This is a genomic window from Pseudomonas sp. MWU13-2517 (assembly GCF_023242545.1).
GTDB lineage: Bacteria > Pseudomonadota > Gammaproteobacteria > Pseudomonadales > Pseudomonadaceae > Aquipseudomonas.
This window is the reverse complement of the sequence record NZ_JALMFA010000004.1, coordinates 56,978-114,648: the sequence shown is the minus strand read 5'-3', so window position 1 is coordinate 114,648 and position 57,671 is coordinate 56,978. Positions and strand designations below refer to the sequence as shown.

The window sequence follows — 57,671 nt, the reverse complement described above, 5'->3', positions numbered from 1 at the left end:
CTGCGCAATGTTGCAGTCACCGCGCCGTACTTCCACGACGCCTCGGCCAAGACCCTGGAGGAAGCGGTCGATGTAATGTTCAAGTACCAACTGGGGCGCATCCCCTCCCAGGAAGACAAAGACCTGATCGTCCAGTTTCTCAAGACTCTGACCGGCCAATGGGCGGGCAAGCCACTATGACCCTGTCCCGCCGACACGCCAGCACACTGTTGCTCGCCCTGATGACCCTGTTTCTGGCCTCGACACTGCTGTTTCTGTACCTCAAGTCTTCCCGCGACCAGACGGCCACTTACACCCAGTCGCGGGACCTGATCCGGCACCTGCAGCAACTCAATGCCCAGTGGGACAGTGAGGTGCTCAAGGCCAGGATCTCGATTACCCGCAACTACGACCCACTGGTCGCACCTTTGCTGGAAATGACCCAGTTGTGGGCCGATCTGAAAAGCCGTGATTCTTACCACGAATCCGCCGACCTGCCTGGTTGGCAAGCCAGCCAGCGGGCATACGAAGAAGCCGTTCAGGAAAAAGCCCGGCTGGTGGACCAGTTCAAATCCCACAACGCGGTGCTGCGTAACTCCCTCGCGTTCCTGCCGACCGCCGAAGACGACATCCAGGCTCAATTCAACCGCGTTGATGATGAAGGCAAGCTGCACCTGCAAAGCGTGGCCACCGACACCTACGACCTGCTGCTCAGCAGCCTGGAGTTCGCCCAGGTCACCAGCGATGATCGGGCTGCCGATATTCTGGTGGGCCTGGGCAAACTGGCGATCAACAAGGAAAACATGCCCATTGAGTTTCAGACGCCCGTCGACATCCTGAGCAATCATATTTCACTAATCCTGCGCGAGCAGCCGCTGGTCAATAGCTTGCTTGAGCACATTGCCGCAGTTCCCGTGGCCGAAAGCCTCGACCAACTGACCACCCATCTCGACCTGGACCAGCAGGCGGCTGACCGGGTCGATCATCAATACCATCGCTACCTGCTGATCTTCTCGACCTTGCTGGTGGTGATGCTGCTCTACCTGGCGGTGCGTCTGTTACGCAGTTTCGCCGAGGTCAACCGGGTCAACCGCGCCTTGCAGGCGGCCAACGAAACCCTGGAGCAACGCGTGGAACGGCGCACCCAGCAGCTCAAGGATGCCCAGAGCGAGCTGATGGACAGCGCCCGCCAGGCCGGTATGGCCGAAATCGCCACCAACGTGTTGCACAACGTCGGCAACGTGCTCAACAGCGTGAATATCTCCGCCGACCTGGTCACGCGCAAACTGCGCAGCAGCAAAGCCCAGGGCCTGGGCAAAGCCATGCAACTGATCAATCAGCATCCCCACGACCTGGGCACCTTCCTGAGCGAAGATGAAAAAGGCAAGTTGCTGCCCAGTTACTTGAACCAACTGGTGGACGCCATTGCCGTTGAACAGCAAGGCATGGCCGAGGAGCTGGCGCAACTGAGCAAAAGTGTCGATCACATCAAGGACATCGTTTCCACGCAGCAATCCTATGCCGGTGCCTCAAGCCTGCTGGAGCCGGTCGAGATCGGCACCTTGATGGAAGATGCCTTGCGCATGAACGCCGGTGCGCTGAGCCGTCACCACGTCACGGTGGTCAAGGACTTCGCACCGGTGCCGCAGGTGCTCGGTGACAAACACCGGCTGTTGCTGATCATGGTCAACCTGATCAGCAACGCCAAGTACGCCATGTCCAACCTCAGTGACCGGCCACGGCAAATGACCCTCGCGGTCCGGCAGCAGGGTGATGACATGTTGGAGATCAGTGTAAAAGACGAAGGCGAAGGCATACCGGCCGAAAATATGACGCGCATCTTCACCCACGGCTTCACGACCCGCAAGGAAGGCCATGGTTTCGGCCTGCACAGTTGCGCCCTGGCCGCCGTTGAGATGAACGGCCAGCTCACTGCCCACAGCGATGGGCCAGGCAAAGGCGCAGTCTTTACCTTGAAAATCCCTCTCACCCCTGCCGGAAACCCCGCATGAACCAGCCTCCCAACCGGCGTATCCTGTTGATTGATGACACGCCGTCGATTCACGAAGATTTCCGCAAAATCCTGATGCCGCAGGAACCATCCAACCAGGCGCTGGATGACATGGAGTCGGCGTTGTTTGGCGAAACGAGCAAACCCCAGGCGCAGGCATTCGAGCTGCATTCGGCGTATGGCGGCGAAGAAGGCCTGGCGTTGCTGACGACGGCCATGGCGCAAGAGCGACCCTACGCACTGGCTTTTGTCGACATGCGCATGCCCCAGGGCTGGGACGGGGCAAAGACCATCGAAGAACTCTGGAAGGTCGCCCCCGGCCTGCAAGTGGTGGTATGCACGGCGTATTCGGATTATCCATGGGAAACGTTGCTGGAGCGCCTGCATGGCCATGACCGTTTGCTGATCCTGAAAAAGCCCTTCGACAACATCGAAGTCCAGCAGATGGCCAATACCCTGGCCAACAAATGGGACATGGCCCGACGCGCCTCGCTGCAAACCGCCCATCTGGAACAGTTGGTGGAACAACGCACCCAGGCACTGCAAGTGGAAATCGCCGAGCGCAAGCTCCTGGAAAGCCAGTTGGTGCAGTCGGAAAAACTCGCGTCGCTGGGGCAACTCGCGGCCGGCGTGGCCCATGAGATCAACAACCCGGTGGGCTTTATCTCCTCCAACCTCAGCACACTCGACAGCTACTTCAACCAATTGCAACAGATGCTGGATGCCTACCAACACGCCGAAAGCCACCTGCCGCCGGGGGAACCACTGGAACAACTGAGGGCGTTACGCACGAAGCTGGAGCTGGACTTTCTCAAAGAAGACGTCCCCATCTTGATCCGGGAGTCCAAGGACGGCATTGGCCGCGTGGTACAGATCGTCAAGGATCTGAAAAACTTTTCCCGGGTGGATACCGATCAGACCTGGCAATTCGCCAACCTGCAACAAGGCATCGATTCCACGTTGAACATCGTCGCCAGTGAGCTCAAATACAAGGCCGACGTGGTCAAGCATTACGCGCCCTTGCCGGACATCGAATGCCTGGCCTCGCAGCTCAATCAGGTGGTGATGAACCTGGTAGTCAACGCGGCGCAAGCCATGGGGCCGGAGCGCGGCACCATTACCATCAGCAATGGCGTGGAGGGCGAGAACATCTGGCTGGAAGTCGCAGACAACGGCTGTGGAATTCCCCCGGAGACCGTGCAGAAAATCTTCGACCCGTTCTTTACCACCAAGCCGGTGGGCGAAGGTACAGGGCTGGGGCTGTCACTGTCCTACGGCATTATCAAGAAACACCGGGGCAATATCTCCGTCAGCAGCGAAGTGGGCAAGGGTACGACGTTCCGGGTAGTGCTGCCGATCCGGCAGACGGCGGCATAGCGATTCCCGTGGCGAGGGAGCTTGCTCCCGCCGGACTGCGTAGCAGGCCCGGTCTTCTCAAACCAAATGCTGAGGGCCGCTTCGCGGCCCAACGGGAGCAAGCTCCCTCGCCACGATGACGATGCGTCTCCTGACTGACGGGCATCAGGGCCTGCTATTTGATGCCCAGCGGTTGCTCCAGCAAGGAGATCGCTCGTAAGCTTCAAGGCTCTGTAAACCGTGAAAGTCCATAAGAAATACCCGTACAGCACACTGGGGAGCCAATCCCAGCGCAGCTGTGCTCGATTTTTCTTCAGGCGCAAAACGCCTGGCCGATGAGTCCGAACCCAAGGAACCCCGTATGAGCCTGTCGTTACTAAGCCGTTACGCCTTCTTTGCCGTGTGTGTCATTTTCACCCTCGCCAGCCTCCCTTTTATCGAGCACGAAGGGTTGTGGCCGTTTACCGTGGTTACGGGTGTATTGAGCCTGGTCGGTATTTTCGACCTGCTGCAAAGCCCCCACGCCGTGCGCCGCAACTACCCGATCCTGGGCAACATCCGTTATCTGGTGGAAACCATCCGCCCGGAAATACGCCAGTACCTGCTGGAATCCGACAGTGACGCCCTGCCCTTCTCCCGGGCCCAGCGTTCGCTGGTGTACTCGCGCGCCAAGAATGAAACCTCCGACAAACCCTTCGGCACCCTGATCGATGTGTACCAGTCGGGCTTTGAATTCATCGGCCACTCCATGCGCCCGGCTCCGCTGAGCGATCCCAGCACGTTCCGCGTGATGGTCGGCGGCCCTCAGTGCACGCAGCCCTACTCGGCATCGGTGTTCAATATCTCGGCAATGAGTTTCGGGTCCCTGAGTGCCAACGCGATCCGTGCCCTCAACCAGGGCGCCAAGCTCGGCAACTTCGCCCATGACACCGGGGAAGGCAGCATCAGCCCCTATCACCGTGAGCACGGCGGCGACCTGACCTGGGAACTGGGCAGCGGCTACTTTGGCTGCCGCACCAGCGACGGCCGCTTTGACCCGGAGCGCTTCGCCGCGCAGGCGCAGAACCCGCAAGTGCGCATGATCGAAATCAAGATGAGCCAGGGCGCCAAGCCCGGCCATGGCGGGATTCTGCCCAAGCACAAGGTGACAAAAGAAATTGCCGAGACGCGCGGCATCATGATGGGCGAGGACTGCATCTCACCCTCGCGCCACAGCGCCTTCTCCACGCCCATCGAAATGATGCATTTCATCGCCCAGCTGCGTGAACTGTCTGGCGGCAAACCCGTGGGCTTCAAGTTTTGCCTGGGCCACCCATGGGAGTTCATGGGCATCGCCAAGGCCATGCTCGAAACCGGCATTCTCCCGGACTTCATCGTGGTCGACGGCAAGGAAGGCGGCACGGGCGCCGCACCGGTGGAATTCACCGACCATATCGGCGTGCCGCTGCGTGAAGGCCTGCTATTCGTGCATAACACCCTGGTGGGCCTGAACCTGCGCGACAAGATCAAGCTCGGTGCCAGCGGCAAGATCGTCAGCGCGTTCGATATTGCCAGCGTGCTGGCCATCGGCGCCGATTGGGCCAACTCGGCGCGTGGCTTCATGTTCGCCATCGGCTGCATCCAGTCGCAAAGCTGCCATACCAACAAATGCCCGACCGGCGTCGCCACCCAGGACCCGCTGCGCCAGCGTGCATTGGTGGTGCCGGACAAGGCCCAGCGCGTGTTCAACTTCCACCGCAGCACCCTCAAGGCCCTGGCGGAGATGCTCGCGGCCGCGGGCCTCGAACACCCTTCGCAGCTGTCGGCCAAGCACCTGGTGCGCCGCATGTCAGCGACTGAAATCAAGCTGTTCTCGCAGTTGCATGTGTTCCTCAAGCCTGGGGAGCTGCTGACGGGTGAGGTAAACGGCGAGTTCTATTCACGGATGTGGCAAATGGCACGGGCAGACAGTTTCGAGCCCCACGAAGTCGAAGCCGCATAACCTCCTGAAGCCTGCCCGAGACCGGGCAGGCTTTACATTCAGTAATACCCCTCCTTTGCAATTCCTTACAAATATCGCCACCCTGCGCCCGCCCGACGTGCGGCGTACGACAACACGCGCATTCGCCTGTCTTCACTAAACCTATTGTTCAAGAGCCCGCTGCCATGCTGAACGGACGCGACCCGCGCATCGATTTTTTTCGGGGCCTGGCGTTGATCTTCATTTTCTGGGATCACGTCCCCCACAACCCACTCGGCCAGATCACCTTGCGCAACATCGGCTTCAGCGACGCAGCGGAAGTGTTTGTGTTCCTGGCCGGCTACGCCGCCGTATTGGCCTACGGCAAGATCCTGCAACGCGATGGTTACTGGTTTGCCTCGCTGAAAATCCTGCGCCGAGCCTGGGTGCTGTATGTGGTGCATATTTTCTTGCTGGCAATGCTGATGGGCATCGTGTTCTTCGCCAATAGCCATGTGGAAACCCGCGACCTGGTCCAGGAGATGGGCCTGACGCATTTCATCACCCATCCGCAACAGGCACTGACCGACGAGCTGCTACTGCGCTTCAAACCCAACCTGATGGACCCCTTGCCGTTGTACATCGTGCTGTTGGCAGGCCTGCCGCTGGTCCTGCCGCTGATGCTGCGCCGAACCTGGGCCGTAGTGGGACTGTCGGCCACGGTGTACCTGCTGGCGCCGTGGATGGGCTGGAACCTGCGGGCGATTGCAGACGGGGTGTGGTATTTCAACCCGGTAACCTGGCAGTTCCTGTTCGTACTGGGCGGCGCGGCGGCGCTTTACAGCCAAGGGCCGCGACCCACTCACGTCCGACCACTGTTGCATCAACCCGTGTTTCTGGCGGCGGCATCGTACGTGCTGCTGGCGGGCGTTTTGACCGTGTCCTGGCGCTGGCCCCAGGTACACGATGCCTGGGTGCCCTCAGCCCTCAGCGAACTGATCTACCCCATCAGCAAGACCGACCTGTCACCCGTGCGCCTGGTGCATTTCCTGGCCCTGGCCTACGTGACCGCCAAGCTGCTCCCCACGACCGGCTGGACGCGCAATTGGCCGGCCGAACAGGTTTGTCGCATGGGGCGTTATTCCCTCGAAGTGTTTTGCCTCGGCGTTTTGCTGGCGCCGTTGGCAGACATGCTCAACGCACTCACGGGCGACACGCTGATCATGCAACTGCTGACCGCCATCATCGGCATGCTGCTGATGGGAGGTCTGGCCGCGTGGATGGAATTCAACAAGCGCCTGGATCAACGGCCGCTCAGCCAGGCCCGCACAGCGTAGCCCGCTTCCCGCCGTTCGCGCTTTGCTGCGGGTGGTCCGCGAAACCTTCGCACGCTCCATGGGGGCGGCCTGAGTCATGAGCAACAGGTGCGTCAATTGACCCAAGCGGCACAACTGGCCAACCAAAGACGCAGCTAAACCCAGGGGAGCGAGCGAAGTCGCTCCCCAAACCCCGCTAAGCAGAGCGTGGCACACCCTCACCCGCGTCAGCCGGCTTCAATTTGAAGACATAGAACACCACCGTCAGCAGTACCAGGAACACCGGCCCCACATACAGCGCCACACGGGTGTCCGGGAAGTACGCCATCAACCCCACCACCAACACCAGGAACGCCAGCGCCAGGTACGAACTGACCGGGTACAACCACATGCGGTACTTCAACCCGGCCTGTTCGGCAGCGCTCAGGCTTTTACGGAATTTCAGCTGGGCCAGCAGGATCATCAGCCAGGTCCAGATCGCGCCAAAGGTGGCGATGGAGGTTACCCAGACAAAGACTTTCTCCGGCACCAGGTAGTTGAGCAACACACCCAGCAGCAGCGCGAAGATCGACAACAGCAAGGCGCGACGCGGCACGCCGTTGTTCGAGGTCTTGGCGAAGGTCGCCGGGGCCTGGCCGTTCTGCGCCAGGCTGTAAAGCATGCGCCCGGTGCTGAAGATACCGCCGTTGCAGGATGACAAGGCCGCGGTGATCACCACAAAGTTGATGATGCCGGCAGCGGTCTTGATACCCAGGCGTTCGAAGGTCATCACAAACGGGCTGCCCTGGGTGCCGATGGCATTCCACGGGTAGATCGACAGAATCACGAACAGCGCCCCCACATAGAACAACAGGATGCGCCAGAACACCGAGCCGATTGCGCTGGGAATGGTCTTCTGCGGGTTCTTCGCTTCACCGGCGGTCAAGCCGATCATCTCCACGCCCAGGTAGGCGAACATGACCATTTGCAAGGACATCAACACGCCCTGCACGCCGTTGGGCATGAAACCGCCATGGGCCCACAGGTTGGATATGCCCAGGGCCACGCCATCGTTGCCGAAGCCGAACGCAATGATGCCGACGCCGCCGATGACCATCGCAATGATCGTGACGATCTTGATCAGGGCAAACCAGAACTCGAACTCACCGAACGCCTTGACCGCGATCAGGTTGATGCTGCCCATGCTGATCAGCGCCGCCAGGGCCCAGATCCAGCGGGGCGTATCGGGAAACCACACGCCCATGTACACCGCCACCGCGGTGATCTCCGCGACGCAGGTCACCAGCCACAGGAACCAGTAGTTCCAGCCGGTCAGAAAGCCCGCCAGCGGGCCGAGATAATCCTGTGCATAACGACTGAACGAGCCGGCGACCGGGTTGTGCACGGCCATCTCGCCGAGGGCACGCATGATCACCAGGATCGCCAGGCCGCCGATGATGTACGACAGCATGATCGCCGGCCCCGCCATTTCAATGGCCTTGGCCGAACCCAGGAACAGGCCGACACCGATACAGGCGCCGAGCGCCATCAAGCGAATATGCCGCTCACCGAGTTCGCGTTTGAGCGGACCGCCTTGAGCGGTCTCGCCATGGGGCAGGTGGTTGCCGACTGGCATAGGGATACAACCTCATCTTGTTATTGGATGGACCGCCGCGCTCCACACGCCTTGCCGGGCAGGCCAGGCGTGAATCGAAACCGGGGCCATCTCATGAACAGCCCCGCCTTGCGACGCAAGGACGATGGGGCCTGCAGTATAAAAAGCCTCGACCAGTGCCTTTCACTGTAAAAGCCAGGCAATTTAGTGGAAGCGCCCACCATAACGGCATTTTACGGGTGCATATGACCTGCACCCGGCGACTAATCGTCGCAGTCAACACCGGTCTCCCGGGGCAGACTCGGAAGTCTCCCACGCAAAAAACACAATTTCCTCACGCCGAGCCCACACCGTCTAAGCTTCAAGCAAGTCCGATCAATCTGCGTGAATGGATCAATCGACTATGGGCGCACTGTGGCAAACCGAATCGACCAAGGCTGCGAAACTACAAGGCAGTTCGGAACCAGCGCCTTTACCCGAAAATAAACCCAGGCCCCGCTACGGGCGTCGTCTGTTCTGGCTGATCGTGCTGATGGCCTTAGTGGCCCTGGGCTTTGCCGCCGCCAGAGAGATGCGCACGTCGCGCCTGCAAGCCGAGCAATTAAGCAGCCTGGCCAGCCAACTGACTTACCGGATGGCCGACGGCCCCAGCGATGCCATCGTGTACCCGGGGCCGGGACCGTTTGACCGACGCCTGGGCTACAGCGACCTCGACGACTTCCTGGCCCGCCTGCTCAAACGTGGTTACGTGGTGCAGTCCCAGACGCGCTTTTCACCCCAATTGATGGATTACACCCACAAGGGACTGTTCGTGCCCTACGCGGAAAAGATCCAGGCCGGTTTGTCGCTTACCGATTGCCAAGCCCTGCCGCTGTACCAATACACCTACCCACAACAGCTCTACGCCAGCTTCGCGGCCATTCCGCCGCTGGTGGTCAACAGCCTGTTGTTTATCGAGAACCGCGACCTGCTCGACCCCACCGCCCCCCAGGCCAACCCTGCGGTCGACTGGCCGCGCTTTGCCAAAGCGGCATGGTCGCAAGTGGCCAAGACCCTGCACCTGCCCGGGCAGAGCGCCGGCGGCAGCACCCTGGCGACCCAGTTGGAAAAGTACCGGCACTCCCCCGATGGCCTGACACTTTCCGGCATGGAAAAACTGCGGCAGATGTTTTCCGCCGGGGTGCGGGCTTATCAGGCAGGGCCTGACACCGCCATCGCACGGCAGAATATCGTGCGCGACTACCTCAACAGCGTGCCGCTGTCGGCCGTGCCCGGGCATGGTGAAGTACACGGCATGGCCGAAGGTCTGCGGGTGTGGTTCGGTGCCGATTTCAACCAGGTCAACCAGGCGCTGAGGGGCAACGACCTGACAGCAAAAGCGCAGGCATTGCGCGAGGTACTGGCGCTGATCATCGCCCAGCGCCGCCCTTCACATTACCTGGTCAAGGGCCGGGACGAACTGGCGCAATTGACCGACAGCCACCTGCGCCTGCTGGCCCAGAATGGCGTGATCGATGGCGCATTGCTCAACGCCGCCCTCACCGCGCAGATCAGCTACCGCGACTGGGTGCAGCAACCGACCGTGCAACCGATCGAAACCAACAAGGGCATCAGCGTCGCGCGCAGCCGGGTTGCCGCGCTACTCAACCGCCCGCTGTACGACCTCGACCGCCTAGACCTGTCCGCCACCAGCACCTTGCAGGGCCAGTTGCAAACCCAGGTCAGCGACTATCTCAAGCGCCTCGCCGACCCGGATTACGCGCGCCAGATCGGCCTGCTCGGCGAACGCCTGCTGACCCCGGCCAGCACTCCGCAGGTGCGCTACAGCTTCACCCTGTTTGAACTGACACCCGACGGTTCGCGCGTGCGGGTGCAGACCGACAACACCGATCAACCCTTCGACATCAACGAAGGCAGCAAACTGGAACTGGGCTCCACCGCCAAGCTGCGGGTGCTGACCACCTACCTGCAAATCATCACCGAGCTGCACGACCAATACGGCGCCCTTACCCCGGCCGCGCTGAAGAAAGTCGAGGTCAACGAGCAGGACCGCCTGAGCCGCTGGGCCGTCGACTACCTGAGCCAGACCCCGGACAAAAGCCTGGCGAAAATGCTCGACGCCGCGCTGGACCGCACCTACTCGGCCAACCCCGCCGAAGGATTCTTTACCGGTGGCGGCATGCACCACTTTCATAATTTTCGCAGCCAGGACAATGGCCGCAGCCCGACCCTGCGCGATGCCCTGCGTGAGTCGATCAACCTGCCGTTCATTCGCCTGATGCGTGAGGTGGTGCGCTACACCACTTACGCCGGGCCCAATAACAGCGCGCAATTGCTCAAGGACGACAACGACCCGCGGCGCCAGGAATACCTGGCCAAATTCGCCGACCGCGAGGGCACTGCGTTCCTGCTGCGCTTCTGGAAGAAGTACCAGAAGAAAGACACCCAGGCGCGCCTCGACACCTTCCTCGACAGCATCCGCCCGACGCCGATTCGCCTGGCGGCGGTGCATCGCTACCTGTTGCCCGACGCAAGCCAGGACAGCTTCAATCGCTTCGTGCGCTCGCACCTGGCAGGAACCAAAGACGTCGGCAAGCTCAGTGATGAACGCCTGGCCAAGCTCTATCAAGACTACCGTCCCGGCAGCTATGACTTGCCCGACCAGGGCTTTATCGCCAAGGTCCATCCGTTGGACCTGTGGCTGCTCGGCTACCTGCTCAACCACCCCGACGCGACCTTCGGCGAAGCGGTGAAGGCCAGCCAGTTCGAGCGCCAGGAAGTCTACAGTTGGCTGTTCAAGAGCCGCCACCAAAGCGCGCGCGACAGCCGTATCCGCACCATGCTCGAGATCGAAGCGTTCCTCGATATCCACCAGCGCTGGCAAGCCGTGGGTTACCCGTTCGATCATCTGGTACCGTCCCTGGCCACCGCCATCGGCAGCTCCGGCGACCGCCCGGCGGCATTGGCCGAATTGATGGGTATCATCCTCAACGGCGGTGTGCGCTCCAAAGTGCTGCGCATCGACAGCCTGCATTTCGCCGCCGACACCCCATACGAAACCCGTGTGATCAACGACCCGGCCCCCGGCAAACGCGTGATGCCGGTAGAAGTCGCCGACGCCCTGCGCGGCGCCTTGTCCCAAGTGGTGGATGCCGGCACCGCCAAGCGCGTCTCCGGCAGCTTCAAACTGGCCGACGGCACGCCACTGGCCATGGGCGGCAAAACCGGCACCGGCGACAATCGCATCGAAGCCATCGGTGCCGGTGGGCGCGTGATCAGCTCCAAGTCGATCAACCGCACCGCGACCTTCGTGTTCTATCTGGGCGACAGCCATTTCGGCACCCTGACCGCCTTCGTTCCGGGCCGCTCGGCGGAACACTTCACCTTCACCTCCGCCCTTCCGGTGCAAGTCCTCAAAGGCATGGCTCCGATCCTGATGCCCTACCTGCAACCGGGCGGGCACACCCAATGCACGCCCGCCCTCTGAGTGAAAGTCGCGGCAGGCCTACCGCTCTCGTCTTAACCCTCTCACCCGCACCGCCGTCTTTTTTGATAGACCCTGCACGACCGCGTTTCCTAAAGTCTGGAAACCTCTGAACCTATGGAAACTCAAGCATATGGACATCCGCATCAACCACCGCCACATGACCCGCGAACAGAAAAACGCCTTCATCGCCGCCATCCTGCACCTGAAAAACAACGTCGACAGCGTGCTGCGCCCCGGTCATCAAAGCCGCTACGACGACTTCGTCCAAGTGCACAAAAACGCCATGGGCGGGCCGCAGCAGTTCGCGCCCATGCCGCATCGCACGCCATTATTCTTTCCCTGGCACCGCGTGTTCCTGCGCCAGTTCGAACTGGCGCTGCAAGCGGCGGCGAATGACAACACCATTACCCTGCCTTTCTGGGACTGGTCCCTTGCGGGACCCAACGATCCGTTCACCCCAGCCTTCATGGGCGGCAATGGCGACAGCGACCAGAACAACCACGTCACCTCCGGCCCGTTTGCCTATCGGGGGGGAAATTTTGCAATACGCATCTGGGACCTGGACCTCGGCGACCCCGGTCTGCGCCGTGAATTCGGCGCCGGCGACGGTGCGCATTTGCCCACTGCCGATCAAGTGCTCACCGCGCTGACCAAGGTGCCTTACAACCCCGGCCCGGAGAGTTGGGTGAATTTTGCCGAGGGCATATTGCATGACCCGGTACACCGCTGGATCGGCGGTAATATGTCGTTCCCCACCTCACCCAATGACCCGATCTTCTTCCTGCATCACTGCCACCTCGATCTGCTGTGGGAACGCTGGAAACGCCAACACCCCAACACGGCGCCCTACTTGCCCGTCGCGGGCCAGCCTGGCTATAACCTCGACTCCAGGCTGGTGTTCAACGCCGAAGGGTTTCCCGCGCCGTGGGCCGGCAGCTGGAGGGTGGGGCAAGTGATTGCCAGCGAAGACCTGGATTACACCTACGGCCTGTTCACCGCCGTGCCGTCCACGTGCCCGTCGCTGCCCCCGGCCTGCGCCGTACCGGTGGAGAACGCCGAACCGGCCTAACTATCTAACTCCCGCCACGCGGGTGGCCCCATAGGCTGATGGCCTTGTCCATCAACCCAGGTCACCCGCCATGTCCAACCCCCATTACGAACTGATCCAGGAAAACACCCCGCCGTGGCTGCGGGAGATGTCCTGGACCAGAGCCCAGGCGCTGCGCGATACGCCTCTCACACTGGCGCCCTGGTACCACCGCGCCAGCGTGACGGACCATCAGCATCTCAAGGCCGCCAACGCCCGCGCCTGGACCACCCAGAATGCCGTCGACCGCTACCTGAGCCAGCTGCAGGACCTGTACGCATTTGCCGAGCCGTTGCTGATGCAGGCGCTGAAAAACCAGTACCAGATCGACGACAGCGTGCGCGATACCTACCTGTTGCTGCACATCCCCACCGGCACCGTGCTCCGGGGCACTACCAGCCGCACGCTGTCGCTGCTCGATGCCGCGTTGCACAACTTCGCCGGCAACGAGCGTTTCAGCGACAGCTCCACCTACATCACCCGCCCCGACGCACGCGGGCATTTCGATACCAAGCCGCTCAAGCGGCGCATGAGCATCCAGCAGTTCATCAGCCTGTGCCGTCGACTCGACCTCGGCGCGCACTACCAGCGGCACTTGCAACGCTACCTGCTGCCGCAGCAGCCGGTGGACAAACAGCGCCTGGCCACACAGGTAATCGCCAGCCAGCAAGCCGCGCTCAAGGTCGCTGCCCGTATCGCCTTCCACAAACAGGACATCGGCGCCGCGACGCTGCGACAACTGCGCTACACCCTGCGCGGCGAGCGCGGTAACGCACAGTGTTATCAACTGCGCCTGCTCGACACCCTGCTCAGCGGCATCATGATCATTGCCGCCGACCTGGACACCGCCACTGAAGCGACGAGCCTGGTGGTCTACATCCCCCACGACAATCAAAGCCCGCTCAAAGATTACCCCACCCCCCAGGCCTTCATGAGCGAGCTCAGCGATAAACTGCGCGACCCGGCCTACCGCCAGTTCTTCAGCCGTTTCGTCGACCAGAGCGAACGCACAGGTTTTTTCAGCCGCCTGGACCAGCCGCGCCTGACGTTCGCGGCGGTGCGTATCGACTGTGACTTATGGCCGTATCTGTACCAACAGAGCCTCAACAAGATCCTCAACGACGCACGGGAACTGGCGGTGCCCACGGCCGACCGCGACAGCCGCGCACGCTGGGCCTGGTGGGATCATTTCAGCAAAGTGGCGCAGGGTATTTTCAACGCCGCGCTGTTGGTGATCACCCCCTTCGTGCCGCTGCTGGGCGAATTGATGCTGGCCTACACCGCTTACCAATTGCTCGATGAAATGGTCGAAGGCGTGGTCGACCTTGCCGAAGGCCACGCCAAGGACGCGGCCAAGCATCTGCTGGGTGTGGTCAGTGAAGGCGTGCAACTGGCAACCTTTGGTGCCGGGGTGGAGTTGTCCAAACTGCTGCCGTCGGCGTTCGTCACGCAGTTGATCCCGGTGCGGGTCAATAACCGGTTGCGCCTGTGGAACCCCGATCTGCGCCCCTATGCGCAAAAGGACGTGACGCTGCCCGGCACGTCGCAACCGGATGCCCTCGGCCTGCATACGCATCAAGGCCAAACGCTGTTGCCGCTGGATGGCGAACACTACGCGGTGAAGTTCGATACGGCCACCGGCGTGCATCGCATCCAGCATCCCGTCCGCGCCGATGCCTACGCCCCGCCCGTGCATCACGACGCTCGCCCGCAGGCGCGCAGCGACAGCCAATTGTTACGCGAGCTGGCCCCCACCCTCGACGATGCGCAACTGGACCAGGTGCAGCGCATCAGCGGCGTCGAGCCTGGCGTGTTGCGCGCCACCCGAGTCGAAAAAAAACCGCCGCCCGCGCTGCTGGTCGACAGCCTCAAGCGCTTTGAACTCAACCAGCAGGCCCAGCGCCTGCCCGAACGTATCCGCAGCGGCGCCGCTGCGGATGAGCACACCTACTGGAGCCCGCATATGGCCTGCGAGCTGCCGGGCTGGCCGGCCGACAGGGCCATCGATGTGTACGAAAACCCTGACCTGGACGGCACGCCTTCGCGGTTTGGCGAAACCACCGCGACCCAGGTGCTCGCGATCAGTCGCCAGGACCTGAACGCCGGCCAGCTGCCGCAACGCCTGGTGGAGTTTCTCGACAAACCGCAACTGGAAAGCCTGCTCGGCACGCCCGCCGACGACCCGGTCAACGCCTTGCGCCAGCGCCTGGCCGAGCATCTGGCGCAGCGTCAGGCGTCGGTATTCGATTACTTGTACGCCAACAGTGAATACGTCAGCAGCGCTGACGGGCTGCGGGTGCGCGAGGTATTCCCGACCTTGCCCGAGAGCCTGGTCCGCGACGTGTTGGCCCGCGCCCGACCGGATGAGCTGAAGGTCATGCGCGACGAACACCGACTGCCGTTGCGCTTGAAAAACCTCGCCCGCGAGTGGCAACTGCAAGCCCGTGGCAGCCACGCTTACGAAGGTTTTTTCGACCCGACGCGGCTGACGGCCGACAGCGAAACCATGCTTCTCAATACCTTGCGCCTGCACAGCGATACCCTCGGCGAGCTGCGTATCGAGGTGCGTAAACACACGCTCAATGGCGAAATCCGCGCCCAGGCGGGGCCAGGGGATGCCAGGCACTCGCGTCAGTTAGTCAGGACCGACACCGGCGTGTATCAAGCCTACGACCATCAGCAAGCACTGCTCCCTGCCCCTGCCGACCTCTACAGCGCGCTGCTGCAGGCCCTGCCCGCCGAGCAGCGCATGGCCCTGGGCAACGCCGGCAAAACCAGCGCGGCCTTGCGCGCCTGGCTGCTCGAACGGATCAACACGCCCCAGGCGCGCCGCACGCTGCTGCAAGCGCCACTGCGCGAGGCGCCGGCCCCGGACACCTTGGTGCTGACGCAAAAACCCTTGCGCCGCGCGTTCCAATGGACCGTGCCACAGATGCCACGGCCCTTGAGTGAACGCATCCAGCGTCTGTATCCGAACGCCACGCCAGAGGAACTCGAAGCCTTGCGCCTGCGCGTGGAGACCCCTGCGCATAGGCGCCGTTTCGAAACGCTGGAGTTCGAAAAAGCACGGCTGCAGGATGACCTCAACCACTGGGTCAACACCCGCGTGGCCGGCGAGCCGACCGGTGCCGGCCGTACCCGCCTCGAGCTGTCCCAGGCGCTGGTCAGGACCTGGGAACACAACCTGCACGCGGACGTCCAAGGAGTCGGCCTGACGTTCGACAGCTTGCCGCTCAAAGGCCTGCTGGCCAACATGCCGACCCTGCGCGCCAACTTCGAACATGTGCAGCAGTTGAACCTGTTGGACACCGGCCTGTTGGACGCCGACTGCAGCTTCCTCGACAACTTCATGCATCTGAACCACCTGAGCCTGAAGAGCAACCAACTGACCCGCCTGCCCCGGGCAGTCACCCGCATGCGCGGCCTGACCGACCTGGACCTGGCCGACAACCCGATCCAGTGGGACCCGGCCAGCCTGGAACACGTGGCGTCGATGGGGCAGCTCAGGCAATTGTCGCTGGCCGATAATCGCGCCCTGACCCAAGCGCCGGACATTGGCAACCTGCCGCACCTGCGCTCCCTGTCATTGCGCCACACCAGCGTCAGCGAGTGGCCGCCGGGGCTGTTTGCCCAACCGCGCCCGGATAACTTCCAGCTCGACCTGCAAGACACGCGCATCACCGGCGTGCCGCAGTTCCTGCCCTGGCAACCCGAGGCACAATCGATTGCCTTCGTGCGCCTGGACCGCAGCCGCCTGAGCCTGAGCGCCGAGGAAAACCTCGTCAGCTACCGCCTGGCCAACGGACTCGATCCCTACCGCAGCTACCCGCCCAAGGGCGAGGTCGAGTTCTGGCTGCACCGACAGCCTGTGACACAGCAACCGCAGCTGGCCGAGATGTGGCACGACCTGGAGAAAGAACACGGCTCCCAGGGCTTTTTTGAAGTGATCAAAAGCCTCGAACAGCCGGACGTGTTTGAAGACCCGGAGGACCAGTTGCGCTACGCCGAAGGCCGTGAGGCGTTGACCGACAAGGTCTGGCGCATGCTGCAAGCGATGTCGGGCGACGAGCCGCTGCGCAAGCGCCTGTTCCTGATGGCCAGCCACCCGGTGACCTGCGCCGATGCCGGGGCAAACACCTTTAATGCGATGGGGTTTGAGGTGGAGCTGTTCGAGATCAAGCGCAACCCACCGGGCCTGCACCGCAACATGGCCCTGACCCGCCTGGCCCGCGGCAAAGCCCGCCTGGACCGCCTGAATAAACTGGTGCGCAAGGACATCGCCCAACGCCTCGCCCCACGCAACCGCGGCGGCCAGGGCTTACACCTCAGCACACAAATGATCAATGGCCGGCCTGGGCTCGTCGACGAGGTGGAGGTGTACCTGGCGTACCAGAGCGAATTGCAGGCACGCCTGGATTTGCCCTGGATTTCGCCACACATGACCTATCGCGGCACCGCCAATGTCAGCGATCTGCAGATCAATCACCTCTACAGCACCGTGCTCTTGCAGGAGCGCGGCGATGGCCTGGTGGACAAAATGCTTGAACAGCCGTTCTGGGACGAACACCTGCGCAGCAGCCATGCCAAGGCGTTCCGCGCCAGCATGGCGCGTGACAGCGCGGTCGGCGAAAAAATCGACGACCTGCTGTTCGCGCAAAAAGCCTGGGCGCAGGCCGACGCCCAGGCACGCCCGGCGCTCAGCGCCAGGTTACTGGCCCTGGCGGACGAACTGAACGTGCCCCACGCCGAGGTGCTGACCGGCGATGAAATGAGCGCCCAGACCTACGAACACATTCTCGAAAACGCCGACACCGGCCGCGTGCCCAGCGAAAAAAACCTGGCCCGGCGTTATACCCGTGAAGCCTTGCTGCGGCTGGCGCAACAGGTTTCGACGCAGCTCTAAGGCGGTGCATCTGGCCGATCACGGTCGGCTGGCGGGCCGTCACGGGAGCAAGCTCCCTCGCCACGGTAGGTCAGGCTCAGGCTCAGGCTCAGCCTCAGCGCATTGTGCGGGTGTACATCACGCCAATGGTGGGAGGGCGGTGGGTCAGGCAGATCTCGGTTACACCTCCGAGTCCCACACCACTGTGGCCGTGCCTGAGTAGGTATTGCCACCTCCGTGGTCGAGCATCTGCGACACGCCGTCGGCGTTGATCTCGAAGTGCAACGTACTTGGCCTGCGGTCGATATAGCGGGTCAGTTGGAACAGCTGGGTGCCCACGCCATCCAGGCGTAATGGCAGGCGATTAACCGGGCGCCCGACGCTGTCAGTGAGGCCGGTGGGCAGGGTCACGGCCACGTCCAGCGGCACTTGGTGGCCGGCCGCGTTGCGCACGCTGCAGGTGTTGCCCATGGGCTCGCCGCACTCCAGGGTCATCTTGAACTGGGTGCTGGTCCACAGGTTGACGCTCTGGTCGCGAAACAGCCGCGTCGGTTTGCGCCCGTTCTGCAACCAGGCTTGCCAGCCGCCCTGGGGTTCCAGCTGGATGCGGTTGCCGCCGGGCGGGACTTGGACCTTGAGGTGGTGGTCGACGTCGAGGGTAAAGTTGAAGGTCATCAGGTTGTCGTTGGGCACCATGATGTCGCCGAAATCGACATCACCACCCGGTCCTACCGAGTAGCTGACAGCGCCCGTGTACAAACCACTTTCCATGGTCAACGGATTCGGCGTCTTGAGTTCGTAGGAGTACTCGAACACCGGGTATTCCAACGCCGGAATGTCCTTGATCGCAAACATCGCACAGGCACCCGCGTTAGCCGGTACGATCCAGGACCACAAAAATATCCGGCTGTTGCCCGTGCCGTAGCCGGTCCCGAGGCACGGCGCGGTGGGATAGATCCAACCCAGGACGCCGCGGGTCCATACCGAGTGATTGATGCCCAGCGGCAAGTCCCATCGACCGCCAATCCCGGCCAGACGCATTTTCACCGTTTCGGCCTTGCCGGTCTCGGCATGATTGACGATCACCTCCCGCCACTCGCTGGGCACCTTGAACATAGCGCCTTTGCGTGGATCGGTATGGCCGGCCTGGATCGGCGTGCTGGAGTAAAAACGGATGTCTTCGGTACGGATACTGAAGATCCCCAGGGCCTTGCAACGCTCCGGAATGTGCCAGGGACAGATGCCGCTTTCGGGGGTGGTATTGACGAACTTATTGGCCAACGGGTTGGACGGATCGGGCCGGAAAATCGCGGTAATGTCCTGGGTCAGAGCCTGCGCCGCCAGCGGCAGCATCAGGGCTGCGGCGCACAGGGTCTGCGCACACGTCGTCAACTTCATAAATAACAAACCTTAATAATCTGGGCGCAGTCGCGCGCCGCCGCATGAAACGGTTGCGATAAAAACATCAGACCTCCGAATCCCAAACCACCGTGGCCACGCCTGAATAGGTATTGCCACCACCGTGCTCGAGCATTTGTGAAACGCCATCGGCATTGATTTCAAAGTGCAAGATGCTGGGCTTGCGATCGATGTAGCGCGCCGGTTGAAACAGTTGCGTACCACTGCCGTCCAACCGCAAAGGCAGGCGATTGACCGGGCGCCCGACGCTGTCGCTCAGGCCGGCGGGCAGGGTCACGGCGATGTCCAGCGGCACCTGATGGCCCGCCGTATTGCGCACGCTGCAGGTATTCCCCTGTGGAGTGCCGCACTCCAAAGTCATTTTGAATGGGGTACTGGCCCAGATGTTCACGCTCTGGTTGCGGAACACACGGGTGGGCCGGCGACCATTATTCAACCAGGCTTGCCAGCCGCCCTGGGGTTCCAATTGAACGCGGTTGCCGCCCGGCGGAACTTCAACCTTCAGCAGGTGCTGCACTTGCAGGTTGAAGTTGAACGTCAAGAGGTCGTCGGTGGGCATCATGACGTCACCAAAGTCAAAATCGCCACCGGGCCCGATCGTGTAAGTCAGCGAGCCGGTGTACATGCCGCCGTCCATGGTCAGGGGGTTTGGCGTATTCAGTTCATAGGTGTATTCGAAGTAGGGATAGTAGAGGGACGGGATGTCCTTCGCGGCTTGGTTTGAGCACGCGCCGATGTTCACCGGGACCATCCAGGACCACAAAATGGTCGAGTCATTGCCGACGGTGTAACCAGTTCCCACACAGGGTGCGGGCGCATAGAGCCAACCCAGGCTACCCCGTGCCCATACCGTACGATCCAGACCGGGAGGCAGGTGATAACGGCTGCCGATACCGGAGATACGCATCTTCAGCGTCTCGGAGCGCAGGGTTCCGGCATGAGTCACGGTGACATCCCGCCACTCACTGGGCGCCTTGAATGTAGCGCCCTTGCGCGGGTCCGCATGCCCTCCCAGGATCGGCCCGTTGGAGTTGAACTGAATGCCACTGGTACGAATGCTGAAAATCCCCAGGTCCTTGCAGCGTTGTGGCATGTAAATAGGACATACCCCGCTTTCCGGCGTGGTGTTGACGAACTTGTTGTCGGACGGGTTGGACGAGTCCGGACGAAAGAGCGCCGTGATTTCCTGGGTTAACGCATGCGCCGTCATCGGCAGCATCAGCGCCAGGGCGCCGATTGCCCACGCATATTTCATCTCTTTCATAGGTGCCCCTCAAATGCCGGGCGCTGTGGCGTCGAATATCAGGCTTACCGTCCCGTAATAACTTCCGGGTCGATAGTCGCCAGAGGGCTTGATCGCGGCAATTTCCAGGGCCACCCGTTTCCCTGGCTTGGCATCGGTGGAAGACACCACTTCAGTGCGCTCCAGACCCAACTCCTGTTGATTGAAGGTCACCCGCAGATCGATGCGATTCCAGCCGTTGTACAAAAACGGCAGTTCCTCCAGCCGCGCACCGATGGCGCCGCCGATATTTTTCACCTCGAACTGCGCACGTAGCGGGCTCAGCTCCGACGACACGGGGTTGTAGGGCAGGCTCTGCTCGCGCTGGACCACCTGCGGGTCCACCGGCAGCACATAAAAGTCCGCCGTGGGGATTTGTACGAAGACCTCAAAGGTTTCCCGTTCCACGGCGCTCCAGGCGTGGGTCGCCGTCAGCAGGCACACGCTGCTCAGCGCGGCGCCGGTCAGTGTCTTGATCATTGTTGTTCACCTGTGCGAGGCATCAGCCCTTGATCTCGATGGATTTTTTCGCGGCACCTTCGATCAGGTTGAAGCGGTATTCACGCCCCGGTTGCTTGTCGAAGCTGAAGCTGCGTCCGGCCATGATGTGGTGCTTGACGGTGGGCCGGCAGTCGCGCGGGTTATCCACCAGGCAGTCCTTGAACTCGTCGACCACCACCACGCTGTTGCCGTTGTTGCGCAGGGCATAGCGGTTAGCGGTGTTGTCGACCTGAGTATCGAAACGGGTGTTTTTCGGGCGCACGAAAAATACCGTGCCGTAACCGGCCAGCACCCGCACACCGGCGGCGAGGCTGTCTTTGTAGTCGGCGCGCTCTTCGTCGGTGAGAGCGAACTCATCTTCGCTCTGGGGCACCACGGGCACGAAGCGCACGCGGAAATACCGTTCCTTGTCGCGGTTGCCCATAAACAGCAACCGCGTGCCCTGGGTGCCGTTGGCCGGCACGATCAGCCGTGCCGGGCTGGCCATCAGGCCGTCGCGGGCGCTGCTGCCGACCTGATCCTGCAACGGCACTTCGCGGTAGCTGCCGTCCTTGTCGTAGAGCATTTCGAGGATGTTGACCTTGACGAAAGCCGTGGACGTGCCGCCATTGAACACGCGCTTCATGTAGGTACTTTTTTCCGCATCCAGGTAGTCGTAGACCACCCCGACATTGATCTGCGGGCCGGCGTGTGCGCCCAGGGAAAACAGCGTGGCGCCCAAGATCATCCAAAAACGTTTCATTGCAAAAACCTCAACGGGTAAAGGGGTCAACCGGCGACTTGCGCGCCATGCACTGCGTCGGCCAGGGTGTCCGGCGTGCAGCGCAGGTCGCCGATCATCAGCACATCGCCTTCGCGGCGAGCGGTGTCCGGGTCCAGGCGGAACTGGCAGAGCAGCTGATTGGCGAAGCGCACTTCGAGGGTCGGCATGCGGGCGTGCATTTCCATGGAGAAGAACCCGTCCACTTCGCTGACCCCGCGGCTGGCGTGGTTGATCACATGGTGGCCCTTGAGCGGTTGGCCCTGGGCGTCCAGCAACCGGCCGAGCACAGTGACGGTTTGCATCACGCTGATCTTGCGGTAGTCCACACCGCCCTTGTTCAGGTGGTAGTTGCTGCGCGCCGGCTGAATGCTGGCGGCCGGTGGATGGTTGCCGTCGAAGTCGAAACTCAAGGTGCTGCGCTTGTAGGCGGTGATCGGTACGAAGTTGCGCCCGGGGCGCAGGCTGGCGCTGCCGCCGGCCAGGTCGTCTGCCCGCAGAGTAATGTCGTCGAGATCGGCCTCGACATCCACGATCATCCCGGCGCCGCCGTTGTGGTACTGGCTGCTGAGCACCATCTTTTGTGCGCCCACCGCGAGCGTGCTGTTGAGGTTCAAGCCGCCGCTGAGTTTCTCGTTGAACGACGAACGCTGCAGGAATGCATCGCCATACAACGCATCGTTCTGAAAACTGCTGCGGCCGGACAGGCCGACCCCGTAGGTGTCAGCGGTCGCCGTGCCCGAGACGCTTTGCAGGAAGTGATCGTCCAACGTGCGCTGGTAGGTCAGCGAGCCGTTATTGTCGCGGCTGCCATCCCGTGCGGTGCGCGTGCCGATGCTGGCCGACCACTGCTCGCTGGGGCCGCCGAGGGCCAGGCTGACACTGACGTCGACCCCGCGATTGCGCTTGTCACCGGTACTGGCCGTGGCCGGGCGATCGAACACCGATACACGCCAGTTGGCATCGCTGCCCAGCAGGGTGCCGCGCTGGCTCCAACCCAGGTCCAGGCCAAACCCTTCGACATTGCCCTGGCTGTAGGACAGCCGTGAATTAAGCGAACTCTTGTTGCTCAAGCGATGGTTGACCGACAGCGAGGAGTTGCTGGTCTGCCCGACAAAAGTACTGCGCGGCCGCACGCGGGTGCCGTCGGGCAGAATTTCATAGGTGCGACGGGTGTCGAGCCAGCTACGGTTGTGGCTGACGACGAGGCTGCCGTGGCCATAGCTGTACAGGCCCTGCACGTCCATGCCGGTGCCGTGGTCCTGGGTCTGGTAGACATTGGCATACAGGCTGGTGGCGTTGGCCAGGGTCCAGTCGACGGACACGCCGTTTTGCAGTTTCTCGCGGACCTTGCGCGTCGACATCCCGAGAATCACCCGCGGGTGCGCGAGGTAGTTGAGGCTGGCGCCGTAGGTCATGAAGCCCGAGGCCTGTTCCTCCCAGTTGCTCAGCAGTTTGCTCTCGCGCCCGAGAAAGGTGCTGTAGCGCCAGCGCTCGTCGGCGTTGCGCCAGTTGTTAGGTTTGTACACCAGCTCCTGGGTGGTGGAGGTGGTGCGGCCGTCTTCGATCAGGCGCACTTCCACTTCGTAGATACCGCCGGGTAATGGCCGGGTGTCGAGGGTCTGCAGGCCGGCGGCCACCGCCTGGCTGTTGAGCAACAGGCCGTTGCGGTAAATCTCCACCGACGCCTGGCGGCTGGCCGTGACGTAGATTGGGTACACGCTGGGCTTGGGGTTGTTGATCAGCAGGCTGTCGGAGCTGCCATACATCAGGCCCACGGCGGTATCGGGGTTGGCGCCGAACGCGCGAATCTGGCGCGTGAGGCCATCGGAACCCGGGGTGAAATAACCCAGGCGCAGGAACTGGCCTTCCAGCTCGCGCTGGGTGTAGAGCTCATGTACCGCGTGATACAGGCTGGTGTCGGTGCCGCCCAGGCGCGATACCTGCAGGTTCAGCGCCTGGGTCCAATTGCCGATACTGGAAGTCGCCTCCAGGCCGTAACGCCCACCCAGTTCCTCATTGGCGCCGCCATTGAGGTTAAGTTGGTTATTCAGGATCAAACCGAGGCTGCCGACTTCCGGCTGATCGTAATAACGCTTGACCTCGGCATTACGTTCGACGTTTTCAGTGAGAATCGACACCAATGAATTTTCAATGCTGTAGTGCACGGCCAGTAATTGCGCAGGGCAACTTCGCTCGCAACTTCCCAAGGGCATGCCCTGCTGCAGTATTTGCTCCCAGCGGCCGCGTTCGGCGGTCGAGAACGTGCTGTCGGCAAGGTCGGTGAATTCCAGCAGGGTGATCTGATCATCGCGGCCAAGGACAATCATGGCCTCGCCCAGCAACTGCTGATCGAGTTCGACACGCACGGCCAGCGGCACATCGAAGAAGTGTTGTTCAAAGTCGGCCGGCAATCCCTTGGACTGTGACAGCAGGCTGCCCGGCGTCGTGCCAGGCGCGGTCGGCGCTGCCAGGGCGCTCGCGCACAGCACGAGCGCCAGCGCACCCGCAATAGGCGTCATCGAAAACATGAACGGAGTACTCGCTTTTACGAACAGTCAGGGCTGTAAAACAGGGCGGCGGCCAGGACAGGCCGTCGCCCCTTTATCAACGCCCGGCGCTTGTCGCAAGCGTCGGGCGTTCCACCACACGAGGGTCTTAGAGGGCCGGAGAGCGCGGCACGGCGTCAAAGATCACGGTGTAGTTGGCGGTGTACAGGCCGTTCTGGTTGTCCGCCGGTTTGGCCGGAGTGATCACCAGGTCAGCCTGGGTGCCCGGGGTGGATTGAGGATCATCCACCACTTCTTGAGGTGAAGCGGTCAGCACGACGCCGTTGAACGTATTGGTCAGCGCGATGCTGTTACTGCCGTTGTACAGCGCGGCTGCCGTAGGGCCACCTTCAATGTAGGCGTGCACGGAACCGTCGGTGTGCTTGACGTTGAAGGTTGCACGCAGCGAGCTCAACTCACCGCTGACCGGGTTGTAGTTCATGACTTCGTCTTTACCGAAGTTCGGGTCCAGCGGCTGGGCGTGGAACTGCTTGGTGGGAATGTCCGCCTTGATCTGGATGGAAGTGCGCGCATCATCCGCGGCAAACGCCAGGGACGAACCCAGCACAACGGCGGCCAGTGGCGATGCAATGGCGATTTTTTTCAACATGACTGAATACCTGTCTTCAAACTTAAAGGAGTTGGCGTTACGGAACACGCCTCGGCGCTTTCCAATAACGTGCATTGACAACTGCGAAAGTTTCAACGCGGCACAAGTATCCCGTGAGTTATCCAACACGTAAGCAGGTTGTTTCTTCGTATTCAGTAGCCCGAGAACGATTAAGCCAATAGGAAAGATATGGCATTTTGCCAAAACTTATTAATTAACTGTAAGAATAAGACTACGTTCAATTAAACGAGGATGTTTTTTAACGGCTCGGTCCGTCAGAACAATATTACAACTGCGCACTTATACAACTAACAGAGTTCTTTCCAGATATGAATTCGTCTCGGTTTCACGCCTGAGAGGGGGCGATGGTGACAGGTGCGCCATTCGTCCGAAGGAGTTGCGCCGGACAAAAGATATATCTTACGTTATATCTAACCAAAACGGAGAGCACGCACATGAGAGAGCATCACCCCCATCCCCACCCTCATCACGATGGTTTCGAAAAACGCCCTGGGCGCGAACGCGGCGGCCGTGGGCCCCGTGTATTTGCACCGGGCGATCTGAAATTGCTGCTGCCGGCGCTGATCGCTGAGCAGCCGTGCCATGGCTACGACCTGATCCGCCAGATAGAAGCTCTGTTCGATGGCGCCTATAGCCCAAGCCCGGGGGTGATTTACCCGACACTGACCTTCCTCGAGGAAAGCGAGCTGATCACCGGCGATACCGAAGGCGGAAAAAAACGCTACACAATTACCGACGCCGGTCGTCTCTTCCTAAGCGAGCAAGCTGTTGCCCTGGAAGGTGTACGCATGCGCCTCGACGTCAGCAAACGTTCGCTTCGCGGCCATGACCGCCCGCCGGAAATCCACGAAGCGGTGCACAACCTGCGCCATGCCTTGCACTCGCATCACGGGCGCTGGAGCCCGGAAGAAATCGTTCGTGTCGCGGCGCTGCTCAACGGCACCGCTCAAGCCATTGCCGACGGGAAAGCTCAATGAATACTCAAGCCATCCATCGCGTTACTCACGAAATCAAACGTCGCCGCCTGCAGGTATTGAGGGTGGTGGATATCACACCGCGCATGCGGCGCATCACGCTGGGCGGCCCTGAGCTGGAGGGGTTCGTCAGCCTGGGCAGTGACGATCACATCAAGCTGCTGTTCCCACAGAACGCCGCCGAACAGGCGGCGCTGGAAAGCCCTGCATTCAACATCAAGGGTGACGGCCCACAACCCGCCATGCGCGACTACACGCCACGGCGCTTCGACCTGAGCATCGGCGAGCTGGACATCGATTTCGTGCTGCACGGCGACGGCCCCGCCTCCACCTGGGCAGACCAGGCACAGGTCGGCCAGCACCTGTATATCGGCGGGCCACGGGGTTCGATGATCGTGCCGGATATTTTCGACAGCTACCTGTTGATCGGCGATGAAACCGCCCTGCCCGCCATCGCCCGCCGCCTGGAAGAACTGCCCGCCGGGCGCCAGGTGCTGGCGGTGATTGAAATCGCCGATGCGGCGGAACGGCAGCCCCTGCAGAGTGCCGCCGATGTGGAAGTGATCTGGGTGATCCGTGGCCAGGATGACTTGCTGGACACCGTGCGCACGCTGACGCTGCCGAGTGGCTCGCTGTACAGCTTCGTGGCGACCGAAAGCAAATTGTCGCGCCAGGTGCGTCGTGTCTTGCTCGACACCCACCAGGTCAATGAAGAGTTCCTCAAGGCCGTGGGCTACTGGCGTGCCGAGGGCAGCGACGAGGAGTGAGTCAGGCGCGGGGCTTGATGATTCTGTCCAGCCCCACGACCGCCAGCGCGATCGCGACAAACCCCGCCAGAATCCCCCCTGCGTTCACAAACACCTGTGGATAACCCAGGGTGCCGACATCGATGAACGGGTACTGATACTGCCCGAGCAAATCCCCACGCAGCAGCACATAGCCGAAATACACCAACGGGTAGATCACCCAGGCGCCGATGTGCCTGAGGCGCAAATGCCCCTTGGGCACACACCGCCACCAATAGATCAAAAACAGGATTGGCATCACGTCATGCAGCAATTCATCGGCAATGAATTGAAAACCTGTCGGGCTCCACAAATGCCGCAGCAACAGGTTGTAGGCCAGGCTCACCACGACGATGCTCGCGGCGATTGCACTGCTGACCGTGGGGGCCAGGAAAAACCGCCTGGCGGCTGAGTCGCGATTGACCAGCGCATAGCTGAGCGCCACGACCACCAGGGTGTTGGTCAGTACCGTGAAGAAACTGAAAAAGTTGATCAACCCGCCCATCAGACTGGCGCCGGTGAACCAGCGCGAATAGAGAATCAGGTACTGCTGAATCGCCAACCCGACCCAACCGGCCAGTGCCGCCGCGGCCACAAAACACTTCATGGAATCAATCCAGCGGGCGTTTGGTGCGCATCAGTTTCACGTACAACCCTTCGACTTTCTCCCGCGCCCAAGGGGTTTTGCGCAGGAATGTCAGGCTCGACTTAATACTCGGATCGCTCTTGAAACAGCGGATATCAATGCGTTCGGCCAAGCCCGCCCATTCGTAATGTTCCACCAGGGTGGTGAGGACGTGTTGCAGGGTCACACCGTGGAGCGGGTCGTTGCTTGTCGCGGTCATGCCGGGCCTTTTGCAAAAAGAGGAAACACAGCCGCGCACCTTAGCCGACGGGGCGTACAGGTGGAAGCACTGCATTGAATATAGACCTTGAGGAAAAGTTCCCCTATTCAGCGAAAAAAGAGATGTTATATTGTAACGACAAATATCAAATATGACCGGTTCGATACCGTCTTGAGCCTGCTCTTTTTCGCCGTTTTGCCAAGGAATGTCCGATGTCCCGCTCTTCTCTCTGGCGCTTGACCCCGCTCGCCGCCACCTTGCTGATCTGCTCCGAAGCCCACGCCCTGGAACTGCAACCTCAAGTCATCACTGCCAACCCGTTGGGTAGCGAACAACTCGCGTCGCCGACTACCGTGCTCGAAGGCGATGACCTGACCCTGCAACAAAAAGGCAGCCTGGGCGAAACCCTGAACAAGCAACCGGGTGTGTCGTCGTCGTATTTTGGCCCCGGTGCCAGCCGGCCGATCATTCGCGGCCAGGATGGCGATCGTATTCGCATCCTGCGTAATGGTGTGGGTGCGCTGGATGCCTCGTCCCTGTCCTATGACCACGCCGTGCCGCTGGACCCGATCAACGTTGATCGCATCGAGATCGTACGCGGCCCTGCCGCACTGCTATACGGTGGCAGTGCCATTGGTGGCGTGGTCAACACGTTCGACAACCGCATCCCCACCGAGGCCATCGAAGGCATCCACGGTGCCGGTGAATTGCGCTACGGCGGCGCCGACACCACCCGTAGCAGCGCGGGCAAACTGGAGGCCGGTAATGGCACCTTCGCCTTGCACCTGGATGCCAATGCGCGGGAATTCAACGACCTGAAAATCCCTGGCTATGCACGCAGCCGTCACGCTGCAGAAAGTGAAAACGGCCCAGGCAAAGATGGCCGACTGGGTAATAGCAGCGGGCGCCAGGACGGCGGCGCGGTGGGGGGCTCCTACACCTGGGATGACGGTTATGCCGGTCTGTCCTACAGCAACTACGACAGCAATTACGGCTCGCCCGCCGAGCAGGACGTGCGTATCCGCATGAAGCAGGATCACTACGCCTTTGCGTCCGAGCTGCGCAACCTGCAAGGTCCGTTCAGTTCGGTGAAAGTCGACGCGGGTTATACCGACTACCAGCACCGGGAGATTGAAGGCGGCGAAACCGGCACCACCTTCAAGAACAAAGGCTACGAAGCGCGGGTCGAGGGCCGTCACTTGCCTATCGGCCCGTTTGAGGGTGTGGTCGGTGCCCAAGTGAGCCGCAACGAATTCTCGGCCCTCGGCGAAGAGGCCTTCGTGCCGCAGACCGATACCAACGCCGGTGCGCTGTTCATCCTCGAAGAAATGCAAGCCACCGAGCGCCTGAAACTCAGCCTCGGCGGGCGCCTGGAGCACACCAGCATCGACCCGGACGCCAAGGGCAACGCGCGTTTCGCCAATGCCGACACATCCAATGACTTCACCGCCGGCAGCCTGTCGTCAGGCGCGGTATATAGCCTCACGCCGGTATGGTCCCTGGCCGCCACCCTGGGCTACACCGAGCGCGCTCCGACGTTCTACGAGCTGTATGCCAATGGCGCCCACGTTGCCACCGGCACTTACGAGGTGGGCGATGCCAACCTGTCGAAAGAAAAAGCCGTGTCCAGCGACCTGGCCCTGCGCTTTGACAACGGCATCCACAAGGGCAGCTTTGGGGTGTTCTACAGCCGTTTCTCCAATTACATCGGCTTGCTGGGCAGCGGGCGCACCTTGAACGATGAAGGTGAAGAAGATGCCGGCGGGATCCCCGAGTACAAATACTCTGGCGTACGTGCACGTTTCGCCGGCTTCGAAGCACAGGATCACTGGAAGCTGGGCGAAGGCGCCTACGGTAAGTTCGCATTGGAACTGTCGGGCGACTACACCCGCGCCACCAACCTGGACACCGGCGAAGCCTTGCCACGCATCGCGCCGCTGCGTTTGAACAGCGGTTTGATGTGGGAACTGGACCGCTGGCAGGCGCGCATTGATGTGGAACACGCCGCAGGCCAAGGACGTGTGCCGGATAACGAAAGCGGCACTGATGGCTACACCACCTTGGGCGCCAGCGCGGGTTATCGCTTCAATGTGGGCGGCAGCCAGTGGCTGGCGTTTGTGAACGGCGAAAACCTGACTAACCAGACTGTGCGGTATGCCAGCTCGATTCTGCGAGATATCGCGCCGGCACCGGGGCGCAGTGTGCAGTTCGGCATCCGCACCACTTTCTAAAAAACACAGCCAATCCCCAAATGCCGGTCAGTTAAGAAAAGAGAAAGGCTAAAAAGTAACCTGTGGCGAGGGAGCTTGCTCCCGTTGGACTGCGCAGCAGTCCCATGCTTTATAAACAAAGAGCGGGGCCGCTTCGCGGCCCAACGGGAGCAAGCTCCCTCGCCACACATACAGCGTTCACCCTTAACTGACTGGCATCAGCCAATCCCCTGCCCCTGTTCCCGATGGCGACGTGTCGGGCGATGTAGCGCTTGACTGAGCCATCGCCCGTGAGAGCAGCCTTCTCCCACTCGTTTTTCGCAGCGACACTTTGTCACTGTTACCAATTATGAAACGATGCATCTTGCGATTCGTGCTTTCTCTTGGTGCGCCGGCGCATTATCCTTGCCCGCAATAAACTGAAACGTTTCACGCCTGCGGTCGACCTCATCTTGCCGATTTTTTCCCTGCTTAAAGACAGCGCTGTCTTGCACCTGACTGCGCCTGGGAATAAATCGCCCACCTGTGGATAACCCCGCCAGCCCCAGAAAAACCAAAAACAACGATGAACCAAGCCCGCGCCTAATCGTCATCTACAGTGAAGCACGGGGTTACATAATTCCAACGTAACGGAGAAACACACTATGAGCACTGATGGTGCCTCAAGCCCAAGCCGCCTGCTGCCCAGGTTGCTAGGCGTCTTGCTGCTGATCATGGGCCTGGCCTTGCTGGCCGGTGGCGTCAAGCTGAGCATGCTCGGCGGGTCGCTGTACTACCTGCTGGCCGGTATCGGTATTGCCCTGACCGGCGTGCTGCTGCTGGCGACTCGCCGTGCTGCACTGGGTCTGTACGCACTGGTGCTGTTCGCCAGTACCGTGTGGGCACTCTGGGAAGTCGGCCTGGACTGGTGGCAGTTGGTGCCACGCCTGGCGCTGTTGTTCGCTTTGGGCATCGTCATGTTGCTCCCGTGGTTCCGCCGTCCGCTGCTGCGTGGTCAAGCGGCGCCGCTGGGCACCGCGGCACTGAGCGTGGCCGTAGTACTGGCCGGCGCTACGGCGGTTGCCAGCCAATTCACCAACCCGGGCGAGATGGTCAAGACCGGCCAATTGGACCGCGACGCCGTGCCTGGCATGGCCAGCGCAGCACCGAGCCAGGCCGATGGTGAATGGAACTCCTACGGCCGTTCGGCCTTCGGTGATCGTTACTCGCCACTGGCGCAGATCACTCCGGAAAACGCCCATAAGCTGGTGCCGGCCTGGACTTACCGTACCGGTGACATCCCTGGCCCAGGCGACCCCGGTGAAACCACCGCGGAAAACACCCCGCTGAAAGTCAACGGCATGCTCTACGTGTGTACACCGCACAGCCAGGTGATTGCCCTGGACCCGGACACCGGCAAGGAAATCTGGCGTTTCGATCCGAAGCTGAGCACCGAAGGTGCGGCAAACTTCAAGGGTTGGGCGCACATGACCTGCCGTGGCGTGTCGTATCACGATGACGCCGTGTACGCCTCCGAGCAGAGCCCTACCGGCAGCGCAAGCCCGGCGCCCGCCAGCGCCGTATGCCCGAAACGCATTTTCGTGCCGACCGCCGACACCCGCCTGATCGCCCTGAACGCCGACACCGGCAAGATGTGCGAAGACTTCGGTGACAAAGGCCAGGTCGACCTGCGTGCCAACATCGGCAGCTTTGCCCCAGGCGGTTACTACTCCACGTCGCCTCCGGCCGTGACCAAAAACCTGGTCGTGATCGGCGGTCACGTGACCGATAACGTTTCCACCGACGAGCCAAGCGGTGTGATCCGCGCGTTCGACGTGCACACCGGCAAGCTGGTGTGGAACTGGGACAGCGGCAACCCGGACGACACCACCCCGTTGGCCGAAGGCAAAACCTACACCCGCAACTCGCCGAACATGTGGTCCATGTTCAGCGTCGATGAAAAACTCGGCATGCTGTACCTGCCGATGGGCAACCAGATGCCCGACCAGTATGGCGGCGACCGTACCCCGGCCTCTGAGAAGTACAGCGCCGGCCTGACCGCACTGGACATCGACACCGGCCATGTGAAGTGGACCTTCCAGTTCACTCACCATGACCTGTGGGACATGGACGTGGGCGGCCAGCCAAGCCTGATCGACATCAAGACCGCCGACGGCGTCAAGCAAGCGGTAATGGCATCGACCAAGCAAGGCAGCATCTACGTGCTGGACCGTACCAACGGCCAACCGGTGGTGCCGATCAACGAAATCCCTGTACCGCAAGGCGCAGTGGCCGGCGATCACACCTCCCCGACTCAACCGAAGTCCGACCTGAACTTCATGCCTCCGCCCCTCAAGGAGCGTGACATGTGGGGCGTGACGCCGTTCGATCAACTGATCTGCCGGATCGACTTCAAGTCGATGCGCTACGACGGTCCGTTCACCCCGCCGTCGCTGCAAGGTTCGATCGTGTACCCAGGTAACTTCGGCGTGTTCGACTGGGGTGGTATCTCCGTCGATCCGGTCCGCCAGATCGCGTTCGTGAACCCGAGCTACATGGCGTTCAAATCGAAACTGATCCCGGCTGCCGACATCGCCAAACAAGGCCCACGCGTCAGCGAAACCGAAGGCGTACAGCCAAACAAAGGCGCGCCGTACGGCGTGATCCTCGAAGCCCTGCTGTCGCCGATGGGCCTGCCGTGCCAGGCGCCGGCCTGGGGTTACGTGGCGGCGGTCGACCTGACCACCCACAAAACCATCTGGATGCACAAAAACGGCACCGTGCGCGACAGCTCGCCGGTTCCGGTTCCACTGACCATGGGCGTGCCGAGCCTGGGTGGTACGTTCACCACGGCCGGTGGCGTCGCCTTCCTCAGCGGCACCCTGGACCAGTACCTGCGTGCCTATGACGTGAAAAACGGCAAGCAACTGTGGGAAGGCCGCCTGCCTGCAGGCGCGCAAACCACACCGATGACTTACACCGGCAAGGACGGCAAGCAATACGTGCTGGTCATGGCCGGCGGTCATGGCTCCCTGGGCACCAAGCAGGGTGACTATGTGATGGCGTTCAAACTGCCGGAATAAGCAATCCCGGCGGCAAAACAAAGGCGGCTACCCAGGGGTAGCCGCCTTTTTTTGTGCCCGCCGCTAGAGCAGAAAATGCTCACGCCGCATCCACATCTCGAATGCCATGGCGTTCAGCGGCCGGCCGATCAGGTAGCCCTGGGCGGTGTCGCATTTCCACTGCTTGAGCAATTTCAGGCTGGGCTCGAACTCCACACCCTCGGCCACCACCCTGAGCCCCAGGTTGTGGCTCATTTCGATGGTCGAGCGTACGATCACGCCGTCACCGGTGGTGCTGTCGAGGTTACGCACAAACGATTGGTCGATCTTCAACTCCTGCACCGGCAGGCGCTGCAATTGCGCCAACGAGGAATAACCGGTGCCGAAATCATCCACCGACAGGCTGATGCCACAACCGCGCAATTGTTCCAGCACCCTCAGGGCCTGCTGCGGGTTGTGCATGATCGCGCTTTCGGTGATTTCAAAGATCAGTTGCTCGGCCGCCACCTCGTATTGGATCAGCAAGGCGGTCACACGAATAGCCAGGTCATCATCGGCCAGATCATCCACTGAGATATTCACCGACAACTGGATATGCAAATCCCGTTGTCCCCATTCGGCGATTTGCCGGATCGCCTCTTCGATGACCCACAGGGTCAGGCCCCCCATGCTGCCGGTGCGCTCGGCCAGGGGGATGAACTCGCTGGGTGACACCTGGCCCAGGGTTGGATGCTGCCAGCGCAGCAGCGCTTCCGCCTGGCGCACGTGCCCATGGTTGAGGTCGAGCTTGGGCTGATAACACAGGAACAATTCGTCCTCGATCACCGCGCGGCGCAGGTCGCGGATCAGGGTGATCTGGCGCTGGTGGGCCAGATCGCGGTCCTGCTGGTAGACCTGCAAGTGGCCCGGCGAGGTCGCCGCATCATGCCGGGCGATGGTGGCGCGGCTGATCAACTCTTCCACCTGCTGGCCGTCGGCGGGGTAGGCGGCGATGCCAATGCTGACTTCATGGCGCACTTCGTCATGGCCGATGCGCTGGGGCTCGGTGAGCAGTCCATACAGGTGGTCGGCACGGGCCACGGCACGGTCGATCTCAGTGTTTTCCAACAGCAGCAGAAACTCGCTGCCGGCAATGCGTGCGGCAGTGTCGCCGGCCAGCAGGCTCATGGACAAACAGCGGCTGGCTTCGCGCAGCATGTCCTCGACCCCTTCAGGGCCGAAGCCCTCGTTGATCACCCGGTAATTTTCAATGCCGATGTACAACAACACCACGGGGCGTTGTGCGCTGATCGCGCTGCCCAGGCGCTCCATCGCCAGGGCGCGATTGGGCAGGCCGGTGAGTGGGTCATGCAAGGCATTATGGGCCAACTGCCGCTCACGCACGGCGATGCCGCTTTGCATCGCATTGAAGGCACGGGCCAGCAAGCCGAATTCATCGTGGCCGCGCACCTGCACGGGCGTGCGATAGTCACCGGCACCAATCCGCCCGGCCGCCGCCACCAAGGCATCAAGGGGCCGCGATACACGGCGAGCCATGAGCAGCGCTGCCGCCAGCGCAACCAGCAACACGGCCAAGGCAATCCCGAGAAATTGCCGGTCCAGCGGAGCAAAGGATTCCAGTGCATGGTCCAGCGGGCTTTGCAGCAATACGCGCACCTCATCGCCATCGCCGGTATTGGCCAACGGCAGGACCTGGCTGAGTACACGCTTGCCATGAAACACACCCATCTGCGCTTCGGGGTTCAGGTGCTCGTCACGCAGCCGCTCGATGATGCCGGCCTGGTACTCGTAGGGTTGAGTGGTGAACAGGCGTCCGACCTGGCCGTTCTGCACGCTGAGGAACGATACCTCCAGGTTGCTCATGGAGCGCAGTTCATCGGCGAACAGCGTGTCCATGGGAAACCCCATGACCACTCGGGCAATGGGCTGCGGATCGAGGACCACATCCTGCACCAGCAAGTAAGGCTGCCCGTCCATGGCCACGATCAACATTTGCAGGCCATTGCGCAGCGCCTGGCGCAATGCATGGTCATAGGGGAACGGCTGGCCACGGGTGAGTATCGGCAAGGTACTGACCATGACCTGCCCCTTCAGGTCCAGCACAAACACCTCGCTGGAACTGATGCCGGCGCTATGACGACGCAGCTCGGCCAGGATAGGTTCGGCGCCGCCATCGGCGACGGCGCGTATGAAAGGGCCATCGACGGTGAGCCAGTCCAACCCGTATTGCAGCCGGCGCCCACGCAGATCCAGCAGCCGCTCGAACACCTGGCGGCCGGTTGCCAACTGCACCTCGGCCTGGTTCTCTACCGCGCGAGTGGTGGCGGCCTGGACAGCAAAATAGGTGGCCGCAACGACTACCAGCAGCAACAGCGCCAAGACCCCGGCAACGCGGGTCTGAAAAGTGTGACGCCACTTCATCGCAGTGCCCTCGGGCAGTATTCGCCGCTCTCTGCCAAGCCGTCCCTGTGTCATGCGCCTCCCTGGCGACTGCTGATCTGGCGTCAAAAAAACATCCATTTTGCTCGGATGTTCTGTTTTAGCAGATTAGCTGGGACCTGAGATAAGTACACCCATAGAAGCTGGAACGCTCGCGTCACTTTATTGGCGCTTGAGGATTGTCCGGATTAAGCGCTGCGTGCGCGCATGAAGTCCCCCCAGCGGCGCACCAGGTAGTTGTGCTCATCCATCACCGAATTCCACACCGCGACATTTCCCATGCGCTGCTCATAGGAACCGCCATCGCGCACATCGCCCACATCGATCAAGGGCAAGCCATCGCTGCCCATCAGTTCCTCCCGTGCAGGCTTGCCGGCGTACCAGTAATCCCACTCGGCGCGGGTCAGGTGATCACGGCTGCGTGCCGGGTTACCGATGTAGTAACCCTGGCGCGCCATCACCGCCCCGGGCCAGCCGGACAACCACCAATTGAGGTAGGCATAGGCCGCATCCAGCACCGGCCCCTGGGCATAACGTGACAACGACAAGCCGCCAAACCAGGCGCGATAGCCTTCGCGGGGCACCGCCAGGCGGTATTTCACACCGGCGCGGTGCAGGCGCATCAAGGTCGGCGACCACAGGCTCTGGATATCGATACTCGGGCTGAGCATCAGTTGCGCAGCTTCTTCATCATCCGACCAGAATGCGGCGAAATGCCCTTCCTTCTGTTTGCGTACCAGAATATCGGCGAGCACATCGATTTCTTCGATGCTCATGTTGCCGATGTCCTTGAACTGCGCCAGCCCTGCCCCCTGCACCGCCAGTGCCGCGTCGAGGGCGCCGATGGCGGCGTCGCTTTGCAGCGCGGTGCGCGCGCGCCACGCCGGGTCCAGCAGCCAGCCCCAGCTTTCATTGCCGTGGCTGAAGCCGTCGGGCAAGCGCTCGGGGCGATAGGCGAAACTGTCGGCATTGTGGGTCAGCGGCAGCATGCTGATGCGCTCGGTCACCGTGCTGCCGAGGCTGCCGTCGTGCTGCACGAACAGGCGCTCGCTCGGCACACTGCCACTGCCGAGGCGGTCATTGGCCGACAGGCGACCGCGCTTGGGCAGGTCATTAATCTCGTGCCACAGCGCAATACGCCGGGTGTCGATGGGCTGGATCGCCCGCGCCGGCCACACGAAGTCGACGTTGTGGAACCACTGGTCGTACAGGTCATAGCTGTCGGGTTGCATCACGGCAATGCGCTGGGCCTGTTCGACATCGTGCACCTGGTACACCAGGCGAATGCCCAGCTCCTGTTCGGCACGCACACGCAAGCATTCGAGCAGGGTCACGGACGTGCCCAGGACACGTAGGGTAATCATGTCGCGAACCGCCGTGAGAACACTTCAAAGGAGCGACGCAACAGCGCCGGGTCGAGGCCGCGCAGGATAAATACCAGGCGCGATTGCCGATCGCTGCCCGGCCATGCAGGCAAGTGAACCGGGGCATGCAGGCAATGCTGCACGCCATGAATGACGATAGGGGCCGAGCTTGCGTTCACGTTGAGCAGTCCTTTGACGCGAAGGATTCGTTCGCCATGGCATCTTAACAGCATCGATAACCACACCCCGAAACCGACCCAGTCCAGCGGCTGCTCGAAGGTCAGGCAACACACCCGCGCCGCGCCGTGGGAAGTGGGCGTGGTTTTATGCAATTGCCAGCGATTGACTTCCACAGCGGGTTCGGCGCTGCGCAAACCCTCGCCGAGCAGCAGTTGATCGCCGCTATGGATGTCCTGAGTCGTGAGGATAGGCGTACCGGCGTTGAGTGCCTGCAGATGCGCGCGCAACGCATCGCAGTCGCCCATCACGTCGGTTTTGCTCAGCAGCAGCCGATCCGCCGCGGCGACCTGAGCCAGCCATTCGGGGTGCAAACGCTCCTGCAGCGCGGCGTGGCTGGCGTCCACCAAGGTGACCACCAAACCGATATGGAAGCGCCCACGCAGTTGCATGTCGTTATTGAGCGTGGCGAGGATCGGCGCCGGATCGGCCAGGCCAGTCGTCTCGAGGATCACCCGTTTGAACGCCGGGATCTCACCCCGCTCGCGGCGTTGCAACAGGCTGAGCAATGCCTCTTTCAACTCACCGCGAATCGAACAACAGACACAGCCGCTGGGCAGCAGCACGGTGTCCGGCGCGACCTCTTCCACCAGCAGATGATCAATGCCGACATCGCCGAACTCATTGATCAGCAACGCCGTGTCGCCAAGACTTTCGCCTTGCAGCAGGCGCTTGAGCAAAGTGGTTTTGCCGCTGCCGAGGAAGCCGGTGATCACATTCAGGGCCATGCTCATAGTCGTTTCCGTACTTATCAATGTGGCGGATTCAGTGTTCCAGATACTCAAGCAGTGTTGGATCAAGCGGATCCAACGGTCGCCCAAGCATGCTTTCAGCCGCCTGCCACAGTTGATCCAGGCCACTGGCCAACGCCTGTTTGCCGGTGGCGCCCAGCAGCAGATAAGAGGCGCCCTGAAAGTCCTCGACCTTGAGCCGAAACACTGCCAGCACCTGATTGATCGCCGCGATCCGACGCAAGCGCTCGCGGCGCCTGGGCAGTTCATCGCCCAACGGATCGCTCCAGTGCAGGTCTTCGCCGAGCAAGCCGCAGAGTCCGCACATCGCTAAACCCCGCTCATGGCATGACATCGCCGGAGTTCGGGCCGAGGGTCTGGCCGACGAACAGATTGCCGCCTGGCTCGCTGGCCAGCAGCACGGCCGTGGGCGCCACTTCATCAGCCAAACCGAAGCGCCCCAGGGGCAACTCGGCGGCCTTGGCGCGTTTCCAGGTGTCGCTGATACCGCCGACCAATGGCGTTTCGATCGGGCCGGGAGCAATGGCGTTGACCAGCACATTGTCCTTGGCCACTTCCAGCGCCAGGGACTTGGTGAACCCGATCACCCCCGCCTTGGCAGCCGCGTAATGGGTCAGTTCGGCGCCCCCCTTGATACCCAGTTGCGAGGCCACGTTGATGATCCGCCCCCACCGCTGCGCGAGCATATGAGGCAAGGCGCGCTGGCTGGCGACGAATACGCTGGTGAGGTCGACGCGCAGCATGTCGTTCCACATTTCAAGGGTGAGGTCGACGCAGCGCGCCTGGGTGAGCATGCCGGCGTTGTTCACCAGGATATCAATGCCACCGAAATGCTCGACACAACGGTCGACACTGGCCTGGGCGCCTTCGACGCAGCCGACATCGGCCAGGCATTCGACGACCTCGGCGCCAAGGTTGCGGCAGGTGATTGCGGTTTCGGCAAGGCTGGCGGCATTGCGGTCGGCCAGCAACAAGCGGGCACCCTCGCCGGCGTAGGCGCGCGCGATGGCGGCACCGATGCCACTGCCGGCGCCGGTGATCACGGCGCGGCGGTTAATGAGTTGGGGCATCTGAAATTCTCCTGTTAAACACCGTCCCCCTGTGGGAACTGGCTTGTCAGTCAGGCCAGCGTACGGTCAGGCCGCCGTCGATGACGATACTTTGCCCGGTCAGATAACTCGACGCGTCACTGGTCAAAAACTGCACCAGCGACGCCACTTCATCCGCCCGCCCTACCCGGCCCAACGGGATCGCACGCGCCGCTTTCGCCAAGCCTTGCGGCCCCAGCGAGTTCTTTGCGTCCAACGACTGCGGCGTCTCGATCAACCCTGGAATCACCGCATTGCAACGAATCCCCCTGGCCGCCAGCTCCACCGCCAGCGAACGGCACAAGCCCGGCACACCCGCCTTCGCCGCCGCATAGTGACTGTGCTCCTGCCAGCCATACACGCCGCCGGCAATCGACGAAATCGCCACCAGCGCACTGCCCTCGCCCATATACCGAGCCGCTGCGCGGAAGGTGCGCATCACGCCCGTGAGGTCGACATTGAGCATCTCGTTCCACAATTCATCGGTCATCTCCAGCAGCGGCGCACGGCGTAGCAAGCCGGCATTGGCCACGGCGTAATCCAACCGCCCGAAATGCTTGACGGTCTGCGCCGCGAGCGCGTCCACCGAGGCGGTGTCGCCCACGTCGAGCGGCAACATCAAGCACGCGCCGCCCGCTTCCTCTACCAAGGCAATCGTGGCCTGCGGGTCATGTGGATCGGCCGGGTAATACCCGCCCGCCACCGCTACGCCGCTGCGCGCATACGCCACGGCGAGCGCTTGCCCGATGCCGCTGGCGGCACCGGTGATCAAGGCAACTTTAGGGTTCATCGAACACTCCTCACTGAACGGTTTCCGGGCGCACATGCCGCGCGGCAAACATCAGGGCACCGGACAAAAAGCACGGCAGTGCGCCGAACCACAGCGCGGCGGTCTGCCAGTCACTGCCGGCGGACAACACCTGAGTGGCGCCGAAACCCGCGACCACTGCGCCAATCGGGCCCATGGCATGGATGATCGCGCCACCGGTGGCGCGGATGCTGGTGGGAAAACTTTCACTGATAAAGAACAGCGCCGCCGAGTACGGCCCGATCAGGAAAAACAGACCCAGGCTGTACAGCCCCACCACCATCGGCATGTTGCTCGGCCCGAACAGCATGCCGGCAAACGCCAACCCACCGAGCATCCAGCCCAGGCCGATGACATTGCGGCGGCCGATCTTGTCGCCCATCCAGCCGTGGCTGAGGTAACCGCAATACCCCACCAGGTTGGACAGCACGAGGATGATCAGCGAGTTCTCAAACGAGATGTGGTGCACGCTGACGATCACCGACGTGCCGAGCACGCTGAACACCTGGATCGCTGCCCAGTTGAGCAGCAGCGCGGCACCGATCACCAGTGTGGCGCGACGGGCCGGGCCACGGAATGCGGCTTTTAGGCCGGCTTTGCTGTGTTCGTCGTAATCCACACCGTAGGTCATGGCGACGTTTTGCGCTTCGCTCACCGCGCCGTTTTTACGCAGTTCGCTGATGCGTTGGTGGATCTGGAACTGCGGGCTTTCCTTGAGCTTGCGCGCCATGATCGCGATCACGATGGCCGGGATCGCAGCAAAGATGAAACAGCCCTGCCAACCGATGACCGGCAGCAACAACGCGGTCAACCCGGCGGCGATCAACGCACCCACGGGCCAGCCGCCTTGCACCAGGCTGTAGATGAAGCCACGACGCTTGGTCAGCCGGGGATCTTCCGAGGCCCCGTACAGCTCACTCAGGTAAGTCGCGTTAACGGTTTCCTCGGCATAGCCCAACCCGCCCAACGATCGGATAAGAATCAGTGGCGACTTACCCCAAGCCCCACCGATGGCCGTCAGTGCCGAGCACAGCGCAGACCCGGCCACGGTGAAAATAATACCTTTGCGTCGCCCCAACTTATCGACGACCGGGCCGATGGCAAAGGCGACCACCGCCGTGCCCACCGCCACCCAGGTGGCTATTTCAGCTTGCTCCACTTCACCCCAGCCAAAATGCCGGCCGATCTCCGGCAGCAAGGTGCCGAACAGAATGAAGTCGTACACCGCAAACACCCAGGCGAAAAACGCGATCCAGGTGGCGAAGCGGACTTCCTGGGACGTCAGTTGCCGGGGTTTCCAGCCAGTCAGGTCAAGCTTGTTGTAGATGGACATAGTCGCGCCTCGGGAGGTGGAGTGGGCTTTCTGTAGGAGCGTGCTTGTTCGCGAAAATCATCAACGATGACGCGGGCAGCCTGAATGCACGCGGTGCTCTCAGGCTTTTCGCGAGCAAGCTCGCTCCTGCAGGGTTGGGGTCAGGTACGCGGTTGGCGGCGGATAAAGTCGTCGGCGATTTCGTCGAAGGTGACGAAGCGCACCCCGGCATGGCGCTGGATGTGCTCGATCAAACGCTCAAGCATCAACAACACTTGCGGGCGACCGGACACGTCAGGGTGGATGGTCATGGTGAACACCGCGTGTTCGTGTTCGCGGTAAACCCAGTCGAACTGGTCGCGCCACATTTCTTCCAGGTGACGCGGGTTGACGAAGCCGTGGCTGTTGGGGGCTTTTTTGATGAACATCATCGGCGGCAGGTCGTCGAGGTACCAGTTGGCGGGGATCTCCACCAACTCGGTTTCTTCGCCGCGCACCAAGGGCTTCATCCAGGTATCGGGATGCTGGCTGTAGTCGATCTTGGTCCAGCTGTCGCCCTTGCGCACGTAGTAGGGGTGGAAGTCGTTGTGCATCAGGCTGTGGTCGTACTTGATGCCTTTTTTCAACAGCAGTTCGTTGGTGACCTTGCTGAACTCCCACCACGGTGCGACGTAGCCGGTAGGGCGTTTGCCGGTGACTTGGGTGATCAGCTCGATGGACTTGTCGAGTACGATTTCTTCCTGCTCGGCGGTCATCGCGATGGGATTTTCGTGGCTGTAGCCGTGCACGCCGATTTCATGGCCGGCGTCGGCGACGGCCTTCATCTGCTCGGGGAAGGTTTCCATCGAGTGGCCGGGAATAAACCAGGTGGTGCGCAAACCGTAGCGCTCGAACAATTTGAGCAGGCGCGGCGTGCCGACTTCACCGGCGAACAGGCCACGGGAAATATCGTCGGGCGAGTCTTCACCGCCATAGGAACCGAGCCAGCCGGCGACGGCGTCAACGTCGACGCCAAATGCACAAAGGATGTCTTTAGCCATGGTGTGTCTCCTTAAATAGTCAGTACGAATTCGACGGCCAATGCCGCCCGCAACAAACGCGCGTCTTCGCCCATCGGGGCGCTGAGCAACAGCCCGGTGGGCAAGCCCAAGGCATCGCGACCGCTGGGCAGAGTGACGCCGGGCATATCCAGCAAACTGCCGGGCATGGTCAGGCGCAGGGTGGCGAGGTTGGTTTGGACGAACAGCTCATCATCGGCCTCCAGCGGTGCCAGGGCAGGGGCGCCATGGGCGACGGTGGGCGTGATCAGGATGGCGCCGTCGAGGTCGTCGCTCAGTTGTTGTTGCAGGTGCCGACGCGCATCGAGCAGGTGGATCAGTTGGCTGGCCGGCAAGCCGCGTGCGGCTTCGAGGCGACGGCGTACGCGGGGGTCGAGCTGCTCGGCATCGGCGCTGTCGAGCAACGCTTCATGCAGGGCGAACGCTTCGAATGCGCCGAGCCAGCCTTGATGCCTGATCAGGTCCAGCGTGGCCTGGAACGTCACGGACGGGCGCACGGTGATCAACGCCCCGGCGGTTTTCAATTGGTCTGTCGCACGCAGCAGGTTATTGCGCACGGCGGGCTCGATGTCTTCCAGTGCGCCCTGCTCCACTACAAAACGCTGGCCCTTGAGGCTGCGCGGAAGGTGCTGTTGCGCGCGACCGTTGAACAGGTCATCGATGGCAAGCGCATCGCGCACGCTGCGGGTCAACGGGCCGAGACTGTCGAGGGTGCGAGCCAGCGGGAAGACGCCGTCGCGGCTGTAGCGACGGCTGCTGCTGCGGTAACCCACTACACCATTGAGGGCAGCGGGGATGCGGATGGACCCTGCGGTGTCGGTGCCCATGGCTATCGGCACGATCCCGGCGGCGACGGCCACCGCCGAACCGGAAGAAGAACCACCAGGAATACGTGGCTGGTCCGTGCCATGGGGATTGTATGGCGTGCCGAAATGCGGGTTCAGGCCCAGGCCGGAATACGCCAGTTCGCTGAGGTTGGTCTTACCCAGGCTGACCATCCCGGCACGACACAGCAGCCCCACGCTCGGTGCGTCGAGCAAGGCGGCAGGTGCATTGCGACGGTAGGCGGCGCCAGCGGTGGTGACGCTGCCGGCTACATCGAACAGGTCCTTCCAGGCCAGGGGCACACCGTCGAATACGCTCAAGGGCTGCCCGGCCCGCCAGCGCGCGGCGGCAGCTTCGGCCTCGCGACGGGCACGTTCGACGGTCAGGGAGATAAACACGCTGGGGGCCATGCTTGCATGGACCAGCGCCTGTTCGAGCACCTCTACCGGATCGCTGCGGCCGCTGGCGAAAGACTCCGCCATTGCAGTGGCGTCTGACATGGTAACGATCCTCATAAAACGTACTTATTAATAAAATGTACATTTTACAAAGGCAGATTCCGTGCCAGTCTTTGTAGACGCCTTTTGTGCGACGTTCAGGTTCTGCCCCAATAACCACGGGCTAGAGAGTTTGGAAGAAGGTAAAAAAGCCAAACGAGGCCTCTTGGACAATCCAAGGATCTAATAATGTATGTTTTACAAACAAGTACATTTTGGTGCAGAAAAGTAACATTCCTGCTGTCACGGCCCCAGAAAGGTGCCTCCGCCGGGGTGCAGAGTGACAGCCGTAACTGTGAGAGAATCCCCGGCCACCGCCCTACCTGACCAGAGAACGCGATGAAAGCAGTGCCCGCCTCGGCCTCCCGCTACGCGATGATTTACCAAGTGTTGCGTGACGCGATCGTCAGCGGTACCGCCCGCCACGGGCTGGTTCTGCTGGAAGCGCCACTCGCCGAATTGTTCGGCACCAGTCGCGTACCGGTGCGCAAGGCGCTGGACCTGCTGCACGCCGAAGGCTTGATCTGCCGCTTCAACGGTCGCGGCTACCTGATCAACCCCGAAGGACTGGCCATGGAGCCGCTACGCCTGCCCTTGAGCCATGCGCACCTGGGGCTCGATGACGAAGTCGAGTTGGTGGACACGCGGCCACTGGGCGAACGCATCGTCGAAGAAATCGGCGCGGCGCTCTCCACGTGTATCGCCTTCGGCCACTACCGCCTGGATGAACAGGCCGCCGCCGACCATTACGGCGTCAGCCGCGCCGTGGTACGTGAAGCGCTGATGCGCCTGCGCGACCGTGGCCTGGTGGAAAAGGAGCCCTACTCACAATGGCTGGCGGGGCCTTTGACCGCACGCGAAGTCACCGAAGACTACGAACTGCGCGCCTGCCTGGAGCCCGAAGCCCTGCGCCAGAGCGCGCCCAACCTCGATCGCGGGCGGCTTGAAGCCATGCTGCAGCGCGTGCTGGACGCCCAAAACACCCCCCACTGCAGCCTGGAAGCCATTGAGCAGATCGAAGAAGACTTGCACCAGCACTGCCTGGCCGGCCTGCAAAACCGCAAGATTGCCGCGCTGATCCGCCAGGGCCAGAGTCCGATGATCATCAGCCGGATCTTCTATCGTTTGCTGGGGATCGGCGCCGATCCGGCGATGTTGGCCGAACATCGGTTGATTCTGGAGTTGCTGCTGCACGGCGCGTTCGATGCGGCAGCACTCAACCTGCGTGAGCATCTGCAACGCGCCCGTCAGCGGATGTTGCAGCGTCTAAAAGTGCTGTCGGTGCTGCCCGAGCAGCCATTGCCCGCCTATCTGCACAAAATCAGCTGATCCGACATAATCCAAACGTGGGAGGGGGTTCGCCCGTGCCACCTCGGCCGATGTCGATACAATAATTTCATGCAATTTGTTGCTAACGGCCGCCCGCCATTGAAACCACCGCTACCCCGCCCCATCTAACCTGCATACTTACTGATGCAGGTGCCCCATGAGCGACCAGCAAGCCTTCCCTGATTACGATATCAACGACTACGCCGACCCCGAAAACGCTGAAACACCGTCGTCCAACACCGGCCTGGCCCTGCCAGGGCAGAACCTGCCGGACAAGGTCTACATCATCCCGATCCATAACCGGCCGTTCTTCCCGGCGCAGGTGTTGCCGGTGATCGTCAATGAAGAGCCGTGGGCCGAAACCCTGGAGCTGGTGAGCAAATCCGAGCACCATTCCCTGGCCCTGTTTTTCATGGACACGCCGCCCGAAGACCCACGTCATTTCGATACCTCCAGCCTGCCGCTGTACGGCACCTTGGTGAAGGTGCATCACGCCAGCCGCGAGAACGGCAAGCTGCAGTTCGTCGCCCAGGGCCTGACCCGCGTGCGCATCAAGACCTGGCTCAAGCACCACCGCCCACCGTACCTGGTGGAAGTTGAATACCCGCATCAGCCCAGCGAGCCGACCGACGAGGTCAAGGCCTATGGCATGGCGCTGATCAATGCGATCAAGGAGCTGTTGCCGCTCAACCCGCTGTACAGCGAAGAGCTGAAGAACTACCTCAACCGCTTCAGCCCCAACGACCCATCGCCACTGACCGACTTCGCCGCTGCGCTGACCTCGGCCACCGGTAACGAACTGCAGGAAGTGCTGGACTGCGTGCCCATGCTCAAACGCATGGAAAAAGTGCTGCCGATGCTGCGTAAAGAAGTGGAAGTCGCACGCCTGCAGAAAGAGCTTTCTGCCGAAGTGAACCGCAAGATCGGCGAGCACCAGCGCGAGTTCTTCCTCAAGGAGCAGCTCAAGGTCATCCAGCAGGAACTGGGGCTGACCAAAGATGACCGCAGTGCCGACGTCGAGCAGTTCGAGCAGCGCCTTGAGGGCAAGGTGTTGCCGGCCCATGCCCAGAAACGCATCAGCGAAGAAATGAACAAGCTGTCGATCCTGGAAACCGGCTCGCCGGAATACGCCGTCACGCGTAACTACCTCGACTGGGCGACGTCGGTACCATGGGGCGTGTATGGCGAGGACAAGCTCGACCTGAAACACGCGCGCAAGGTGCTGGATAAGCACCACGCGGGCCTGGATGACATCAAGAGCCGTATCCTCGAATTCCTCGCGGTGGGTGCCTACAAAGGCGAAGTCGCCGGCTCCATCGTGCTGCTGGTCGGCCCGCCGGGCGTGGGCAAGACCAGTGTGGGCAAATCCATCGCCGAGTCCCTGGGCCGGCCGTTCTACCGCTTCAGCGTCGGCGGCATGCGTGACGAGGCCGAGATCAAGGGCCACCGCCGTACCTACATCGGCGCCCTGCCGGGCAAGCTCGTGCAGGCATTGAAAGATGTGGAGGTGATGAACCCGGTGATCATGCTCGACGAGATCGACAAGATGGGCCAGAGCTTCCAGGGCGATCCGGCTTCAGCCCTGCTGGAGACCCTCGACCCGGAGCAGAACGTCGAATTCCTCGACCACTATCTGGACCTGCGCCTGGACCTGTCCAAGGTGTTGTTCGTGTGCACCGCCAACACCCTGGACTCGATCCCCGGCCCCTTGCTGGACCGGATGGAAGTAATCCGCCTGTCGGGTTATATCACCGAAGAAAAAGTGGCCATCGCCAAGCGCCACCTGTGGCCCAAGCAGTTGGAAAAAGCCGGCGTGGCAAAAAACAGCCTGACCATCAGCGACGGCGCACTGCGCGCGTTGATCGACGGTTATGCGCGAGAAGCCGGGGTGCGCCAGCTGGAAAAACAGTTGGGCAAACTGGTGCGCAAGGCGGTGGTCAAGCTGCTGGACAAGCCGGATTCGGTGATCAAGATCGGTAACAAGGACCTGGAAAGCTCCCTGGGCATGCCGGTGTTCCGTAACGAGCAAGTGTTGTCCGGCACCGGGGTGATCACCGGGCTGGCCTGGACCAGCATGGGCGGCGCGACTTTGCCGATCGAGGCGACGCGTATCCACACGCTCAATCGCGGCTTCAAACTCACCGGGCAGTTGGGTGAAGTGATGAAGGAATCCGCGGAAATCGCCTACAGCTACATCAGTTCAAACCTGAAGTCGTTTGGCGGTGACCCGAAGTTCTTCGACGAAGCCTTCGTGCACCTGCACGTACCGGAAGGCGCCACACCGAAAGATGGCCCGAGCGCCGGCGTGACCATGGCCAGTGCGCTGTTGTCGCTGGCGCGTAACCAGCCGCCGAAAAAAGGCGTGGCCATGACGGGTGAGCTGACGTTGACCGGGCATGTGCTGCCGATTGGCGGGGTGCGCGAAAAAGTTATCGCGGCGCGGCGTCAGAAGATCCATGAACTGATCCTGCCGGAGCCGAATCGCGGAAGCTTTGAAGAACTGCCGGAGTATTTGAAGGAAGGCATGACCGTGCACTTTGCCAAGCGCTTTGCGGATGTGGCGAAGGTGCTGTTCTGATAGTGATATAGCGCCTGAGCTGGCCCTTTCGTGAGCAAGCCCGCCCCCTATTTGACCCAGTACATCCTTTGGAATACGGCCGAATGTGGGAGCGGGCTTGCTTGCGAAGAAGCCAGTCCGACCAACACAAAACCGCGCCTTGTCACACCTTGTCTCATCTTCGGTTATGCTCGCCGTTCGTCGTAAATGAACGGAGCCTCCATGACCGCTGCCCGCCTGCTACTCCCCTTGAGCCTTGCTCTGCTCGCCGCGTGTGCCAGTGCGCCGAAGCAAAATGTCACCGTGGACAACCAGGGCGCCTGCCCGCTTCAGCTTAAATCCGGGCAAAACCTGATCCTCACCCTGCCAAGCAACCCCACCACCGGCTACCGCTGGGCCATCCAGGACTCCGCCGGCGGCGTGCTGCGCGCCCTGAGCCCGGAGGTCTACAGCAGTGCGGAATCCGGCGTGATCGGCGGCGGCGGCCAGTCCACTTGGCGCTTCCAGGCTTTTGCAGCAGGCCAGGGCCGTCTGCGCCTGACCTCCCAGCAGCCTTGGGAACCGGAAGCCGAACCCGCTGAAACGTTCGACTGCGCCATTACGGTGAACTGATATGCCATGGCTGATTCTTGCGCTGATGGGCGCCGGCACCTTTATCTACGGCCTGACCACCCATGCGACGTTATTGTGCCTGCTGGTCAAACCCATGCCGGTGCTCGCACTGCTGGGCTGGCTGCATGATGCGCCGCCCACCGACTATCGACGCTGGATCAGCCTGGGGCTGATTTTTTCCCTGGTGGGCGATGTGTTGCTTGCCTGGCCGGGCGACTTGTTTATCTTTGGCCTTGGCGCGTTTCTATTCGCGCACCTGGCGTATCTCAAGGCCTATTTCAGTGACTGCCGCCGCTTGGCACTGCTGCCGTTGATCTTGGCGCTGGGTGTGGGGGTTGTGTTGTTGAGCATCCTGATTGCCCACGGTCTGGGGGAGTTGCTGATACCGGTGGTGGTTTACGCAACGGTGATCAGCGCCATGCTCTGGCGTGCACTGGCACGCCTGGGCAGCGACGTGCCGAAACGCTCGGCACTGCTGGCAGCAGCAGGGGCGGTGTCATTTGTGTTTTCCGATACGCTGATCGGCATCAATCGGTTCGTCGTGTCGTTTGAGGCGGCGCCGTATCTGTTGATCGTCACTTACTGGCTTGGCCAGTGGGGCATCACGGCATCGGCTTTCCATCAGACAACCCGCGCACACGAGGGCCAACTTGGCTAAAATGCCGGCCTTTCCCCTATCGTCGCCGGAACAACCGTGAGCAAAGAACCCGATCGCCTATTCGCCCAGCCCCTGCCCCAGGTGCCGGACTTCGCCTTCAACGAGGACGTGGTGCGGGTGTTCCCGGACATGATCAAGCGCTCGGTACCGGGTTACCCGACCATCGTCGAAAACCTCGGCGTGCTCGCCGCGCAGTTTGCCCAACCCAATAGTGTGCTCTACGACCTGGGCGCTTCCCTCGGAGCGGTGACCCAGGCTCTGCGCCGCCATGTGCGCACCGACGGTTGCCGGGTGATCGCTGTGGATAACTCGGCGGCAATGGTCGAGCGCTGCCGCGAATACCTCAATGGCCAGGACTCGATGTTCCAGGAACTGCTGCCGGTTGAAGTCATCGACGGCGATATCCTCGCGCTGCAGTTCCAGCCGGCCTCGGTGGTGGCGTTGAACTTCACCCTGCAATTTATCGACCCCGCCGAACGCCTGGCCCTGCTCACGCGCATCCGCCAGTCGCTGCTGCCGGGCGGCGCGCTGATCCTTTCAGAAAAGCTGCGCTTCAACGATCCTGAAGAACATGCGTTGCTCACCGACCTGCACATCGCGTTCAAACGCGCCAACGGCTATAGCGAACTGGAAATTGCCCAGAAGCGCAGCGCCATCGAAAACGTCATGAAGCCCGACAGCCTCGAAGAACACCGCGAACGCCTGCTGGCCGCCGGGTTCTCGAAAGTCGTGCCGTGGTTCCAGTGTCTTAACTTTGCCTCGTTGATTGCCTTGCCATGATTGATCTATCCCCCCTCGCCCGCCATCTGGTCGGCACTCCCCTGGCCGTGTGGGCCCAGGGCCTGCAAGCGCAACTCGATAGCAAGATGGAAAAGGGTCATGGCGACCTGGAGCGTTGGCAGAGCGCATTGGATGCGTTGCCTGCCATCCAGCCCAGCGAAGTGGATTTGCTCAATGGCCTGACGCTCGACACCGACTGCGACGACGCCACCCGCGCGCAGATGCGCACCGCGTTGATGGGCTTGAGCCCATGGCGCAAAGGCCCGTTCCATCTGTTCGGCGTGCATGTGGACACCGAATGGCGTTCTGACTGGAAGTGGTCGCGGGTTGCGCCGCACCTGAATCTGAAAGGCAAGCGCATCCTCGATGTCGGCTGCGGCAACGGTTACTACATGTGGCGCATGCTCGGTGCCGGGGCCGACAGCGTAATCGGCGTGGACCCCAACTGGTTGTTCTTCTGCCAATTCCAAGCGGTGCAGCGTTACTTGTCCGAACCCAAAGCGTGGCATCTGCCCTTCCCGTTCGAGGACCTGCCGGCGAATCTGGAAGGCTTCGACACGGTGTTCTCCATGGGTGTGTTTTATCACCGCCGCTCGCCGATCGAGCATTTGCTGGCGCTGAAGGACACCTTGGTCAAAGGCGGCGAATTGGTCCTGGAGACCCTGGTGGTGGAAGGCGATCAGCAGCAGGTGCTGGTGCCGGAAGATCGCTACGCGCAGATGCGCAACGTCTGGTTCCTGCCATCGGTACCGGCATTGATGTTGTGGTTGCGACGTGCCGGGTTCAGTGATGTGCGCTGTGTGGATGTCAGCGTGACCACCGTGGAGGAACAGCGCGGGACGGAGTGGATGAAGTATCAGTCGTTGAGTGATTTCCTCGATCCGCAGGATCACAGCAAGACCATCGAAGGGCTGCCTGCACCGATGCGCGCGGTAATCATCGCCAGGAAGTAAGCCCGGTCCGCATGAATAAATGAAGACCGGCATGTGGAAGGGGCTTGCTCCCTTCCACATTAGACATTCAGGTATCGGCTAAATCTGAGGTTTGGCCCGGCGGGCCTTGAAGAATTCGCTGAGCACGGTACCGCACTCTTCCGCCAACACCCCACCTTCAAACAGCACTCGATGATTCAAAAAGCCCTGGGTAAAAAACTGCCCCTGGCTTTGCACGATCCCCGCCTTGGGTTCCAGCGCACCGTACACCACCCGCGCAATGCGTGAATGCACGATCAGGCCGGCGCACATGCTGCATGGCTCCAGGGTCACATACAGGGTGCTGCCGACCAGCCGATAGTTGCTGATCGCCTGCGCAGCGGCGCGGATGGCGACCATTTCGGCGTGGGCACTGGGGTCGTTGCCGCTGATGGGGCAGTTGAAACCACGGCCGATGACTTCACCGTCCTGCACCAGCACCGCGCCTACCGGCACCTCACCCAGTGCTGCGCCTTGAGCGGCGAGGGCCAGGGCCTCGCGCATGAAGCCCTGGTCGCGGCTGCGGTCGATAATCGCTGCGGGGCGAATCTGGCGCATTACGCCACCTCGATAGCGGCCATCAGGCCGGTTTCCATGTGATCGATCACGTGGCAGTGGAACATCCACACCCCCGGGTTATCCGCCACCAATGCCACACGGGCACGCTCATTCTTGCCTAGCAGATAGGTGTCGGTGAAGTACGGGATCACCTTGTGGCGGTTCGAAGCGATCACCTTGAAGCTCATGCCGTGCAGGTGGATCGGGTGCTGGTACTGGGTCATGTTCTTCAATTCGAAAATGTAGCTCTTGCCCTTTTCCAACTTGGCAATCGGGCGGTCGGCGCAAGTCTTGTCGGTGATGTCCCAGGCCTTGCCGTTGATCTGCCACAGGCTCGGTGGTTTACCGTCATCCACCGACACGGTGCCAACCCACTCGAAATTGAAGTTGAGTTTCTCGGCGTTGACCAGGTCCGGCTCGCTGATCGGGTTGGCAGGCAAGGCCGGTGGCCACTCGGTCGGCGCGTCGGTGTTGGCCACCGAGCGGAAGGTGCCGAGGCGCACCGGGCCGTTTCGGATGGACAGTTCTTCACCCGCCGCAGGTGCTTTGATCGCCAGGCAAATCCGCATGCCTGGGCCCAGCCAGTACTCCTTGCCCAGCGGGCGCGGCTCGATGGGGTTGCCGTCCAGCGCGTAGATCTGCGCTTCGGCATCGGGAATATTGAGGCGATAGGTCAGGGTGTTATCAAGATTGAGCAAGCGCACGCGGGTGATCTGCCCCGCCGGCAAATCGATCACCGCCTGGGAGACGCCATTGATGGTCGACAAGCGCCCGGCAGTACCGCCGCGCGCCGCCTCACGCGGCACGCTGAAGGCAACAAAGGCACCCTCTTCGTCTACGTGCCAGCTTTTCAGGCTCAGGGTGCGTTCGTGCTTGAAGCCGGTGGGCTCGCGTTCTTCGATGATCAAGGGGCCGACCAGGCCACGGCCAAGTTCTTCGCTGCTGTTCACGTGGGGGTGGTACCAGTAGCTGCCGGCGTCAGGTACGCGGAATTTGTAGTCGAAGTATTCACCCGGCAACACCGGCAACTGAGACACGTACGGCACGCCGTCCATTTCCAGCGGCAGGCGAATGCCATGCCAGTGGATGGTGGTGGCGACCGGCAGGTGGTTGATAAAGCGCACCCGCAGCCATTCACCCTGGCGCACGCGCAACTCGGTGCCCGGCGCCGAAGGGCCGAACGCCCAGGCTTGGGTCTTGTGCCCCGGTACCAGTTCCACGTCCAGGGGCGCTGCGATCAGCTCGTAGTCGTGCCCTGCCTCAGCCTCGGCGACTTTCCCCAGCCAGTAGCGGTAGGCGCCACCAGCGCCCACACCGACTACGGCCAGGCCTGCAAGGCCACCCAGGATTTGTCGACGGGAAAAGGATCGGGACACAACAACCTCACGTATCTGCCACAGGCCAGGGGCCCGCAAAGGGCAGATACGATACACCTGCGGGGTCTAAACAGTAAGACTTCGCATTGCCGCATGGCCGAAACGCGGGTGAAACCTGTAGGAGCGAGCTTGCTCGCGAAGGTCGTTAACGATGACGCGGGGAGTCTGGCTCCCCGCGTTGTCCTTAGGTCTTTCGCGAGCAAGCTCGCTCCTACAGGTTGATCGGCGGTCAGGCCTTGGCGGCACCCAGGATCAGGGCTTTCATCTCGGCCACGGCACCCTTGAAGCCGACGAACAGCGCATGGGCCACCAGGGCGTGGCCGATGTTCAACTCGTTGATGCCCTTGATTGCGGCCACCGCTTCGACGTTGTGGTAGTGCAGACCGTGGCCGGCGTTGACGATCAGACCTTCTTTGAGGCCGCAGCTCACGCCGTCAATGATGCGTTGCAGTTCGTCGGCCACTTCGGTCGGCGTGGTGGCATCGGCATAACGGCCGGTGTGCAGTTCGATCGCCGGTGCACCCACACGCCGTGAGGCTTCGATCTGGCGCTCGTCGGCGTCGATGAACAGTGAGACTTCGCTGCCGATCTTCGACAGGCGCTCCACGGCAGCCTTGATCCGTGCTTCCTGGCCGGCCACGTCGAGGCCACCTTCGGTGGTCAGTTCCTGGCGGGTTTCCGGCACCAGGCAGATGTGCGCCGGACGGATGCGTTCGGCGAACTGCATCATCTCTTCAGTGACGCCCATTTCGAAGTTCATGCGGGTTTGCAGCACGTCCTTGAGCACCAGCACGTCACGCTCCTGGATATGGCGGCGGTCTTCGCGCAGGTGCACGGTGATACCGTCGGCGCCCGCTTCTTCAGCGTCCAGCGCGGCCTTGACTGGGTCAGGGTAACGGGTGCCCCGGGCCTGGCGCAGAGTGGCGACGTGGTCGATGTTGACGCCAAGAAGAATGCGGTTGCTGGTGGTCACGGAAGCGCTCCTGAAAAGGGAAAGAAACGCCGCACAGCATACACGGGGTTGTCAGGGCTTTCGAAACAACTCGCGACTGACCAGTGGCCGTCCACCCAGGTGCACGGCCAGGGCCTGGCGCATCAGGCGCTTGGCTGCGGACAAGGCACCGGGGGCGCTCCAGTCGGCTTCGCTCATGGCCAGCAGTTCGGTGCCCTGGAACAGGCCGGGTTGCAGCAGGTACACACGCTCAAGGCCGGCGTCGACTTGCAGGCGGTACATGCCGTCGGCGGCAATGGGTTCTCCGTGCAGGTCGTTGGCGAGTGCAAAGCCGTAGCCCAGGTCGTCGAGCAGACGCCATTCGAAGGCGCGCAGCAGCGGCTCGAGGGGACGCCCTTCGCCGAGCGCCAATAAGGTCGCGGCATAGTGATCGAAGACCGTCGGGTGTGGGTCTTCGGCGGGCAGCAGGCGGATCAGCAGTTCATTGAGGTAGAGGCCGCTGAACAGCGCTTCACCGTTGAGCCAGGCCGAGGTGCCCAGGCTCTCCATGCGGCCGACGTTCTTCAACTCGCCCTTGCCGCGAAACTCCACGTCCAGGGCCACGAATGGCCGCGCCAATGTGCCCGCCTTACCTCGTGCGCCGCGCAATACCGCGCGCAGGCGACCTTGGGGCGTGAGGAAATCCACCAGGGCGCTGGTTTCGCGGTAGGCGCGGCTGTGCAGGACGTAGGCGGGTTGGCTGGTGAGCTGGGACATGAGACGGGGAATCTCTGAAGAAGGAGAGGCTTCTGTGGCGAGGGAGCTTGCTCCCGCTGGGCTGCGAAGCAGTCCCTTATAGCAGCCACCGAGTCATACCTGAAATGACTCGTCGACCTTGTTGGGGCCGCTTCGCGGCCCAGCGGGAGCAAGCTCCCTCGCCACAGCAAGCCCGCCAATCACTGCGCCCTTTTACAGGTCGCCGTAGCCCAGGGAACGCAGGGCGCGCTCATCATCGGACCAACCACCCTTCACCTTCACCCACAGGTTGAGCATGATCTTGGAGTCAAACAGCAACTCCATATCCTTGCGCGCTTCGGTGCCGATGCGTTTGATGCGCTCGCCCTTGTCGCCGATGATGATTTTCTTCTGGCCATCACGTTCAACGAGGATCAGCGCATGGATGTGCAGGGTCTTGCCCTGCTGCTTGAACTCTTCGATTTCCACGGTGATCTGGTAGGGCAGCTCGGCACCCATCTGGCGCATGATTTTCTCGCGCACCAGTTCGGCGGCGAGGAAACGGCTGCTGCGGTCGGTAATCTGGTCTTCCGGGAAGAAGTGCTCGTTCTCCGGCAGGTGCTCGGCGATCACACGCTCCAGTGCATCCAGGTTATGACCGTGCTGGGCCGAGATCGGGATGATCTGGGCGTTCGGCAGTTGTTCCTGCAGCCAGCTCAGGTGCGGCATCAGCTCGGCTTTGTCTTCGATGCGGTCGGTCTTGTTCAGGGCGACGATCAACGGACCGGTGACATACTGCACACGCTCAAGAACCATCTGGTCTTCGTCGGTCCACTTGGTGCGGTCGACCACGAAGATCACCACGTCGACGTCTTTCAACGCTGCCGAAGCGGTCTTGTTCATGTAGCGGTTGAGGGCTTTCTCGCCGCCCTTGTGCATGCCGGGGGTGTCGACGTAGACCGCTTGCACGTTGCCTTCGGTCTTGATGCCCAGCATGTTGTGGCGGGTAGTCTGCGGCTTGCGCGAGGTGATCGCGAGCTTCTGGCCGAGGATGTGGTTCAGCAACGTGGACTTGCCCACGTTCGGGCGGCCAACGATGGCAACATAGCCACAGCGTGTTGCGGTTGAATCAGTCATGGCCATTCTCCACGCCCAGGGCAATCAGTGCTGCAGCGGCCGCTACCTGTTCGGCAATACGACGGCTCACACCCTGGCCTCGGCTTTTTTCGTTCAGTAAGGTGATTTCACATTCCACGAAGAATACGCGGCAATGGGGCTCACCCTGGATATCCACCACTTCGTAGCGTGGCAGTTCGCAACCGCGCGACTGCAGAAACTCCTGCAAGCGGGTCTTGGGGTCTTTGTTGGTGTCGACCAGCGTCAGGCTCTCGATCTCGGAGGTCAGCCAGGCAGTGACGCGCTCCTTCGCCGCTTCCATGCCGGCATCGAGGTAGATCGCACCGATCAACGCCTCAAGGGCATCGGCCAGGATCGACTCGCGGCGGAAACCGCCACTTTTCAATTCACCGGAACCCAGGCGCAGGTATTCACCCAGGCCAAAACCACGGGCCAGCACGGCCAGGGTTTCGCCTTTCACCAGTCGTGCGCGAAGACGCGACAGCTGGCCTTCACGGGCTTGCGGGAAGCGCTCGAACAGCGCCTCACCGGCAACGAAATTGAGGATGGCATCACCGAGGAATTCCAGGCGCTCGTTATTACGCCCTGCAAAGCTGCGGTGTGTGAGGGCAAGGACCATCAATTCCTGGTCCTTGAAGGTGTAGCCGAGCTGGCGCTCGAGACGACTTAGAGAAACGGTCACGGTTTATCCATATCTAGTTGGTGGCACCGGCGGCCATCGACGATTGACGCAGTGTTCAAATTCAAATCCTGATTGGTATTGCATGAGGCCGGGCCAATGATTGTCCCAACCCCAGAAAAGCATTCGGCGCTGTGTGAACAGCGCCGCCTGTATTACTTGATCAGCCCGACCCGCGAGAAGTTCGGCAGGTGGCTGAGTTTGGGTTCCGGCCAACTCATCCAGACCGCAAAGGCCTTGCCGACAATGTTCTCGTCGGGAACCATGCCCAGCAAGTCCTTGGGAATGCTGGGGTCATCCCAGTAGCGGCTGTCGTTGGAGTTGTCCCGGTTGTCACCCATCATGAAGTAGTGACCGGCCGGCACTTTCCACTGGCCATCAGGCATTGCACGGTAGCGGCTCATTTCCTTGCGGATTTCGTGCTCCACCGTACCGAGCTTTTCCTGGTACAGCTCGGCGCTACCTAAGGTGTTCGGCTCGGTGCCGATCAGTTTCTCGGCCACCGACTCACCGTTGACGAACAAGCGCTTGTCGCTGGTGTAGCGAATCACGTCGCCCGGCAGGCCCACTACACGCTTGATGTAGTTGACGTTCGGGTCGCTTGGGTAGCGGAACACCATGACATCGCCGCGCTGCGGATCACCCACCTGGATGACTTTCTTGTCGATTACCGGCAGGCGAATCCCGTAGGAAAACTTGTTCACCAGGATGAAGTCGCCGACATCCAGGGTAGGTTTCATCGACCCCGACGGGATCTGAAACGGCTCCACCAGGAACGAGCGCAACACCAGCACGATGAACAGCACCGGGAAGAACGATTTGCCGTATTCAACCAGCAAAGGTTCTTTGTTCAACTTTTCGACCACCACCGCATCGGGCTGGCTGACGCTACCCTGATAGGAGGCGATGGCCGCCCGCCGACGCGGGGCGAAGAACACCAGATCGAGCAACGCCAGGAGACCGCAAACGGCAACGGCGATGACCAGCAACAGCGGGAAATTTAGCGACATAGGACCTAACTATCCAACCTGAGCACCGCAAGGAAGGCTTCTTGTGGAACTTCCACGTTACCTACTTGCTTCATGCGTTTTTTACCGGCCTTTTGCTTCTCAAGCAGCTTGCGCTTACGGCTTACGTCACCGCCGTAGCATTTGGCCAGTACGTTCTTTCTGAGAGCCTTGACGGAGGTCCGCGCAATGATCTGCCCGCCGATGGCGGCCTGGATCGCGACGTCGAACATCTGGCGCGGAATCAGTTCTTTCATCTTCTCGGTCAACTGCCGACCTTTGTAATGCGCATTATCCTTGTGCACGATCAATGCCAGTGCATCTACCTTGTCGCCGTTGATCAGCACATCCAGTTTCACCAGATTAGCCGATTGGTAACGATCGAAATGGTAATCCAGCGAAGCATAGCCACGACTGGTGGATTTGAGGCGGTCGAAGAAGTCCAGGACCACTTCGTTCATCGGCATATCGTAGGTCACTTGCACCTGGGTACCGAGGAACAGCATGTCGCGCTGGACGCCACGCTTCTCGATGCACAACGTGATGACGTTACCCAAATGCTCCTGCGGAACCAGGATATTGGCCCGCACGATAGGCTCGCGCATGTCTTCGATCGCTGACAGATCCGGGAGCTTGGACGGGTTGTCGACGTAAATCGTTTCACCGGTTTTCAGCAACAGCTCAAAAATAACGGTGGGCGCAGTGGTGATCAGGTCCAGGTCGTATTCGCGCTCGAGGCGCTCTTGGATGATTTCCATGTGCAGCATGCCCAGGAAGCCGCAACGGAAGCCGAAGCCCAGGGCGTCGGAGCTTTCCGGGGTGTACTGCAAGGACGAGTCGTTGAGGGTCAGCTTTTGCAGGGCTTCGCGGAAATCTTCGAAGTCGTCGGAGCTGACCGGGAACAGACCGGCGTAGACCTGTGGCTGAATGCGCTTGAAGCCCGGCAGCACGTCGACATCCGGCGTGCTGCTCAACGTCAGCGTGTCACCCACCGGCGCACCGTGGATGTCCTTGATGCCGGCGATGATGAAGCCTACTTCACCGGCTTTCAGATCGACGGTCGCGGTGTGTTTCGGATTGAATACACCGACGCTGTCCACCAGGTGGATCTTGCCGGTGGACTTGACCAGGATCTTGTCACCCTTCCTCACGCGACCGTGGCGAACGCGGACCAGGGAAACGACGCCCAGGTAGTTGTCGAACCAGGAGTCGATGATCAACGCTTGCAGCGGATCTTCGATGTTGCCGGTCGGGGCGGGAATGGTCTGCACCAGGCGTTCGAGCACTTCGTCGACACCCAGGCCGGTCTTGGC

44 protein-coding genes and 1 pseudogene (2 of these 45 running past the window's edge) are annotated in these 57,671 nt (G+C 61.5%); 19 read left to right on the top strand and 26 right to left on the bottom strand.

Translation table 11 applies throughout. From position 1 onward, the window contains the following. The 5 genes from M5B97_RS07365 to M5B97_RS07345 form a co-directional block, all read left to right on the top strand. Positions 1 to 180, top strand: the final stretch of a protein-coding gene (locus M5B97_RS07365) for a cytochrome c peroxidase (RefSeq protein WP_248731252.1). 747 nt of this gene lie to the left of the window's left edge; only the last 180 of its 927 coding nucleotides appear in the window; its start codon lies off the left edge, out of view; its stop codon occupies positions 178 to 180. After that, positions 177 to 1,991, top strand: coding sequence for a DAHL domain-containing protein (locus tag M5B97_RS07360; protein WP_248731145.1), 1,815 nt, complete (start codon positions 177 to 179; stop codon positions 1,989 to 1,991). The genes M5B97_RS07365 and M5B97_RS07360 overlap by 4 nt, the downstream gene beginning before the upstream one ends. After that, positions 1,988 to 3,367 carry an ATP-binding protein gene (locus tag M5B97_RS07355; protein WP_248731144.1) on the top strand — a complete coding sequence of 460 codons (1,380 nt, stop codon included), beginning with the start codon at positions 1,988 to 1,990 and terminating at the stop codon, positions 3,365 to 3,367. The genes M5B97_RS07360 and M5B97_RS07355 overlap by 4 nt, the downstream gene beginning before the upstream one ends. Before the next feature lie 340 nt (positions 3,368 to 3,707). Then, positions 3,708 to 5,327, top strand: a complete 1,620-nt coding sequence (locus tag M5B97_RS07350; RefSeq protein ID WP_248731143.1) for an FMN-binding glutamate synthase family protein — start codon at positions 3,708 to 3,710, stop codon at positions 5,325 to 5,327. A gap of 164 nt (positions 5,328 to 5,491) precedes the next feature. Further along, positions 5,492 to 6,622 carry an OpgC domain-containing protein gene (locus M5B97_RS07345; protein ID WP_248731142.1) on the top strand — a complete coding sequence of 377 codons (1,131 nt, stop codon included), beginning with the start codon at positions 5,492 to 5,494 and terminating at the stop codon, positions 6,620 to 6,622. Between the two features lie 175 nt (positions 6,623 to 6,797). Here M5B97_RS07345 and M5B97_RS07340 read toward each other — a convergent pair whose 3' ends face one another. Beyond that, positions 6,798 to 8,216: an amino acid permease gene (locus tag M5B97_RS07340; protein ID WP_123714760.1), complete on the bottom strand. Its 1,419-nt coding sequence runs from the start codon at positions 8,214 to 8,216 to the stop codon at positions 6,798 to 6,800. A gap of 382 nt (positions 8,217 to 8,598) precedes the next feature. On the opposite strand from M5B97_RS07340, the gene M5B97_RS07335 reads away from it, so the two are divergent. From M5B97_RS07335 to M5B97_RS07325, 3 genes are all read left to right on the top strand, one after another. Continuing rightward, on the top strand, positions 8,599 to 11,682 hold the full coding sequence (locus M5B97_RS07335) for a transglycosylase domain-containing protein (protein WP_248731141.1): 3,084 nt from the start codon (positions 8,599 to 8,601) through the stop codon (positions 11,680 to 11,682). A 130-nt stretch (positions 11,683 to 11,812) separates the two neighbouring features. Continuing rightward, the gene (locus M5B97_RS07330) at positions 11,813 to 12,751 is read left to right on the top strand and encodes a tyrosinase family protein (RefSeq protein WP_123714758.1); all 939 of its coding nucleotides are present in this window, start codon (positions 11,813 to 11,815) and stop codon (positions 12,749 to 12,751) included. A 70-nt stretch (positions 12,752 to 12,821) separates the two neighbouring features. Further along, positions 12,822 to 17,672, top strand: coding sequence for an NEL-type E3 ubiquitin ligase domain-containing protein (locus M5B97_RS07325; protein ID WP_248731140.1), 4,851 nt, complete (start codon positions 12,822 to 12,824; stop codon positions 17,670 to 17,672). Positions 17,673 to 17,831: 159 nt separating this feature from the next. Here M5B97_RS07325 and M5B97_RS07320 read toward each other — a convergent pair whose 3' ends face one another. The 6 genes from M5B97_RS07320 to M5B97_RS07295 form a co-directional block, all read right to left on the bottom strand. After that, on the bottom strand, positions 17,832 to 19,049 hold the full coding sequence (locus M5B97_RS07320) for a hypothetical protein (protein WP_134658407.1): 1,218 nt from the start codon (positions 19,047 to 19,049) through the stop codon (positions 17,832 to 17,834). Between the two features lie 67 nt (positions 19,050 to 19,116). Beyond that, complete coding sequence (locus M5B97_RS07315; protein WP_134658409.1) at positions 19,117 to 20,334, bottom strand: hypothetical protein; 1,218 nt, start codon at positions 20,332 to 20,334, stop codon at positions 19,117 to 19,119. A 9-nt stretch (positions 20,335 to 20,343) separates the two neighbouring features. Then, the gene (locus M5B97_RS07310) at positions 20,344 to 20,832 is read right to left on the bottom strand and encodes a CS1 type fimbrial major subunit (protein ID WP_248731139.1); all 489 of its coding nucleotides are present in this window, start codon (positions 20,830 to 20,832) and stop codon (positions 20,344 to 20,346) included. A 22-nt stretch (positions 20,833 to 20,854) separates the two neighbouring features. Continuing rightward, positions 20,855 to 21,595, bottom strand: coding sequence for a molecular chaperone (locus M5B97_RS07305; RefSeq protein ID WP_248731138.1), 741 nt, complete (start codon positions 21,593 to 21,595; stop codon positions 20,855 to 20,857). 26 nt (positions 21,596 to 21,621) lie between these two features. After that, positions 21,622 to 24,144, bottom strand: coding sequence for a TcfC E-set like domain-containing protein (locus M5B97_RS07300; RefSeq protein WP_248731137.1), 2,523 nt, complete (start codon positions 24,142 to 24,144; stop codon positions 21,622 to 21,624). 127 nt (positions 24,145 to 24,271) lie between these two features. After that, positions 24,272 to 24,772, bottom strand: a complete 501-nt coding sequence (locus tag M5B97_RS07295; protein ID WP_248731136.1) for a CS1 type fimbrial major subunit — start codon at positions 24,770 to 24,772, stop codon at positions 24,272 to 24,274. A gap of 455 nt (positions 24,773 to 25,227) precedes the next feature. Between M5B97_RS07295 and M5B97_RS07290 the strand changes: the two genes are divergently transcribed. Continuing rightward, positions 25,228 to 25,770, top strand: coding sequence for a PadR family transcriptional regulator (locus M5B97_RS07290; protein ID WP_123714751.1), 543 nt, complete (start codon positions 25,228 to 25,230; stop codon positions 25,768 to 25,770). Beyond that, entirely contained in the window at positions 25,767 to 26,534 is a 768-nt protein-coding gene (locus M5B97_RS07285; RefSeq protein ID WP_248731135.1) for a siderophore-interacting protein, read from the top strand. The genes M5B97_RS07290 and M5B97_RS07285 overlap by 4 nt, the downstream gene beginning before the upstream one ends. Before the next feature lies 1 nt (position 26,535). Here M5B97_RS07285 and M5B97_RS07280 read toward each other — a convergent pair whose 3' ends face one another. Together M5B97_RS07280 and M5B97_RS07275 are read right to left on the bottom strand one after the other, a co-directional pair. Continuing rightward, complete coding sequence (locus M5B97_RS07280; protein WP_248731134.1) at positions 26,536 to 27,159, bottom strand: Pr6Pr family membrane protein; 624 nt, start codon at positions 27,157 to 27,159, stop codon at positions 26,536 to 26,538. 4 nt (positions 27,160 to 27,163) lie between these two features. Continuing rightward, positions 27,164 to 27,397, bottom strand: coding sequence for a VF530 family protein (locus M5B97_RS07275; RefSeq protein WP_024073644.1), 234 nt, complete (start codon positions 27,395 to 27,397; stop codon positions 27,164 to 27,166). Between the two features lie 212 nt (positions 27,398 to 27,609). Here M5B97_RS07275 and M5B97_RS07270 point away from each other — a divergent pair, with 212 nt between their 5' ends. Then, positions 27,610 to 29,628: a TonB-dependent receptor gene (locus tag M5B97_RS07270; RefSeq protein ID WP_248731133.1), complete on the top strand. Its 2,019-nt coding sequence runs from the start codon at positions 27,610 to 27,612 to the stop codon at positions 29,626 to 29,628. Between the two features lie 623 nt (positions 29,629 to 30,251). After that, positions 30,252 to 32,669, top strand: a complete 2,418-nt coding sequence (locus tag M5B97_RS07265) for a glucose/quinate/shikimate family membrane-bound PQQ-dependent dehydrogenase (protein WP_248731132.1) — start codon at positions 30,252 to 30,254, stop codon at positions 32,667 to 32,669. A 63-nt stretch (positions 32,670 to 32,732) separates the two neighbouring features. On the opposite strand, the gene M5B97_RS07260 is transcribed toward M5B97_RS07265, so the two are convergent. The 9 genes from M5B97_RS07260 to M5B97_RS07220 form a co-directional block, all read right to left on the bottom strand. Then, on the bottom strand, positions 32,733 to 35,069 hold the full coding sequence (locus M5B97_RS07260; RefSeq protein WP_248731131.1) for a GGDEF domain-containing protein: 2,337 nt from the start codon (positions 35,067 to 35,069) through the stop codon (positions 32,733 to 32,735). 206 nt (positions 35,070 to 35,275) lie between these two features. Beyond that, complete coding sequence (locus M5B97_RS07255; RefSeq protein WP_123714745.1) at positions 35,276 to 36,451, bottom strand: PotD/PotF family extracellular solute-binding protein; 1,176 nt, start codon at positions 36,449 to 36,451, stop codon at positions 35,276 to 35,278. Continuing rightward, positions 36,448 to 37,422 (bottom strand): GTP-binding protein, encoded by a 975-nt coding sequence (locus M5B97_RS07250; RefSeq protein ID WP_248731130.1) that lies wholly within the window; start codon positions 37,420 to 37,422, stop codon positions 36,448 to 36,450. Before M5B97_RS07250 ends, M5B97_RS07255 begins: the two co-directional genes overlap by 4 nt. 31 nt (positions 37,423 to 37,453) lie before the next feature. Continuing rightward, positions 37,454 to 37,747, bottom strand: a complete 294-nt coding sequence (locus tag M5B97_RS07245) for a hypothetical protein (RefSeq protein ID WP_248731129.1) — start codon at positions 37,745 to 37,747, stop codon at positions 37,454 to 37,456. Positions 37,748 to 37,760: 13 nt separating this feature from the next. Further along, on the bottom strand, positions 37,761 to 38,510 hold the full coding sequence (locus M5B97_RS07240; RefSeq protein ID WP_123714742.1) for an SDR family NAD(P)-dependent oxidoreductase: 750 nt from the start codon (positions 38,508 to 38,510) through the stop codon (positions 37,761 to 37,763). Between the two features lie 46 nt (positions 38,511 to 38,556). Next, entirely contained in the window at positions 38,557 to 39,318 is a 762-nt protein-coding gene (locus M5B97_RS07235; RefSeq protein WP_123714741.1) for an SDR family NAD(P)-dependent oxidoreductase, read from the bottom strand. 10 nt (positions 39,319 to 39,328) lie between these two features. Next, positions 39,329 to 40,669, bottom strand: a complete 1,341-nt coding sequence (locus M5B97_RS07230; protein ID WP_134658433.1) for an MFS transporter — start codon at positions 40,667 to 40,669, stop codon at positions 39,329 to 39,331. Positions 40,670 to 40,809: 140 nt separating this feature from the next. Further along, a complete protein-coding gene (locus M5B97_RS07225) occupies positions 40,810 to 41,688 on the bottom strand; it encodes a polysaccharide deacetylase (RefSeq protein ID WP_134658435.1) in 879 nt (292 codons plus the stop codon). A gap of 11 nt (positions 41,689 to 41,699) precedes the next feature. Continuing rightward, positions 41,700 to 43,031, bottom strand: a complete 1,332-nt coding sequence (locus M5B97_RS07220; RefSeq protein ID WP_248731128.1) for an amidase — start codon at positions 43,029 to 43,031, stop codon at positions 41,700 to 41,702. Positions 43,032 to 43,367: 336 nt separating this feature from the next. On the opposite strand from M5B97_RS07220, the gene M5B97_RS07215 reads away from it, so the two are divergent. The 6 genes from M5B97_RS07215 to cmoB all read left to right on the top strand — a co-directional run bounded on the left by M5B97_RS07215 (position 43,368) and on the right by cmoB (position 49,917). Then, on the top strand, positions 43,368 to 44,357 hold the full coding sequence (locus M5B97_RS07215) for a GntR family transcriptional regulator (protein ID WP_248731127.1): 990 nt from the start codon (positions 43,368 to 43,370) through the stop codon (positions 44,355 to 44,357). A gap of 157 nt (positions 44,358 to 44,514) precedes the next feature. Beyond that, positions 44,515 to 46,935, top strand: a complete 2,421-nt coding sequence (gene lon, locus M5B97_RS07210; protein ID WP_248731126.1) for an endopeptidase La — start codon at positions 44,515 to 44,517, stop codon at positions 46,933 to 46,935. 201 nt (positions 46,936 to 47,136) lie between these two features. Beyond that, positions 47,137 to 47,526 carry a protease inhibitor I42 family protein gene (locus M5B97_RS07205; RefSeq protein WP_123714735.1) on the top strand — a complete coding sequence of 130 codons (390 nt, stop codon included), beginning with the start codon at positions 47,137 to 47,139 and terminating at the stop codon, positions 47,524 to 47,526. Between the two features lies 1 nt (position 47,527). Continuing rightward, complete coding sequence (locus M5B97_RS07200) at positions 47,528 to 48,184, top strand: lysoplasmalogenase (RefSeq protein WP_134658441.1); 657 nt, start codon at positions 47,528 to 47,530, stop codon at positions 48,182 to 48,184. 36 nt (positions 48,185 to 48,220) lie between these two features. Further along, complete coding sequence (gene cmoA / locus M5B97_RS07195) at positions 48,221 to 48,964, top strand: carboxy-S-adenosyl-L-methionine synthase CmoA (protein WP_123714733.1); 744 nt, start codon at positions 48,221 to 48,223, stop codon at positions 48,962 to 48,964. Beyond that, positions 48,961 to 49,917, top strand: coding sequence for a tRNA 5-methoxyuridine(34)/uridine 5-oxyacetic acid(34) synthase CmoB (cmoB, locus tag M5B97_RS07190; protein ID WP_248731125.1), 957 nt, complete (start codon positions 48,961 to 48,963; stop codon positions 49,915 to 49,917). Before cmoA ends, cmoB begins: the two co-directional genes overlap by 4 nt. Before the next feature lie 78 nt (positions 49,918 to 49,995). Here the strand turns inward: cmoB and tadA are convergent, their stop codons facing one another. Both tadA and M5B97_RS07180 read right to left on the bottom strand, forming a co-directional pair. Then, positions 49,996 to 50,493 (bottom strand): tRNA adenosine(34) deaminase TadA, encoded by a 498-nt coding sequence (tadA, locus tag M5B97_RS07185; RefSeq protein ID WP_248731124.1) that lies wholly within the window; start codon positions 50,491 to 50,493, stop codon positions 49,996 to 49,998. Continuing rightward, positions 50,493 to 51,869 carry a multicopper oxidase family protein gene (locus M5B97_RS07180; protein ID WP_248731123.1) on the bottom strand — a complete coding sequence of 459 codons (1,377 nt, stop codon included), beginning with the start codon at positions 51,867 to 51,869 and terminating at the stop codon, positions 50,493 to 50,495. Before M5B97_RS07180 ends, tadA begins: the two co-directional genes overlap by 1 nt. Positions 51,870 to 51,962: 93 nt before the next feature. Here M5B97_RS07180 and M5B97_RS27710 point away from each other — a divergent pair. Beyond that, positions 51,963 to 52,085 (top strand): annotated as a pseudogene (locus tag M5B97_RS27710) (outer membrane lipoprotein carrier protein LolA); the annotation flags it as partial. Between the two features lie 13 nt (positions 52,086 to 52,098). Here M5B97_RS27710 and pdxJ read toward each other — a convergent pair. The 6 genes from pdxJ to lepA all read right to left on the bottom strand — a co-directional run. Next, entirely contained in the window at positions 52,099 to 52,842 is a 744-nt protein-coding gene (gene pdxJ, locus M5B97_RS07175; RefSeq protein ID WP_123714729.1) for a pyridoxine 5'-phosphate synthase, read from the bottom strand. 51 nt (positions 52,843 to 52,893) lie between these two features. Beyond that, positions 52,894 to 53,577, bottom strand: a complete 684-nt coding sequence (gene recO / locus M5B97_RS07170) for a DNA repair protein RecO (RefSeq protein WP_123714728.1) — start codon at positions 53,575 to 53,577, stop codon at positions 52,894 to 52,896. 192 nt (positions 53,578 to 53,769) lie between these two features. Beyond that, entirely contained in the window at positions 53,770 to 54,672 is a 903-nt protein-coding gene (era, locus tag M5B97_RS07165) for a GTPase Era (RefSeq protein WP_016978271.1), read from the bottom strand. Further along, the gene (gene rnc / locus M5B97_RS07160) at positions 54,665 to 55,354 is read right to left on the bottom strand and encodes a ribonuclease III (protein WP_033902449.1); all 690 of its coding nucleotides are present in this window, start codon (positions 55,352 to 55,354) and stop codon (positions 54,665 to 54,667) included. The genes era and rnc overlap by 8 nt, the downstream gene beginning before the upstream one ends. Before the next feature lie 152 nt (positions 55,355 to 55,506). Beyond that, a complete protein-coding gene (lepB, locus tag M5B97_RS07155) occupies positions 55,507 to 56,361 on the bottom strand; it encodes a signal peptidase I (protein ID WP_123714727.1) in 855 nt (284 codons plus the stop codon). Between the two features lie 5 nt (positions 56,362 to 56,366). Then, positions 56,367 to 57,671, bottom strand: the 3' portion of a protein-coding gene (lepA, locus tag M5B97_RS07150) for a translation elongation factor 4 (protein WP_123714726.1). 495 nt of this gene lie beyond the right edge of the window; only the last 1,305 of its 1,800 coding nucleotides appear in the window; its start codon lies beyond the right edge, outside the window — the gene reads right to left on this strand; it ends in the stop codon at positions 56,367 to 56,369.

Bases quoted from the DNA above. Each gene is read 5' to 3' on its own strand.
- M5B97_RS07360 (WP_248731145.1), top strand. From the start codon at position 177: ATGACCCTGTCCCGCCGACACGCCAGCACACTGTTGCTCGCCCTGATG.
- M5B97_RS07355 (WP_248731144.1), top strand. From the start codon at position 1,988: ATGAACCAGCCTCCCAACCGGCGTATCCTGTTGATTGATGACACGCCG.
- M5B97_RS07350 (WP_248731143.1), top strand. From the start codon at position 3,708: ATGAGCCTGTCGTTACTAAGCCGTTACGCCTTCTTTGCCGTGTGTGTC.
- M5B97_RS07345 (WP_248731142.1), top strand. From the start codon at position 5,492: ATGCTGAACGGACGCGACCCGCGCATCGATTTTTTTCGGGGCCTGGCG.
- M5B97_RS07340 (WP_123714760.1), bottom strand. From the start codon at position 8,216: ATGCCAGTCGGCAACCACCTGCCCCATGGCGAGACCGCTCAAGGCGGT.
- M5B97_RS07335 (WP_248731141.1), top strand. From the start codon at position 8,599: ATGGGCGCACTGTGGCAAACCGAATCGACCAAGGCTGCGAAACTACAA.
- M5B97_RS07330 (WP_123714758.1), top strand. From the start codon at position 11,813: ATGGACATCCGCATCAACCACCGCCACATGACCCGCGAACAGAAAAAC.
- M5B97_RS07325 (WP_248731140.1), top strand. From the start codon at position 12,822: ATGTCCAACCCCCATTACGAACTGATCCAGGAAAACACCCCGCCGTGG.
- M5B97_RS07320 (WP_134658407.1), bottom strand. From the start codon at position 19,049: ATGAAGTTGACGACGTGTGCGCAGACCCTGTGCGCCGCAGCCCTGATG.
- M5B97_RS07315 (WP_134658409.1), bottom strand. From the start codon at position 20,334: ATGAAAGAGATGAAATATGCGTGGGCAATCGGCGCCCTGGCGCTGATG.
- M5B97_RS07310 (WP_248731139.1), bottom strand. From the start codon at position 20,832: ATGATCAAGACACTGACCGGCGCCGCGCTGAGCAGCGTGTGCCTGCTG.
- M5B97_RS07305 (WP_248731138.1), bottom strand. From the start codon at position 21,595: ATGAAACGTTTTTGGATGATCTTGGGCGCCACGCTGTTTTCCCTGGGC.
- M5B97_RS07300 (WP_248731137.1), bottom strand. From the start codon at position 24,144: ATGTTTTCGATGACGCCTATTGCGGGTGCGCTGGCGCTCGTGCTGTGC.
- M5B97_RS07295 (WP_248731136.1), bottom strand. From the start codon at position 24,772: ATGTTGAAAAAAATCGCCATTGCATCGCCACTGGCCGCCGTTGTGCTG.
- M5B97_RS07290 (WP_123714751.1), top strand. From the start codon at position 25,228: ATGAGAGAGCATCACCCCCATCCCCACCCTCATCACGATGGTTTCGAA.
- M5B97_RS07285 (WP_248731135.1), top strand. From the start codon at position 25,767: ATGAATACTCAAGCCATCCATCGCGTTACTCACGAAATCAAACGTCGC.
- M5B97_RS07280 (WP_248731134.1), bottom strand. From the start codon at position 27,159: ATGAAGTGTTTTGTGGCCGCGGCGGCACTGGCCGGTTGGGTCGGGTTG.
- M5B97_RS07275 (WP_024073644.1), bottom strand. From the start codon at position 27,397: ATGACCGCGACAAGCAACGACCCGCTCCACGGTGTGACCCTGCAACAC.
- M5B97_RS07270 (WP_248731133.1), top strand. From the start codon at position 27,610: ATGTCCCGCTCTTCTCTCTGGCGCTTGACCCCGCTCGCCGCCACCTTG.
- M5B97_RS07265 (WP_248731132.1), top strand. From the start codon at position 30,252: ATGAGCACTGATGGTGCCTCAAGCCCAAGCCGCCTGCTGCCCAGGTTG.
- M5B97_RS07260 (WP_248731131.1), bottom strand. From the start codon at position 35,069: ATGAAGTGGCGTCACACTTTTCAGACCCGCGTTGCCGGGGTCTTGGCG.
- M5B97_RS07255 (WP_123714745.1), bottom strand. From the start codon at position 36,451: ATGATTACCCTACGTGTCCTGGGCACGTCCGTGACCCTGCTCGAATGC.
- M5B97_RS07250 (WP_248731130.1), bottom strand. From the start codon at position 37,422: ATGAGCATGGCCCTGAATGTGATCACCGGCTTCCTCGGCAGCGGCAAA.
- M5B97_RS07245 (WP_248731129.1), bottom strand. From the start codon at position 37,747: ATGTGCGGACTCTGCGGCTTGCTCGGCGAAGACCTGCACTGGAGCGAT.
- M5B97_RS07240 (WP_123714742.1), bottom strand. From the start codon at position 38,510: ATGCCCCAACTCATTAACCGCCGCGCCGTGATCACCGGCGCCGGCAGT.
- M5B97_RS07235 (WP_123714741.1), bottom strand. From the start codon at position 39,318: ATGAACCCTAAAGTTGCCTTGATCACCGGTGCCGCCAGCGGCATCGGG.
- M5B97_RS07230 (WP_134658433.1), bottom strand. From the start codon at position 40,669: ATGTCCATCTACAACAAGCTTGACCTGACTGGCTGGAAACCCCGGCAA.
- M5B97_RS07225 (WP_134658435.1), bottom strand. From the start codon at position 41,688: ATGGCTAAAGACATCCTTTGTGCATTTGGCGTCGACGTTGACGCCGTC.
- M5B97_RS07220 (WP_248731128.1), bottom strand. From the start codon at position 43,031: ATGTCAGACGCCACTGCAATGGCGGAGTCTTTCGCCAGCGGCCGCAGC.
- M5B97_RS07215 (WP_248731127.1), top strand. From the start codon at position 43,368: ATGAAAGCAGTGCCCGCCTCGGCCTCCCGCTACGCGATGATTTACCAA.
- lon (WP_248731126.1), top strand. From the start codon at position 44,515: ATGAGCGACCAGCAAGCCTTCCCTGATTACGATATCAACGACTACGCC.
- M5B97_RS07205 (WP_123714735.1), top strand. From the start codon at position 47,137: ATGACCGCTGCCCGCCTGCTACTCCCCTTGAGCCTTGCTCTGCTCGCC.
- M5B97_RS07200 (WP_134658441.1), top strand. From the start codon at position 47,528: ATGCCATGGCTGATTCTTGCGCTGATGGGCGCCGGCACCTTTATCTAC.
- cmoB (WP_248731125.1), top strand. From the start codon at position 48,961: ATGATTGATCTATCCCCCCTCGCCCGCCATCTGGTCGGCACTCCCCTG.
- tadA (WP_248731124.1), bottom strand. From the start codon at position 50,493: ATGCGCCAGATTCGCCCCGCAGCGATTATCGACCGCAGCCGCGACCAG.
- recO (WP_123714728.1), bottom strand. From the start codon at position 53,577: ATGTCCCAGCTCACCAGCCAACCCGCCTACGTCCTGCACAGCCGCGCC.
- era (WP_016978271.1), bottom strand. From the start codon at position 54,672: ATGACTGATTCAACCGCAACACGCTGTGGCTATGTTGCCATCGTTGGC.
- lepB (WP_123714727.1), bottom strand. From the start codon at position 56,361: ATGTCGCTAAATTTCCCGCTGTTGCTGGTCATCGCCGTTGCCGTTTGC.